At 54.8% G+C, this 47,910-nt stretch carries 47 protein-coding genes and 2 tRNA genes; 31 read left to right on the forward strand and 18 right to left on the reverse strand.

The window, feature by feature from the left end:
- From QFX31_RS06930 to QFX31_RS06940, 3 genes are all read right to left on the reverse strand, one after another.
- Positions 1–281 (reverse strand): formylmethanofuran dehydrogenase subunit E family protein (locus QFX31_RS06930; RefSeq protein WP_348531388.1); only part of this gene is annotated, 281 nt, incomplete at its 3' end.
- A gap of 270 nt (positions 282–551) precedes the next feature.
- Complete coding sequence (locus tag QFX31_RS06935; protein WP_348531389.1) at positions 552–1,625, reverse strand: ATP-grasp domain-containing protein; 1,074 nt, start codon at positions 1,623–1,625, stop codon at positions 552–554.
- An 89-nt stretch (positions 1,626–1,714) separates the two neighbouring features.
- The gene (locus QFX31_RS06940; protein WP_348531390.1) at positions 1,715–2,239 is read right to left on the reverse strand and encodes a tRNA (cytidine(56)-2'-O)-methyltransferase; all 525 of its coding nucleotides are present in this window, start codon (positions 2,237–2,239) and stop codon (positions 1,715–1,717) included.
- Positions 2,240–2,445: 206 nt separating this feature from the next.
- Between QFX31_RS06940 and QFX31_RS06945 the strand changes: the two genes are divergently transcribed.
- From QFX31_RS06945 to QFX31_RS06965, 5 genes are all read left to right on the forward strand, one after another.
- Positions 2,446–2,580 carry a hypothetical protein gene (locus tag QFX31_RS06945; RefSeq protein WP_296610568.1) on the forward strand — a complete coding sequence of 45 codons (135 nt, stop codon included), beginning with the start codon at positions 2,446–2,448 and terminating at the stop codon, positions 2,578–2,580.
- 484 nt (positions 2,581–3,064) lie between these two features.
- The gene (locus QFX31_RS06950) at positions 3,065–3,241 is read left to right on the forward strand and encodes a hypothetical protein (protein WP_348531391.1); all 177 of its coding nucleotides are present in this window, start codon (positions 3,065–3,067) and stop codon (positions 3,239–3,241) included.
- Positions 3,242–3,592: 351 nt separating this feature from the next.
- Complete coding sequence (locus tag QFX31_RS06955; protein WP_348531392.1) at positions 3,593–4,039, forward strand: hypothetical protein; 447 nt, start codon at positions 3,593–3,595, stop codon at positions 4,037–4,039.
- A 512-nt stretch (positions 4,040–4,551) separates the two neighbouring features.
- Complete coding sequence (locus QFX31_RS06960) at positions 4,552–8,202, forward strand: LAGLIDADG family homing endonuclease (protein ID WP_348531393.1); 3,651 nt, start codon at positions 4,552–4,554, stop codon at positions 8,200–8,202.
- A 114-nt stretch (positions 8,203–8,316) separates the two neighbouring features.
- Positions 8,317–9,579 carry an NDP-sugar synthase gene (locus QFX31_RS06965; protein ID WP_348531394.1) on the forward strand — a complete coding sequence of 421 codons (1,263 nt, stop codon included), beginning with the start codon at positions 8,317–8,319 and terminating at the stop codon, positions 9,577–9,579.
- A gap of 126 nt (positions 9,580–9,705) precedes the next feature.
- Here the strand turns inward: QFX31_RS06965 and QFX31_RS06970 are convergent, their stop codons facing one another.
- From QFX31_RS06970 to QFX31_RS07000, 7 genes are all read right to left on the reverse strand, one after another.
- Positions 9,706–10,140, reverse strand: coding sequence for a dCMP deaminase family protein (locus QFX31_RS06970; RefSeq protein ID WP_348531395.1), 435 nt, complete (start codon positions 10,138–10,140; stop codon positions 9,706–9,708).
- Between the two features lie 204 nt (positions 10,141–10,344).
- A complete protein-coding gene (locus tag QFX31_RS06975) occupies positions 10,345–11,187 on the reverse strand; it encodes a UbiA family prenyltransferase (protein ID WP_348531396.1) in 843 nt (280 codons plus the stop codon).
- Positions 11,188–12,048: 861 nt separating this feature from the next.
- Positions 12,049–12,744 carry a DUF5803 family protein gene (locus tag QFX31_RS06980; protein ID WP_348531397.1) on the reverse strand — a complete coding sequence of 232 codons (696 nt, stop codon included), beginning with the start codon at positions 12,742–12,744 and terminating at the stop codon, positions 12,049–12,051.
- A complete protein-coding gene (gene rtcA / locus QFX31_RS06985) occupies positions 12,701–13,699 on the reverse strand; it encodes an RNA 3'-terminal phosphate cyclase (RefSeq protein WP_348531430.1) in 999 nt (332 codons plus the stop codon). The genes QFX31_RS06980 and rtcA overlap by 44 nt, the downstream gene beginning before the upstream one ends.
- Before the next feature lie 11 nt (positions 13,700–13,710).
- Positions 13,711–13,986, reverse strand: a complete 276-nt coding sequence (locus QFX31_RS06990) for a DNA-directed RNA polymerase subunit L (protein ID WP_348531398.1) — start codon at positions 13,984–13,986, stop codon at positions 13,711–13,713.
- Positions 13,987–13,996: 10 nt separating this feature from the next.
- Entirely contained in the window at positions 13,997–14,590 is a 594-nt protein-coding gene (locus QFX31_RS06995; protein ID WP_348531399.1) for an exosome complex RNA-binding protein Csl4, read from the reverse strand.
- 1 nt (position 14,591) lies between these two features.
- Positions 14,592–15,188, reverse strand: a complete 597-nt coding sequence (locus tag QFX31_RS07000; RefSeq protein WP_348531400.1) for an METTL5 family protein — start codon at positions 15,186–15,188, stop codon at positions 14,592–14,594.
- Between the two features lie 211 nt (positions 15,189–15,399).
- Here QFX31_RS07000 and QFX31_RS07005 point away from each other — a divergent pair, with 211 nt between their 5' ends.
- The 4 genes from QFX31_RS07005 (at position 15,400) to QFX31_RS07020 (ending at position 17,564) form a co-directional block, all read left to right on the forward strand.
- Positions 15,400–15,972, forward strand: coding sequence for a DNRLRE domain-containing protein (locus QFX31_RS07005; RefSeq protein ID WP_348531401.1), 573 nt, complete (start codon positions 15,400–15,402; stop codon positions 15,970–15,972).
- A 143-nt stretch (positions 15,973–16,115) separates the two neighbouring features.
- Positions 16,116–16,781, forward strand: coding sequence for a metallophosphoesterase (locus tag QFX31_RS07010; protein WP_348531402.1), 666 nt, complete (start codon positions 16,116–16,118; stop codon positions 16,779–16,781).
- A gap of 208 nt (positions 16,782–16,989) precedes the next feature.
- Positions 16,990–17,352: a CBS domain-containing protein gene (locus QFX31_RS07015; RefSeq protein WP_348531403.1), complete on the forward strand. Its 363-nt coding sequence runs from the start codon at positions 16,990–16,992 to the stop codon at positions 17,350–17,352.
- Positions 17,353–17,479: 127 nt separating this feature from the next.
- Positions 17,480–17,564 (forward strand) — tRNA-Ser (locus QFX31_RS07020).
- Positions 17,565–17,844: 280 nt separating this feature from the next.
- Here QFX31_RS07020 and QFX31_RS07025 read toward each other — a convergent pair.
- Positions 17,845–18,759, reverse strand: coding sequence for a UDP-2,3-diacylglucosamine diphosphatase (locus QFX31_RS07025; protein WP_348531404.1), 915 nt, complete (start codon positions 18,757–18,759; stop codon positions 17,845–17,847).
- Positions 18,760–18,864: 105 nt separating this feature from the next.
- Complete coding sequence (locus tag QFX31_RS07030; protein ID WP_348531405.1) at positions 18,865–20,946, reverse strand: ATP-dependent DNA helicase; 2,082 nt, start codon at positions 20,944–20,946, stop codon at positions 18,865–18,867.
- Between the two features lie 82 nt (positions 20,947–21,028).
- Here QFX31_RS07030 and QFX31_RS07035 point away from each other — a divergent pair, with 82 nt between their 5' ends.
- Positions 21,029–22,183, forward strand: coding sequence for an LL-diaminopimelate aminotransferase (locus QFX31_RS07035; protein WP_348531406.1), 1,155 nt, complete (start codon positions 21,029–21,031; stop codon positions 22,181–22,183).
- Between the two features lie 11 nt (positions 22,184–22,194).
- Positions 22,195–25,047 (forward strand): leucine--tRNA ligase, encoded by a 2,853-nt coding sequence (leuS, locus tag QFX31_RS07040; protein WP_348531407.1) that lies wholly within the window; start codon positions 22,195–22,197, stop codon positions 25,045–25,047.
- Positions 25,048–25,223: 176 nt separating this feature from the next.
- On the opposite strand, the gene QFX31_RS07045 is transcribed toward leuS, so the two are convergent.
- A complete protein-coding gene (locus QFX31_RS07045) occupies positions 25,224–25,772 on the reverse strand; it encodes a DJ-1 family glyoxalase III (RefSeq protein ID WP_348531408.1) in 549 nt (182 codons plus the stop codon).
- 121 nt (positions 25,773–25,893) lie between these two features.
- Between QFX31_RS07045 and QFX31_RS07050 the strand changes: the two genes are divergently transcribed.
- Together QFX31_RS07050 and QFX31_RS07055 are read left to right on the forward strand one after the other, a co-directional pair.
- Positions 25,894–25,966 (forward strand) — tRNA-Pro (locus QFX31_RS07050).
- Positions 25,967–26,504: 538 nt separating this feature from the next.
- Complete coding sequence (locus QFX31_RS07055; protein WP_348531409.1) at positions 26,505–27,659, forward strand: NAD(P)/FAD-dependent oxidoreductase; 1,155 nt, start codon at positions 26,505–26,507, stop codon at positions 27,657–27,659.
- Between the two features lie 14 nt (positions 27,660–27,673).
- On the opposite strand, the gene tsaA is transcribed toward QFX31_RS07055, so the two are convergent.
- The 4 genes from tsaA to QFX31_RS07075 form a co-directional block, all read right to left on the reverse strand.
- Complete coding sequence (tsaA, locus tag QFX31_RS07060) at positions 27,674–28,141, reverse strand: tRNA (N6-threonylcarbamoyladenosine(37)-N6)-methyltransferase TrmO (protein WP_348531410.1); 468 nt, start codon at positions 28,139–28,141, stop codon at positions 27,674–27,676.
- 24 nt (positions 28,142–28,165) lie between these two features.
- On the reverse strand, positions 28,166–28,921 hold the full coding sequence (locus QFX31_RS07065; protein WP_348531411.1) for a P-loop NTPase: 756 nt from the start codon (positions 28,919–28,921) through the stop codon (positions 28,166–28,168).
- A gap of 19 nt (positions 28,922–28,940) precedes the next feature.
- Positions 28,941–30,473, reverse strand: a complete 1,533-nt coding sequence (locus tag QFX31_RS07070) for an ABC transporter substrate-binding protein (RefSeq protein WP_348531412.1) — start codon at positions 30,471–30,473, stop codon at positions 28,941–28,943.
- Between the two features lie 196 nt (positions 30,474–30,669).
- The gene (locus QFX31_RS07075) at positions 30,670–31,755 is read right to left on the reverse strand and encodes an FmdE family protein (RefSeq protein WP_348531413.1); all 1,086 of its coding nucleotides are present in this window, start codon (positions 31,753–31,755) and stop codon (positions 30,670–30,672) included.
- A 240-nt stretch (positions 31,756–31,995) separates the two neighbouring features.
- On the opposite strand from QFX31_RS07075, the gene mmp10 reads away from it, so the two are divergent.
- From mmp10 to QFX31_RS07090, 3 genes are all read left to right on the forward strand, one after another.
- Complete coding sequence (gene mmp10, locus QFX31_RS07080; protein WP_348531414.1) at positions 31,996–33,213, forward strand: methyl coenzyme M reductase-arginine methyltransferase Mmp10; 1,218 nt, start codon at positions 31,996–31,998, stop codon at positions 33,211–33,213.
- A 30-nt stretch (positions 33,214–33,243) separates the two neighbouring features.
- On the forward strand, positions 33,244–33,663 hold the full coding sequence (locus QFX31_RS07085) for a GIY-YIG nuclease family protein (protein WP_348531415.1): 420 nt from the start codon (positions 33,244–33,246) through the stop codon (positions 33,661–33,663).
- 123 nt (positions 33,664–33,786) lie between these two features.
- Positions 33,787–34,893, forward strand: coding sequence for a transposase (locus tag QFX31_RS07090; RefSeq protein WP_348531416.1), 1,107 nt, complete (start codon positions 33,787–33,789; stop codon positions 34,891–34,893).
- Positions 34,894–35,110: 217 nt separating this feature from the next.
- On the opposite strand, the gene QFX31_RS07095 is transcribed toward QFX31_RS07090, so the two are convergent.
- Positions 35,111–35,443: a hypothetical protein gene (locus QFX31_RS07095; protein WP_348531417.1), complete on the reverse strand. Its 333-nt coding sequence runs from the start codon at positions 35,441–35,443 to the stop codon at positions 35,111–35,113.
- A gap of 1,175 nt (positions 35,444–36,618) precedes the next feature.
- Here QFX31_RS07095 and QFX31_RS07100 point away from each other — a divergent pair.
- The 15 genes from QFX31_RS07100 to QFX31_RS07170 form a co-directional block, all read left to right on the forward strand.
- Positions 36,619–36,942 carry a DUF3467 domain-containing protein gene (locus QFX31_RS07100; protein ID WP_297757729.1) on the forward strand — a complete coding sequence of 108 codons (324 nt, stop codon included), beginning with the start codon at positions 36,619–36,621 and terminating at the stop codon, positions 36,940–36,942.
- 10 nt (positions 36,943–36,952) lie between these two features.
- Positions 36,953–37,465, forward strand: a complete 513-nt coding sequence (locus QFX31_RS07105; RefSeq protein WP_348531418.1) for a tetratricopeptide repeat protein — start codon at positions 36,953–36,955, stop codon at positions 37,463–37,465.
- Between the two features lie 34 nt (positions 37,466–37,499).
- Positions 37,500–37,733: an Lrp/AsnC ligand binding domain-containing protein gene (locus QFX31_RS07110; protein ID WP_297757736.1), complete on the forward strand. Its 234-nt coding sequence runs from the start codon at positions 37,500–37,502 to the stop codon at positions 37,731–37,733.
- Positions 37,734–38,888 carry an MFS transporter gene (locus QFX31_RS07115; protein WP_348531419.1) on the forward strand — a complete coding sequence of 385 codons (1,155 nt, stop codon included), beginning with the start codon at positions 37,734–37,736 and terminating at the stop codon, positions 38,886–38,888. It begins immediately after the preceding gene.
- A gap of 359 nt (positions 38,889–39,247) precedes the next feature.
- On the forward strand, positions 39,248–39,838 hold the full coding sequence (locus tag QFX31_RS07120) for a UbiX family flavin prenyltransferase (protein WP_348531420.1): 591 nt from the start codon (positions 39,248–39,250) through the stop codon (positions 39,836–39,838).
- A gap of 12 nt (positions 39,839–39,850) precedes the next feature.
- Positions 39,851–40,036 carry a hypothetical protein gene (locus QFX31_RS07125; protein WP_296609510.1) on the forward strand — a complete coding sequence of 62 codons (186 nt, stop codon included), beginning with the start codon at positions 39,851–39,853 and terminating at the stop codon, positions 40,034–40,036.
- Positions 40,037–40,164: 128 nt separating this feature from the next.
- The gene (gene atwA, locus QFX31_RS07130; protein ID WP_348531421.1) at positions 40,165–41,766 is read left to right on the forward strand and encodes a methyl coenzyme M reductase system, component A2; all 1,602 of its coding nucleotides are present in this window, start codon (positions 40,165–40,167) and stop codon (positions 41,764–41,766) included.
- Between the two features lie 41 nt (positions 41,767–41,807).
- Positions 41,808–43,337: a methanogenesis marker 3 protein gene (locus tag QFX31_RS07135; RefSeq protein ID WP_348531422.1), complete on the forward strand. Its 1,530-nt coding sequence runs from the start codon at positions 41,808–41,810 to the stop codon at positions 43,335–43,337.
- Entirely contained in the window at positions 43,334–43,759 is a 426-nt protein-coding gene (locus QFX31_RS07140; RefSeq protein WP_348531423.1) for a methanogenesis marker 6 protein, read from the forward strand. The genes QFX31_RS07135 and QFX31_RS07140 overlap by 4 nt, the downstream gene beginning before the upstream one ends.
- A 9-nt stretch (positions 43,760–43,768) precedes the next feature.
- Positions 43,769–44,206, forward strand: coding sequence for a methanogenesis marker 5 protein (locus QFX31_RS07145; RefSeq protein WP_348531424.1), 438 nt, complete (start codon positions 43,769–43,771; stop codon positions 44,204–44,206).
- A complete protein-coding gene (locus QFX31_RS07150; protein WP_348531425.1) occupies positions 44,203–45,429 on the forward strand; it encodes a methanogenesis marker 15 protein in 1,227 nt (408 codons plus the stop codon). The genes QFX31_RS07145 and QFX31_RS07150 overlap by 4 nt, the downstream gene beginning before the upstream one ends.
- A gap of 1 nt (position 45,430) precedes the next feature.
- Entirely contained in the window at positions 45,431–46,000 is a 570-nt protein-coding gene (locus QFX31_RS07155; protein WP_348531426.1) for a methanogenesis marker 17 protein, read from the forward strand.
- Positions 45,993–46,916 carry a methanogenesis marker 7 protein gene (locus tag QFX31_RS07160; protein ID WP_348531427.1) on the forward strand — a complete coding sequence of 308 codons (924 nt, stop codon included), beginning with the start codon at positions 45,993–45,995 and terminating at the stop codon, positions 46,914–46,916. The genes QFX31_RS07155 and QFX31_RS07160 overlap by 8 nt, the downstream gene beginning before the upstream one ends.
- 4 nt (positions 46,917–46,920) lie before the next feature.
- The gene (locus QFX31_RS07165) at positions 46,921–47,358 is read left to right on the forward strand and encodes a carboxymuconolactone decarboxylase family protein (RefSeq protein ID WP_348531428.1); all 438 of its coding nucleotides are present in this window, start codon (positions 46,921–46,923) and stop codon (positions 47,356–47,358) included.
- Positions 47,359–47,462: 104 nt separating this feature from the next.
- On the forward strand, positions 47,463–47,910 hold a 448-nt coding region (locus tag QFX31_RS07170; RefSeq protein WP_348531429.1), incomplete at its 3' end, for a transposase.

A 47,910-nucleotide genomic window follows, 5' to 3' on the forward strand; every position in this document is an offset into this window, starting at 1 on the left:
CTGAAGTAGATCCTCATGGCCCTTCCGTCGCCTCTGTGGTAGAACGTGAAGACCTGCTTGCCGTTGTCGATGAACATCAGGTTTCCCTTGCCGAAGGTGCATCCGAGCATCTGCTGTATCGCATCAACGCTGCATGAGTTGTTCTCGACCACAGCCACGAGCTCCTCGTCCTCGGATCTTCGATAGTGATTCTTCACGTATTTCGCTACCCTGTAGCCTATCGCCAGACCCGGGCACATATGGCCGTGAAACTCGATCGCTCTTTTTAAATCGTCTTCCATGTGTGTTAACTGATCACATCCAGGACTTCAATCTGGCGATGGTTCCTCAGATCAAGCAGCCTGAGTTCAGCAAAGAACACATGCGGGCTGCCCTGTCAGCATGGGACAAAACCCGGGGCGATCGCATCGGGAGATCACGCTGTGATCGGGACCTCGTACACGGTGGTGTACCTGCAACGGGATCTCATGCAACCCGCGGCTTCCTGACCGGTGAGTTCTGATCTCCGATCTCTTCGTCTATCGTGACTACCACATAACCACAACATATGTTCAGCCATGCCGCTGGATGCTGCTGACGAGCGCATCTCTTCTCTCTTTCAGGGCGCTCATCACTGTGTCTCTCCCTGAGCCGATCGCGAGGATCGAGAGCATGGGCTCACCCATCCCGATCACCGACCCGGGAGCAGGGACATCTGCTATGCATGAGGTAATCCTCCTTAGATCACAATCCACACGTATGCGCTCGCTGGAGTAGAGGACCGCCCTGCCTGCGAAGCGCGTATTCCTCACATCCTCAGGTAAACGCCCATCGAAGGCGTTGAGGTGCGCCTGGAATACAGAGATCCCTGTGGAGAGCTCCACAGAATCGAGGCTGCCCTGGAAGCGCGGGTTCACCTCAATGACTACCGGCCCATTTTCTGTCAGAATGAAGTCGACGCCGTTCGAGCCCACGAGCCCGAGCCCTGCGACGATCTCCTCAGCGATGCGGGCGATGCGATTTCTCGTATCCTCATCCACGTCGAGTGGCGTTATGTTTCCGCAGTACCTGAACTCATTCGCGTTCAGCCATGCTGTTCCCGAGAGCTGCTCGTTGACCACGATGGTTCTGGCATCTGAGCCGTCGCATATCACAGAGGCGCTCGCAGGAATTCCCTCCACGAGCTCCTGGACTATGTATCCAGGGGGAACTTCATCCCCCTCGAAGATCCTGCATCCGAAACCGCCGGCGCCTCTCCTCGGCTTCAGTATCATCCTGCGATCATTCGGGGGCTCTCTCTCCCAGGTGGCCGGGTGCGGATACCCCCTATCCTCGAGCCATCTGGCGAGCCAGAGCTTGTCCGAGACCTTTAGAATTCGAGAAGGGCTGTTGTTCATCACACTGTATCCGTTTATGCGTACAGTCTCAACGCCTGGTCCCAGGACAACTGCATCGGGATCGACGCTCTCAATTATCGCATTTACCCTCTCAGCATTAAACAGATCTTCGATACGGAGCCTGTGAGCCTCCACAGCCTCGACGAGATCGAGATCGCAGTAGCAGTCCGCAGCGACCACAGTGTGGCCTGCGCTGCGCGCGGAGAGCGCGATATTCCGGACGCTCTGGCCTATCACCAGGATGCGCATCAGAATCTCTCCGGTTCCACCTTACACCCGGATCCGGGGTGATGAGGCCTCAGCTCTGAAGCGGGCTGTAGTGCAAGCCACATGGATCCTCACGATCTCCTTTCCAGAACCACCTTTCCTCTGGCAGCGGGTATGACCTCCAGCCTTCCCCCGAAATCCCTGTTCAGCTCCTTGCCCATGAAGAGACGATCCAGGAATACTGCGAGAGCTGCAACCTCAGAGTGCGGCTGGTTTCCTACTGCCACATTCCAGTCCGCCATGTTGTAAACATCAGGCGGGACCTTCTCGGCGCCGACCACGACCATTAATCTTTCACAGGATCTTATCTCCCCGATCACATCATCGATCCTGCTCCCGTACATCGTGAGATGCACTATCTTTCCCCCTGAATCCCTGAATCTCCTTAGTTCGTCCCTCCAGACGATGCCGTCTGCAACACTGAATGATCCTCCCCACCGGTTCACAACATCTCTGAGGCTCTCAACAACGCCCTCATCTCTTCCATCGATGAGAATCTCATCGGCTCCGAACGCCCTCGCCACCAGCCCCACATGTGTGGTGATCCTCTTGTCCCGCTCGGGGCGGTGGCCCAGACGGAGGACGGTTATTCGCATGATTTCAAAATCCGAAGACCGGGTTTATAGAGATTGGGGTATGGGAACTTCTCTTCAGGCTGTAGAGCAGCCACTCTGTGGATTGACAGAGAATAACAGGGTGCAAGCTCCGGCCTTCTGGCCGGAGAGGAAGTCACAGCCAGGCATTCGCGATGGTTTCCAGGCGCTCGACAGCTTTAAATGGTCCTCCAGCCAAGTAAACAAAGATGTACGAAGATCTTGATGAGGATTTGCCTGAGATCTACCTGGCCATTCTCGAGGACGAGCGGAGGCGCAGGTATCTCAAGGAGATCAGCGAGTGGCTTGTGGAGGAGTACTACACACCTGATCAGGCATCGTGATATGAAGTATGGAGCTTTTTGGAATATGTGCCGGATGTGGCAGGGCTGCAAAGCTCTACACATGCCAGCTCTGCGGCGGTCTCTTCTGTATTGGCTGTTTCACCCCTGAGCGGGGTGTGTGTAAGAGGTGCGCCAGAGGAAGACGAACTGGAGAAAACTATTTTTATAGACATTTATCAGCGTGGTTGTCGCGCCTCGGGCGCGCCGCTTCATTTAACAGCTGCGCGGGTGAATTCACATATCTGTCGCGAAGCCTTCAGGGGGCGAACGTTCGCGAAAACACGTGCATTTCACAGGTGTCGATTCACCTCGTGCTGGGAGTGAATGGATGAATCTACAGTGGATCAGGTCTGTGAATACTACTAAGACTACTAATAGGAATTTTAAGGCTCTGAATACAAAAAAGGCAGATTAAAAACTGTATTTAACCTGTGAATACAGCTTAGCACTCTCGTAAAGTTTATATACCATCGTGCCATGATGTTTGAGTGTTAAGAAGGGACTAAAACACTGCCTGATGAGCGTGATCGCATTCGATTTGAATGTCATCACCGGGCATAAAAGGGGTAGCAACCTGGGGAGGTGCAGAGTTAATTATTACAGATTGGACTTTCTGGAAGAAGGGAGCCTGAAGGTCTGCTTTGTATGCGGAAGGGAGTAGCAATGAATGTCCGCTTTGAAGGGGGCGGACAGCGGAAAAGCGACCTCGTGCTGCAGTTATACTGCAGCATATCCACAATGGATGTTGAAGGGCATCCACGAGGTACTTCAGGTCAGTATCTGAGTTAAGATGTGATCTTACGCATGTGTATTTATCAGGAGAAGATATACAGGGGCTTGGATCTCGATGAGAGGCCGTATCAAGCTGTTCACAATACCAGTCGATCTTGAGAATGCAGCGAAGTATAATATACAGGTTGGTTCAGATCACATTGTGAGTTGCCGAGGTGTATGTAACAGGGACAAGCCCCGTCAGATACATGCACTCCAGATCCACATGTGAGGTCTGTCTGTGAAAATCTCAATAGAGATCGACGATAATGGTCTCAAGGCCAACATGTCGTTTGAGTTCGACAAGAAGTGCATGGATGTAGCGGCATTACGTGAGATGCTGGCGGACAAGATTGTGGATATTCTGAATATCTCCGGTGTGATCTCTGGGAGGGCACAGCCGGTTTCGGAGGATCAGCCGAAGACTCTGATGGACAGCCTTGCTGAGTTCATAAAATATGAGTTCCGTGATCAGTGGTTCACATCCCAGCAGCTCAGGGAGCGGTATGAGACGGTGCGGGATGACATCAAGCTGAGCACGGTCTCGACCTACCTCTCCAGGATGCACCAGGATGGGCTCCTAGACAGGAGAGGGAACAGAAACAACAGAGAGTACCGCCTGCTTCCTGCACCATCCATGGAAAGCGTGGCTTACGGCAGAAAGAAACAATCAGCTTCAAAGCTGTAGAATTCTCTTCAGCTGTCTCTATTCTCCGTTCAGAGGATTTCGGTAGTCCTAAGAAGCGTGGATAAGCGCGAAAGCAATAGCTCAAGGCGATTCTTAGCCATCAACCACGCTGCAGGGCGCCGGAGAAGTATTAACAGGTCCCATGATGTCGATTTCCATACCGACATTGTTCAAAATAAACACATCTAAGGGAGCCGGTTCATCAAGATCAACTCAACAAAGGTAGACTACCAGGATTTCGTTTGGCATAAAAAGAGGCTATGGACCATTTTCATTCGCATGAGTGAAGTCTGAGCCCTGAGTGTTTCGCTCTTGTGTGCTCAGCAACTCAGAGGTCTAGCAAGCAGGCTGCTGGAATCACGCATTCATTTTCCAAGAACGCATGGCAGGACCAGTGCCTCTTCTGGCAAGTCATAATATTGATAAGAGCGGAGTGTTTTTCTCCAGGAGCTCATCATATCCGATGGAGAAGGGTTTATACCATTTCGCCCATCTCTCGTCGGGGGTAGTCTGTGTCGTACGATCCGATCTCAAAATGGGAGGAGTTCATCCGCTCCAGGTACTGGGACGATCTCCTGAAGCTTGCGGAGTCGTATCCATCGACAAGAAGCCTGATCGTGAATTTTGCGGATCTCGACAGATACGACACGGAGTTCGCGGACGACCTTCTCGAGAATCCTGATGTGATGCTGGACGCCGCTCACACCGCCCTTCAGGAGATAGTGCTTCCTGTGGATGTGGATCTGAGCGGTGCGCATGTGAGGGTTGTGAACCTCCCGCAGCACCTCAAGACGAGGGATCTCAGAAGCGATCACATCGGGAAGCTCATAGCCATCGAGGGCCAGGTAAGGACAGCGACAGAGGTCAGGCCGAAGATAGTCAGGGCTGCATACGAGTGTCAGCGGTGCGGGCATGTCTTTTATGTTGAGCAGTCAGGGACGAAGTTCACAGAGCCGTATGAGTGCCCAAACGAGGCCTGCGACAGAAGAGGGCCGTTCAGGTTGCTCCCCAAGAGATCGCAGTTCGTCGACGCGCAGAAGGTTCGCGTTCAGGAATCGCCAGAGGATCTCAGGGGAGGGGAGCAGCCCCAGACCCTGGACGTGGAGCTCGGCGACGATCTCGTGGGCAGGATCTTCCCGGGAGACAGGGTGATAATCAACGGGATCCTGAGATCGTATCAGAGGACGACACAGAGCGGGAAGAGCACGTACTTCGATCTCTTTCTCGATGGGATCAGCATCGAGATGATGGAGCAGGAGTTCGAGGAGATCGAGATATCTCCGGAGGATGAGAAGCGGATTCTGGAGCTGAGCAGGGATCCGGATATCTACGGGAAGATCGTGAGATCGATCGCCCCCTCCATATACGGCTACGAGGATGTCAAGGAGGCCCTGGCCCTGCAGCTCGTCTCTGGCTTCTCAAAGCGTCTTCCCGATGGAGCAAGGATCAGGGGCGACATCCACATTCTGCTGGTGGGAGATCCGGGGGTTGCAAAATCACAGCTTCTCAGGTACATGGCTAAGCTCTCCCCAAGGGGCATATACACATCTGGAAAGAGCTCGACATCTGCCGGTCTCACAGCTACTGCGATAAAGGATGAGCTCGGTGATGGAAGGTGGACCATAGAGGCCGGGGCGCTGGTGCTTGCTGATAAGGGCATCGCAGCGGTGGATGAGATGGACAAGATGAGCCCGGACGACCGCTCAGCTCTCCACGAGGCCATGGAGCAGCAGAGTTACCATCCTCTCACAGAGATACAGCTTTCCGACGGCCGCAAGGTTCGCATCGGCGAGTTCGTAGATAGCCTGATGAAGTCTCGTCATGATGAAATCATCCGCGGAGTGGATTGCGAGATGCTGCCTCTGAATGGAGATATCAAAGTATGGAGCACCGATTTAAGTAGGATCTTCGAGCTGCCGGTGGATAGAGTTAGCAGGCATCGTGCTCCAGACCATTTCATCAAGATAAAGTACTCCAACGGCCGAGAAATCATCGTCACTCCAGAGCACCCTGTGTATATCGCCAGGGACGGCATCGCTTGCATCCCAGCGTGTGAAGTCACGAAAGGAAGCTTTGTGCCTGCGCCTAGATCGATTCAATGCAGCACAGACGAACCCGAGCTGAGGGAAGTAGAGAGGCAACATCCAGGTGAAAAGCCTCTGATATTTCCAAAGAGACTCAACCCTGTACTTTCTAAGATCCTGGGATATCTCACCACTAAGGGCCATTTCTACAAGGGTTCCAGCCATGAAATTGGCTTCTCAAACAAGGATGTCAAGCTTCTTGATGATATGTCTCACCTCATGGAGGATGCTTTTGGCATCAAAGCATCTCGTAACGAGAGGGCAGACGGTGTAGTAACCCTAAGATTCATATCCAGCCAGCTTGTCAGGTGGTTCGAGGCCAACTTCCCTGAGCTAATGAGGACAGGCCGGAACAGAAGAGCACCCGCGATCATCTTCAAGGGGACAGAGAATTGTATCCAGGATTACCTAATCGCAGCCTTCCTAGGCGATGGGTGCGTGCATTCAACATCAATAGCCTATTCGACAGTGTCCAGGGGGCTTGCAGAAGACTATCAGGATCTTCTGCTTAAACTAGGTGTGTCATCGAGAATAGTTGAGGATAGAAAAGCGAAAGCGTTCAAGGTCTGCATAATGGGGGATTCCCATTCCAAGTTTGAGGGACTTTTCTCAAGCTCAGACCATGAGAAGCTTCTGAGGATGAGAAGGATAACGTCCTCATGCAATAGATCCCTCAGGCATCATGACGTCCTTCCTACAGAGACAGCTCTAAAGATCCTAGAGGCCAAGAAGGCTTTAGGTTTGGTGAATGATGGATACTTCAATGAGCACATTAACTGTGGCTATGGACTGAATATCGATACTGTTACTAATTACCTCCAGGAATTAAGACATAGATATGACGAAGTGATGGCTGTTGTGGGCAACGAGACAAAAAAGGTATCTCTGTCTGAGATGAGATCCGCCCTTGGATGGTCCCAGAATTACCTAGCATCTATAATCGGTACGACCCGGGGCAGTATCGATTACTATGAGCGGGGCGGATATAGCGAGGCAAGACGCGAAGAGATCGCTGAATATGCCCGGCAACAAATTCAAGCCCATTTAGAGTATATAGATGCTAGAATTTCAGCTATTGGGCGCATACTTTCCTCTGACATCAGGTATCTAAAGGTCGTGGAAGTAGAAGTCATACCCAACGAGGGAGAGTACTCGGCGGATTACGTTTATGACCTAACCGTCGAGCCTACCCACACCTTCATCTCCCATGGTCTCGTGCTTCACAACACGATCAGCGTCGCGAAGGCGGGTGTCATGGCAACTTTGAAATCGAGGTGCGCGCTGCTCGCAGCGGCGAACCCGAAGATGGGTAGGTTCGATAAGTACGAACCGATAGCGCCGCAGATAAACCTCACCCCAGCCCTGATGTCCAGGTTCGACCTGATATTCGTTCTGACAGATGAGCCGAATGCTGAGAGGGATGCGCACATAGCCACGCACATCCTGAGGAGCAACTACGCTGGAGAGCTCTCGAGCCAGAGGAGCATCAATCCATCAATAAACGATGAGGACATAGAGAGCGCCACCGAGATCATAAAGCCTGAGATAGAGCCGGAGCTGCTCAGGAAGTATGTGGCCTATGCGAGGAAGAACATATTCCCGACGCTGACTGAGGTGGCGATGGAGCGGTTCAAGGAGTATTACATCAACCTCAGGAGCCAGGGGCAGGATGGAAACAAGCCTGTGCCTGTCACGGCGAGACAGCTCGAGGCTCTCATACGTCTCGGGGAGGCCAGCGCCAGGCTGAGGCTCAGCAACCGGATCACTGAAGAGGACGTCGATCGTGTTATAAGAATCGTTGAGTCCTGCCTGAAGAAGGTGGGAGTCGATCCGGAGACCGGGATGCTGGATGCGGATGTGATCAGCATAGGTATCAGCAAGAGCACCAGGGACAAGACAAAGCTGATGCTGAACATAGTCAGGGAGCTCGGCGGTAAGGAGGGCGCCCAGATCGATGATGTTCTAGACAGGGCAGAGGCTGAGGGCATAGACAGGGAGAGGGCTGAGGAGATAATCTCGCGCCTGAGGCAGGAGGGTTCCCTGATACAGACAAGCAGGGGCACCCTGCGGGCTGTGTGACGAAGGCTGAGCTGTCTCCCGTCCACTGCAAGCAGATTGCTGAATATTCTTCGGATGGATGAAGCGAGAGATCTGAGCGATAGTCTTAATATTTACGAAGTGCCACCTGCATTCATGCCACCGCCGGTCATAGCAACAGTCGGCGGAGGGGGCACACGCTTATACCCTCTCACGCTCTGCCAGCCGAAGCCCCTGGTGGAGGTATGCGACACTGCGATAATAGCAGTCCTCTTCAGAGTTCTCGCCATCCAGGGGTGCAGGAGGTTCATACTGGGCAGCAAGGGATTCGAGAACACGCTTGCCCTGTCGAACTACTTCAAGGCGGGAGAGGGTTTCTTCAAGCGTCTTGGCATAGACGACCATGAGGAGTTCAGCTACCAGCCGCAGTACGAGGACCATGGCAGCGCAGATTCCCTCAGGTACTGCATGCGGTACTTCTCCATCGATGAGGATGTCCTGGTCGTCTCCGGAGATAATCTCATAGATATCGACCTGGAGGACTTCATAGCATATCACAGGCGCAGGAATCCGATTCTCACCGTCGCGCTGAAGGAGCTTCCCAGCGAGGAGAGCGTCTCACAGTACGGGGTGGCGGAGCTGGAGAGCGATATGCGCATAAGGCGGTTCATCGAGAAGCCGAAGGCGGGCACGGAGCCGAGCAGGATGATAAACACAGCGTTCTACATATTCTCCCCTGAGATAAGAGAGGTCCTCGCAGAGATGGGCGACAAGTCCCGCGATATCGGAGGCGATCTCATACCGTATCTCACCGAGAACGGCTACGATGTCTACGGATATCCTCTCAGGGGCTACTGGATAGACATCGGCACCCCGGAGAGGCTTCTCCAGGCCACAATGAATGTCCTCTCCGGAAATGTGCGGCATTTCACCTTCCGGCACCCGTACAGGGAGAATCAGTGGATACACCCATCGACTCTGAGGCGCATAGGTCGCATGCTTGAGCGCGGCGATATCGAGCTCAGGGGCAGCGTCTTCATAGGGAGGGACTGCCGCATCGAGCCCGGGGTCGTCATAGAGAACTCGCATGTTGGCCACACATGCATGATCGAGAGGGATGTTGAGATAAGAAACAGCGCGGTCATGAGCTTCTCCAACATAATGCATGGAGTTCGGCTGAACCGCGCTGTTGTGGGCAGGTACTCCACGATCGAGGCGCACAGCGTGCTGGACGCGGATCAGTCCAATGGTCGGAAGGGCATACCTGTGATCGGCGACAATGTCCGGCTGCAGAAAGAATCTGTTGTGGGCCCAGGCACCAGGGTTGCACCTCTGAGGTACAGCCACATGATCCTCGCCACCGGCAAGTTCCTCGAGCTCGGCTCGGACGAGAGGAACATCTATTTCACCTCCAGGTGATCTGCGGTCGAGGGGATTCCTCACAAGAACTCTTCCGATAAGGCCTTCCGATACGGCCCATTTTGCATACTCGGAGAGGGGGACTTCCTCTCAGGCCTGTAGGCCGGGGTTTGCGCCCTACTGCTATCAGATCCTGACGACCTCTATCCCAGCCTGCTCCAGAAACCGCAGAGCTCCCTCATCGGGGTACTGGTTTCTGTACACAACCTTGCGTATTCTCGCGTTTATCATCATCTTGGCGCAGAGTATGCATGGCTGGTGTGTGCAGTAGAGCGTCGCGCCCTCGATGCTCACCCCGTGGAGGGCGGCCTGGATTATGGCGTTCTGCTCCGCATGAACCGCGCGGCAGAGCTCATGCCTGGTCCCGCTCTCCACCTTCTCTCTCAGGCATCCCACAACATCGCAGTGCTCAAGTCCTGTCGGAGCTCCGTTGTAGCCTGTCGAGAGGATGCGTTTGTCCCGCACAATCACCGCGCCCACCCTGTTTCTGAGACATGTGGATCGCTTTGCCACAACCGATGCAATCTCCATGAAGTACTCGTCCAGGCCTGGTCTGTCCATTGGTTTGATATCAAACGGAGAAATTGATATTGCTTCCGGTCGCTGGGATATCTGCGCTACAGCTTTCATGAAAAATGTTTGTGGAGCGGATATCAGTTGGCTCTGCGTGGAGGAGAGGACGTGGTTCTCAGAGTCTATTGTGTGAGGCTTGCTGATCTTGATCGATGATCTGAAGTCTCTGATCCTTCACCTGGAATCGCACCACTACGCAGCATTCAGCATGTACAGCGCCACACATGCCATCATCCACTCCCCCTCGACCAGCAGATCGAGAACAACAGGGTTCCGTCTCCTCCTCAGGTATGCGATGTATGCGTATCCGTAGATGGTGAGCGCCAGGGCGATCTCTCTGCCATCTCCCGGAAGGAGTAGCGAGACCGGCAGGATCGTTGTGTTCAGGATGAGCAGCAGAAGAACCGTCGGCGTCTCCCCGAGAATCACAGGCATCGTGCGCACGCCGCTGATCCTGTCGCCAGCGACATCGCGTATGTCGTAGAGAACCGTGTCGATGAACGTCTTGATGAATATGAAGTACAGCACGAGCACGCATGTGGCAGTGTGGCCGCTGTGGATCACCGGAATCAGCACCGTTACCACTGCCCATGCGGACCCCACCACGATGTTCTTCATCACCGGTATGTCCTTCAGCCTCGGAAGCCACGGAAGGAGACGCATACCGTAAAAAGCGTTTGCGATCACCGGCACGAACACAAGAGGCAGAGCTGCAGGTCTCACATAAGCAATTATGATTGCGGCTGCAAGGTAAGCAGAGAGCGCCAGGATCAGGAATATCCGCCTCCTCGAGTAGAGGAACTGCTTCCTCGCCGGCATGTTAGAGACGTCCCTGTCGAGATCCACGAGCTTGTCCAGCGTGTAAACACTGAAGGAGACGAGAAATACCGCAAAGCAGATCGCCATGCTCGGCTCGATTCCAAGAAGAACGCTCGCCATGTATGTTTTGAAGAAGCCTGTTCCCCCGATGAAGAGAGAGGTCACAGCCAGGAAGGCGAGCAGCCTCTCCGCAGCATCTACCGCATCTCTGCACACCAGATAAAAAAACTTAAATGGAATTACCTCACGAAACTGGTTGCTCCATGTCATAAACCGATGTGAATTTGGACCGAATTTGAAAATTATCTCTTTTAATCGGTAAATTTTGCTTGAAAATAGCTAAATTGCGTTATTTGAGCAAAAATCGTCGAGAATTATTGTATTATTCTGGTTGGGATCGAATTTATGTTTGTCTGCATGTTGCCTGTACTGTTTGTACTTACGAAAACTGAGAAATTCGCAGCTCATTTCTTGTTATAATTTCACAGAAGTTTGCGATCAGATGCTCTTTCTCTGCGGCTCCTTGCCCCACAGGAGGTTCGCGAGCCGGTTTGCCTGAGGGTGAAGTTATTTCTAAGTTAGATCTCTGGGTAGTCTACCTACGACGTGTGGATAAGTGCAAAAGCAATAGCTTCAGGCGATTCGCAGCCTTCAACCACGCTGTATGGCGCCGGACAATTATTTACAGATCCAATGATGTCGGTTTCCATGCCGACGTTGTTCAGAATAAACACATCTGAGGAGCCGGCCATCAAGATCAACTCAATGAAGGTAGACTACCGATCTCTGCTAACACATGGCATGTAAAACTGAATTAAGCTCGGCTCATCCAGGTGAATTAGCGGAGCAGTGAGAATGACGAAAGAGTATGCTTCATCGATCCCGAAAATCCAGCTCTCCGATAACTCGCAGAGATGAGCCTTCACATCAAACAGCCGCCCTCGATGGAGTATGTCATGAAAGCAAGAGGTACTCGCTACGCGCAGTCGATTGCTGATGAAGTTCTGATAGACTTCTAAATCACGTGGGCCCAGGAAGAAGCAGGAGCGTGGGCACATGAAGCGGCAGCTCTTCCTCCTACCTCAACCCTCTCCGCATGGCATCAAGCCTTCTGATGCTTGAGTAGTATCCCGCAGCCAGGAATAAACCAGCAGCCAGGAGAAGCACAAAGAAGTATCCTAGGATCTGCGGGGCGTCATTCCTGTAGAAGCTGACCTCTACGATTGAGTCCCTCTCGAGACTCCAGAGAACAACCGTGCGGTTCCCCCTGATGATCTCATACGGTTCCGGTCTGGGAATTCCAAGAGCCCTGGCGCCGGTTGTGTACCCCTCCGGAATCACGACAGCGACCGTTCCGCTGAGAATTACAGGAGATACGAACTGCTGTCCCTTCAGTGGCGACTCGTATCTCAAAATACCGGACACTGTCTCTTCAGCTGTGATCCTGTACCTGTAAACGCCCCTCCAGAAGCTCTCGTCCACGCTGCATCTCACAGTGTGTGAGTTGCGAATCACAGATATGTTCTCGATCCTGGCTATGGCTGTGATGTTGAAGGTCTTTCCGGACACAGGCTGCTCTATCACAGCTCTGCCTCCGGCCAGATCCACAACCGTAGCGTTGTTCAGCTCAAGGGATCTGGAGCCTGAGGTGAGGATGAGAAGAGATAGAGCAAGCGCGAAAAGCGCCGTGCGATCGAAGCGGGATGATGAACATCCTCCTGCCCGATTCTCAGCCTGAGCCGGTGCTGTGTATCCTGAAGACCTCGCCCTCATCGATATCTATCCTGCACCCCAGGATCCTCTGCGCCGTCCAGATGTTTGTTCTGGTGTGGCTCGAGATCTCACGTGTAGTGTACTCACCACCGGCGAGCGCTATGTACGGTATGAGCTGATCCGCAAGATGCACGTCCACCGATGCCCCGGCGTTCAGCTCCTCGATGAGGAAATTCGCGGCCTCTCTCCCGACGTCCTCTGCGCGCACACCCCTCTCGCCGAGGGCGCTTGATCCCCTGAACCCGCACCAGAGCGTTATCCCGCTGCCAGGAGACGACGAGCTCACGATCTGCACATCTATCCTTGCATCATATCCGTTCTCCCTCAGGAGATCGAGCGCTGCATCAGCCTGACGCGTTGCCACATGCTCCGGAAGGGAGCCGCAGTGTGATATCCCGCGGATTATCTTATCAACGACATCCACCCTGGCAGGCCTGAGCCTGGACGGCCTTGTGCTCAGCACCACAACCCCTCCGCCCCTTGGATAGTATCCGCGCCGCTCGCACCTGAAGCTCGCAGTGACACCGAAGAGCCGCATCGCTGGAAGTGCCACATGCTCCAGATAGTCGACGGTCGGGCTCCACCGGACGTCTGTGCCGCCCCTGACTGTAATTGTGACAGGCCCCTCTGCGGCTGTGAGCGCCGGAAGCACGCACTGTATCAGCAGCGTTACGCTCCCAGCGGTGCCTATATCCACATCATAGCTTCCTGCAGAGATCCTGCCGGGGATGAACTCGATCTCTTCAGATTCGAGATGCACCCCTCTGGTCTCAGCTCCCGATATCCTTGCCAGGGCCTCGATGGCTCTAACATGCTGCGCCGCAAGCCCGGGCTTCGGCCTGTTCCGGCGGATATTTTTTAATCTTACTGGGATGCCGGTGAGTGCTGACAGCGCCACAGAGGTTCTCACGATCTGGCCGCCGCCCTCACCGTACGAGCCATCGATCTCTATCATCTGCGGCTTATTCATCTCACTGCTTCATCGTACTCTCTTAGAAATTCTTCGCAGAGATCCGCTATCCTGGCGGATGCATCTCTGATCACGTCGAGAGGATCCGCGCCCCTTGTCTTGAGCCTGAAGACCGGGTTGTCCATTATCGGGAACTTCGCGTCGTAGGTGGCTATCACAACCCTATCATCCTTCAGCAGCTCGCTTCTCAGGAGGTTGAGCAGCGTGTGCCGCTCCCCCTCGAACTCTATCCTGAGCTCATCCTCTGTCTTCTTCAGAACCTTCAGGTTCAATGCATGCCCCCTAAACAAGCCCTGTGCCGTAGTAGGTGCTCAGCTTTCTCATCTCCGTGCGCTTGCATTCAGGACACTCCAGGCGGCCGTCTTTTTTTACTAGCGGTGTCGTGCAGCTGCTGCAGTAAGCCTTTATCACTCCCATGTCCTCCGGCTCGGTCGAGAGCCGCATCTGTCTAGCATCTATGACCTTTGCCCTGACGATATCTCTGAGGCTGAACATCTGCTTCAGGTCCTTGACATAGGAGCTCTTGACATTTGATATGTGTATGGTTGCGTCCAGCTCTGGAAGCGGCCTGGATTCGTAGCCCTTCTTGAACGCAAGCGAAAGTATAACAAGATTCTCCTTTATATCAACAACCTCTCCGACGACGATATCCCCGTTCTCCACCCTGGGCAGAGCGTTGCTTCTCGGTATCACACTCGCAAGGCGGCTCTCGGGATCGATATCGACCACGCCTGTGGTTGATGCGTATATGTTGCCGCCGGAGACGTATGTATCGTGCCCCGGGACGAACTCCTCTGCCGAGCCTATCCTGTCGCCCGGCAGGACCAGGGCTCCACCCATCTGCTTATCCTTGACTTCATCGGTTGTGCCTGACATCTTATCGCTGTTTGCACACAATCCTATATAACTCAACCTCTATCCATTCGACATCTTTCCTGTGGAAATCGAACATCCTTTTAATTGGAATCCTTGCTTTATAGACCTCCTCGACCCTGCAGGGAGAGACGAAGCTGCGAACGAAGTTCAGGCTTCCTGCATTGTGGATGGTGTATATAACATCCGCGATCTCCACCGCCCTCCTGAGAAACGCCCGATCGCCGCGGCTGGCGTGCTGTGCGCCAAATGGTGGATTCATTATTACAGTTTTCACCCTGCGAAACGCGATTCGCTCGATATCCCCCAGGATAAAATCCACGTGCACGCCGAGCATCTCAGCATTCTCACGCGCGATCCTCAGCGCCTGGGGATCGATATCCACTCCGTATGCCCTCGCTCCCAGAAGCGCGGCCCCGATCGCCAGGATGCCTGTGCCACAGCCGAGATCCAGGACCTGGGATAGCTCATCCCTCATGTGAGCGATGTGGAGCAGATCCGATGCGAGCGACGGCGGGGTCATGTACTGCTCCATCGCTGCAGAGGGGCTCGGGAAGCCCCTCACACGCTGGAGCAGGATCTCAAGCTGTCTCTTTCTCATCGCCACGGATGTTGTCTGAGGCCATATTTATCCGATCCCACGATTTTCATCATGCATCGATGGCAAACAACTGAAGTCCTGGCAGAGTAAATGCATCGATATTTGCCGATATCATACACCGGCCAAGTAGCAGCAGGTGATCGTATAGATCTCATATAGATCCGAGATGAACACAAATCTTTTTAATTTATAGGGGTCATCAGGGCATGAGGTGTTTGGTTTGAAACTTGTCTATGCAGCATTGATGCTTTTCCTCCTGCTGGGGTCGGCCTTTGCTGGCACATTCACGGCAGGTCTTGATGCTGATACATATGTGGACAGAGAGAATCCGGATGCGACGTTCGGGGATGCGACCACGCTGTGGGTCGCATCAGCTGCAGGTGAGCCGCTGAAGATCGCGTACATCGGATTCATCAATGCGTTCGGCAACCAGGGCATCAGCTCTCCAGATCAGATCTCCACGGCAACACTGAAGCTGACGGTCTCTGAGGTGGAGAAACCTGGCATCATAAAGGTGTACTTCGTCCATGGATATATCAGCCCTGAGATCGCATGGGAGGATGCCCCTGAGGCTGTGGAGAATGTATCTGCAGAGATCGAGATCGACTCCCCAGGGGAGTACACGCTTGATGCCACCGACATCATCAAGGAGGCTGTGAGGACATGCACTGAGGGCTGTCCGTACGGTCTGAAGATCGTCGCTGAAGGGGATGCGTCGATCGGCCTGGCCTCCTCTGAGGCGTCAAAAGACTCAACAGAGCTCAGGTACGTCGGCGGAATGTAGCTCAGCGAGCTGCACGCCCTCTTTTTTGAGATATTCGCTACGATCCACAGGCAGGGCATCTGTTGCTCTCAGGTGATGACAGAAACCTCCAAATCCCATACCAATATCATGATCTACTGTGATGTTCAGCGAGGAGGTTTCCTATGCGGCTGCTCTGCATAGCTGATGTTCATGATGCATCCTGGAGACTGGAGTTTCTGAAAGGATGCCCTGCGGATCTGATGGTGATAGCAGGAGATCTTCACGATGATGGGAGACCGGAGGATGCGGTATATGTTCTCGATGAGCTCTCCCGTTTTCCGCAGATGAAGCTCATAGTCCCAGGCAACATGGACCCCAGGACATTCGCGGAGGATCTCTGGCGGAGCCACGGTCTCATACCGATCCACAAATCCTCTTTTGTAGTGGGAAACGTGGGGTTTGTGGGCATGGGCGGGATGGTGGCGAGGAACCCCAGGAGGATCGGGGATCCGACAAGGTACTACCACAGCGATGAGGATCTCTACAGGACACTGACGGATCTTCTTCACTCGATTCGCGATCTCGAGCGTCGGGTGGTGGTGGTCCATCAGCCGCCCAGGGGCGTGAGAGATCGCCTGTACAACGGAGAGCTGTCTGGGAGTGTTGGCCTGAGGCGGGTGATTGAGGAGCATCAGCCTGATCTGGTGATATGCGGCCACATCCACGAGGATCGGGGCGCCTCTGCTCTCGGGGGCACACTTGTGGTTAACGTGGGAGAGGCGCGCATGGGGCATGCTGCGCTTATAGATCTTGATGGTCTTGATGTGGAATGGCTGAGGGCAGAATAGATTCACTATTCGTCCTTTCAGTATGATGACTTGCCAGAAAAGGCACTGGTCCCTGCTATGCGCTCTTGAAAATGAATGTGTGCTTCCTGCGACCTGTTTGCTTGCCCTCTAAGTTGCTGAACACACAAGAGCGTCAGTATTTATAGGCGTGTTGCCAAAACGAATGCTTGGCGGAAGTGGTGATATGCCTGCAAGGGTTATGGATTTGATGAGCTATCCGGTGCTCACAGTGCCGCCGAACGCGAAGGTCATAGATGCGATAAGGCTGATGGCCAGCGGCCCGAAGGGCTGCGTGATCGTCGCAGAGGGGGGCCTTCTCAAGGAGGTAAAGGGCATCGTCACAACAAGTCGCATATTCAAGAAGGTATTTGCAGCCGGCCTGGACCCTGAGAAGGTCTGCGTAGCGGATATAATGACTCCAGCTCCGCTTGTCACGATCTCCCCAGAGGCAACCACAAGAGAGGCGGCTGAGCTCATGGTGCGCCACAACATACGCCGTCTTCCGGTGGTACAGGAGGGGGCGCTTGTTGGCATAATCACAAGCAAGGACCTCCTGCGGTGCGTGAGGTAATTAACGATATCTATTTATGGTAAGGTGGAGACGCATACTCTTGCGCTTCTGTCAAGTACTGGAGGCGCATGCCCGTGCGCGAGAAGTGGCGCGAACGGTGCACGGCTGGCATGATTTGGTCACAGGTGTCGAGGTAGCCTAGCCAGGTAGGGCGCAGGTTTGCTAAACCTGTTCCCCTTCGGGGATCGAGGGTTCGAATCCCTCCCTCGGCGCTCAAATTTAAGGAGGATTCCTAAAAACCAAGTATTTTGGTATAAAACTCCTTTGATAAAAGCATGCAGCGACATGCCCAGATCATTGAACAGGAGGTTGATAGGAATCCTCTAAGGAATTCAGCTGCTGACTGGTAGAACACAGCGGGCGCAGACTCCGGCGATCGGACCGATAGGAACTCACGTGAACAGATCGGGACGCATTGAGGGTGTCGTTTTAAACGGCTGTGAGCAGTTTGACCTAATGACATGGTCTTTGCGTGCAGAACGAAATGGTGTTTCACATACACATTCTCATCAGCGGCTCCTGCATGCCGAATCCTCTCAGGCGGATCTCATCATCTATGATTATTAGGTATGTGTTACCGCCGCCATCCGCGAGCGAGCCCGCATTTGCGATCAGCAGCTCTTCGTCCCTTCTGTAGATCGCGGCCTGATGCGTATCGCCGTAGATGAAGCAATCGACCCTGCCCGGGTGTCGCTCTCTTATGAACCTGAGGATGGCGTCGTACTGGGACTCAACAGGGCTGTATCTCAGCGTCCTGAGCACTCCAGATCTCACCTTTTCAAATATTCCGGTGACCCTCCAGAGCGACTCCTCGATCTCCACAGCCTCCCCCAGGTAGCAGGACCTGTAGATGCTCTCATAGGCATATGCCATCATCCTCTCGAGATCCGCAGGAAGCACAGGCTCCCCCGAGAGCCTGCGTAAGCCCTCGAATATCTGCGCAGGGAGTGATTTGATCCCGTCCAGATGGTGTCCGTGTGTGAACAGAAGACGCCTGCCCCCAATCACAATCTCATACGTGGGATAATGGAATGTCATCTTAAGTCCCGCAAGATTCATCGACCATTTCAGGTTGGGAAGGTAAACTGCGAACGGCTCGCCCCTCGCAGCCCTCTCGAGAAGGGATAGCTCCTGGCGTATGATCGTCATGTGGTGATCGTGATTGCCCACCACATAGCTTACCCTCACGCCCAGCTCGTCCAGCCGCCTGAAGAAATAGCTGGCATCACGGATGGCGCTCTCCATCCGTACCCGCCAGAGATCGAGGATATCGCCGAGAAGCACGACCTCATCGATACCTTCCCCGTACCTCCAGAGCTCCCATATGAGGTAATCGACATTATCGCGCCTTGAAAGAGCAGAGCACTTTGAGCCGAAATGCGTATCAGAGATCACAGCAATTGACATAAGAGCTACACCCCTTCAGCTGCCCCCACTTCAGCACTAACACATAATTAGGATTCAAACTCAGTAATACTTTAACTTGTTGGTGGATGCGGTAGAACCTCCAAATCATGCCTGGACATCAGAATCCCTGAGCTGTGACATCACCATCTCCGCTATCTTCGGGCCGAGGATCTCTGAGAGTGCGGATTTATCCGCGGCTCTGAGGCTCTCCAGGCTCCTGTAGCCTGCCTGGTAGAGCTTCCTGGCCCTGACCCTGCCTATGCCCTTCAGCTCCAGCAGCTGGAGAAGCTCATCGCCTGCGCCGTAGTGTATCCTGAGCGCCAGCCTCTCTGCAAGATATGTGACCCCGAGATCCATGTGCTTCGATATCCTGTGCAGCGCGCTCATGAGCCATTCCGCGGTCTCCGCTATCCTCATGACATCTCCCGGGCCGATGTTGTATTTGTCCGCAATCCTGTCCTCATGAACCTCATTTATCCAGTCCAGGAGCATGGAGGCAGTCTTCACCTCCCTCAGGAGCCAGTCGAGGTTCTCCTCGCTCCCCAGCTCTGAGGAGTGCTCGGAGATGAAATCCTCGAGCCAGTTATCGCTCTGCTGGACGAAGAGCAGCTCCATATCAGGGGTCATCGTTATCACATGTATGAGCGTGAGCTCAGAGGGCCTGCGAACGCCTCTGATCCCATGGATCATCACCACGGCGCTCAGCGGATCGAGATACAGCCTGGATACCAGAGCACCGAGGGGTGTTGGCTCGAGATCCTCCTCGATCATATCGCTCTTCACAAGGAACTCCAGGACAGCAGCTATTGTCTCTCCCAGGTGCGATGGATCCTGCTGGCGGGCGTAGAATGTGGATGACATGAGCCTGCTAAGGGACTCGATCGAATCTGCGAATCCGGATGCGATCGCTGCAAGCACATGCGTCCGAAGCGCTCTCTCGCTCGCAAGCTTCGACCATATCTCCTCAGGCTCGCCCATTATGTAGTGTTCCATGAGCCTCTGCATCTCCTCCTCGCTTCTGGCCATGATGAGCGACTCGCCGTAGGGATCGAGCCCCGGCCTGCCCGCTCTGCCTGCCATCTGCCTGTACTCCATGACCGGAATCGGGCGGGTTCCAAGACCCGCCTCATATCTCTTGTAGCTCCTTATGAGGACCCTGCGCGCAGGCAGGTTCAATCCAGCCGCGAGGGTGGGGGTGCATGCTATGACCTTTATGATGTTCTGCCTGAATCCCAGCTCTATCAGACGCCTCTGATCAGGGAGAAGGCCTGCATGATGGAACGCAGCTCCATGCCTAAGGCACATTGCAAGCCTCTTCGAGACCTCGCCCTCGCCGCTCAGCCTCTCAGCAATCTCGATCGTCTCCTCGGATTCCCGGAGAGCTCCGGCGAGCTTCTGAGCCATCGACTCAGCATTCCTCCTGGTGCTCTCGAATATCAGCATCTGGCCGCCCTGATCAACTGTATCCATGACCAGGTTCAGCACCTGGTCCCTGCTCTGGTTCTTGAGCTTCAACTCCCCATCCGGGAAGACCAGGCGGTCCTCAAACAGAACGCCCTCTCTGAGCCTGACAGGCCGCCAGTCGCTCGAGACCAGCTCCCCCTTTATCCAGTCCGCGATCTCCCTTCCATTGGCTATCGTCGCGCTGAGCCCTATCACCTGCATCTCGGGGTTGAGATGCATCAGCTTAGTCATCGTCATCTCCAGCGTTGGTCCTCTGTTTGTGGAATCCAGGAGGTGAATCTCGTCCACGACAAGAACGCCGATCTTATGCACCCACGAGGCCCCGTTTCGTATGAGCGAGTCCGCCTTCTCGGATGTTGCTATGATTATGTCGTTCCTTCCCAGACGCTCGTCCTTCCTGTCAAAGTCTCCGGTGCTGATGCCTATCCTCAGGCCGAGCTTGGAGAACCTGCTGAAGCTCTCGAACTTCTCCGAGGCGAGTGCGCGCAGCGGGACTATGTAAAGAGCCCTTTTTCCAGAGAGCGCACCCCTGAGCATCGCAAGCTCCGCAAGAAGTGTTTTTCCCGCGGCAGTCGGCACCGATATGATCATGTTCCTGCCGTCGAGAAGCCCGCGCTCTATCGCATCCGCCTGCGGTGGGTACAGCTCGTCTATCCCCAAGGCCTCGTAAAGCTCTATGACGCTCTCCGGCAGCCATCGTGTCAGATCTCTTATCGTGAGCATGAATCCCCTTACCCTTATATACTAAACAGCGCTACTAGATGCGGCAGCATCTGGATCCTCCAGCATCTTCGGAGAGATATGAATGTACGCTGATCGGATAAAATCCCTTCCTCCCTATCTGTTCGCTGAGATCGATGGAATCAAGAGGAGAGCGAGAGAAAGGGGCGTTGACGTCATAGATCTGAGCGTGGGCGACCCGGACATCCCGACACCTGAGCATATCATTAAAGAGATGTGCGAGGCTGTGAAGAGGCCTGCAAACCATCAGTATCCGTCATACGAGGGAAAGATCGAGTTCAGAGAAGCTGTGGCTGAGTGGTATCGCAATATATTCGGTGTAGATCTGGATCCCTCCACAGAGATACTGACCCTCATAGGATCGAAGGAGGGGCTCGCGCATGCCCCGCTGGCGTTCGTTAACCCCGGTGACAGGGTTCTCGTCCCGGATCCAGCATATACGGTTTACAGCACAGCGGTGATGTTTGCTGGTGGCGTCCCTGAGAGGATGCCCCTCCTGAAGAAGAACTCGTTTCTTCCCGATCTCGAGAGCATAAGGGCGAGGCTGGAGCAGGACCCGAGCTGGAGGCCGAGGCTGATCTTTCTGAACTACCCGAACAATCCGACCGGCGCGGTCGCAGGAATTGATTTCTTCAGGGAGCTGGTGGATCTCGCCCGTGAGTACGGAATCATGGTGATGCATGATAACCCGTACTCGGAGATATACTTCGACGGGCGACCTCCCAGCATACTCCAGGTACCCGGAGCGAAGGATGTGGCTGTCGAGTTCCATTCGCTTTCCAAGACGTACAACATGACGGGCTGGCGCATAGGCATGGTCTCAGGGGGCTCCAGGATCATCGAGGGCATCGGCAAGGTCAAGTCGAACATAGACTCCGGAAACTTCGGCGCGGTCCAGGACGCAGGTATAGCTGCTCTGAGAAGCCCGCCGGAGATCGTTGATGGATTGAGGTCTGTTTACAGGGAGAGGATAGAGATCCTGTACTCAGCGCTCTGCGATATAGGCCTTGAGCTCTCGAAGCCGAAGGCGACGTTCTACCTCTGGGCATGGACCGGCGGGGACTCCAGGGAGTACGCCAAGATGCTTCTCGAGAGGACTGGGATTGTCGTGACACCAGGCGTCGGATTCGGCGAGCATGGCGAAGGTTACATAAGGCTCTCTGTGACCCAGCCCACAGAGAGGATCGAGATGGCGGCTGAAAGGCTGAGGAATCTCTGAGAGGAGGGTGCATGTTGCGTAAAGAGTATTCAGCGCATGAGATCGAGGCGAAGTGGCAGAGGATATGGGAGGAGGAGGGCGTATTTCACGCGGAGCCTGATTCGAGGAAGAAGTTCTTCCTGACGATACCATACCCGTACCTGAACGGCAACCTTCACGCCGGACATACGCGCACTTTCACGATAGGCGATGCCATAGCTCGGTACCACAGGATGCTGGGCGAAAACGTTCTCTTCCCGATGGCATTCCACGCGACAGGTACCCCGATAGTCGGGCTCAGCGAGCTGATCGCGAACCGCGATCCTCTGATATGGGATGTATACACCAGGCTGCATGGAATACCGGAGGAGGAGCTGAAGCAGCTGACCACTCCTGAGGCCATAGTCGATTACTTCAGGAGGCAGGCGAAGCTCGCCATGAGGAGCATAGGCTACTCAATAGACTGGAGGAGGGAGTTCACAACAACAGATCCAGCATACAACAGGTTCATCGAGTGGCAGTTCGGAATACTCAGGGAGAAGGGATACGTCACAAAGGGCTCGCATCCTGTGAGATGGTGTCCAAACGATCAGAATCCCGTCGAGGATCACGATATACTGAGGGGAGAGGATGCGACGATACTGGACTTCACCCTGATAAAGTTCAGGATCGATGACCGGGTGCTTCCATGCGCAACCCTCCGTCCCGAGACTGTCTTCGGCGTTACGAACCTCTGGGTGAACCCGAATGTTGTCCACTACGTGGCAAGGGTGAATGATGAGGTCTGGATAGTTAGCCCGCAGGCGTACCACAAGCTCACATTCACTGACAGATCCGTAGAGAAGATCGGCGAGATCTCCGGGGAGGAGCTGATCGGCAAGAAGGCCAGGAACCCTGTGACGGGCGATGAGATCATCATCCTGCCGGCCACGTTCGTCGATCCGGACAGCGGCTCCGGCATAGTCATGTCCGTGCCTGCGCATGCCCCTCTGGACTACCTCGCGCTCAGGGATCTCTACGATGCGGATCTGAGCAGGTACGGCATAAGAGAGGATCTCCGCAGCATAAAATTCATCTCCCTGATATCTGTGCCGGAGTACGGGGAGTTTCCTGCTGTTGATGCCGTGAACGAGCTGGGTGTTAAGGACCAGAACGATCCGAAAGCAGAGGAGGCGACGAAGCTAGTCTACCGCAGGGAGTTTCACAATGGCGTGCTGAAGGATATCACCGGAAGGTACGCCGGAACCCCGGTGCACAGGATAAAGGACATCCTGCTTCAGGACCTCATAGATCAGGGTGTGGCCGAGATATTCTACGAGTTCAGCGAGACTCCGGTGATATGCAGATGCGGGACCAGATGTGTCGTCAAGATGGTCCGGGATCAGTGGTTCCTGGAGTACTCAGATCCCGTCTGGAAGTCCAGGGTGCTTGAGTGTCTCGCTGGCATGAGGATCATACCTGAGGAGATGCGTGCTGAGTTCATCAACAAGATCGACTGGCTCAAGGACAAGGCGTGCGCAAGGCGGAAGGGCCTGGGCACAAGGCTTCCCTGGGATAAGGAGTGGCTGATAGAGTCGCTGGCTGACAGCACGATCTACATGGCGTTCTACATCCTGGCGAAGTATGTCAACGCTGGCATGAGGATAGACCGGCTGGTCCCACAGTTCTTCGACTACATCTTCCTCGGAAGGGGCACTCCTGAGGAGGTCGCATCCCTGACAGGAGTTGATGTGGAGACTGTGAAGCGAATACGCGAGGACTTCGAGTACTGGTATCCCGTGGACCTCAGGACCTCAGGAAAGGATCTGGTGGCGAACCACCTTCTGTTCTTCCTTTACCACCACGTGGCGATATTTCCGGAGAGCCTCTGGCCCAGGGCGATAGCCGTTAACGGTTTCGTCTCTCTGGAGGGACAGAAGATGTCGAAGTCCAGAGGGCCTATACTCACGCTCAAGCAGGCGGTGGCAGAGAACGGCGCTGATGTGACGAGGCTGTACATACTTGCGAACGCAGAGTACACCCAGGATGCGGACTGGAGAAATGATGGGGCGCAGGCGACACGCGGGCAGGTCGAGAGGTTCTACGCGCTCGCCAGGGAGATCATCGAGAGGAATGACATAGATGAAAGCGCGGAGCTGACGCTGATCGACAGGTGGATGTTATCGCGACTCCAGCGCAGGATCATCGAGACGACAGATGCGCTGAACAACATCCAGACCAGAAGGGCGCTTCAGAGCGCTTTCTACCACATGCTCAACGATCTGAGATGGTACGAGAGGAGAGGTGGTAAAAACCAGCTCCGCAGGATACTGAATGTCTGGGTCAGACTGATGGCTCCGTTCACCCCGCACATCTGCGAGGAGATCTGGCAGAACATAGGCGAGGGATATGTTTCAAGAGCCACCTGGCCGGTTCCGGAGATGTCGCTCATAGATGAGCACGCGGAGCGGGCAGAGGCCTACCTGGAGCAGACACAGAGGGATATCGAGGAGATCATAAGGGTGACTAAGACGAAGCCCGGGAGGATCGTGCTTTACACAACCCCATCCTGGAAGAAAGAGATGCTCCGACTTGCTCTGGAGGTATCGAATGGCGGGAGGCTTGATATGAGCGCTCTGATGAGATCGGCCATGAGCCATCCGGAGATCCAGAGCCACAGGAAGGATGCTCAAAAGTACGGTGGCAGGCTCGCGAAGTCAGCGCATGCTCTGAGCGGGGATGTGCTTGCGCTTGACGAGTTCGGGATACTCTCCAGGGAGAGGGAGTACCTCTCACAGGCGTTTGGCTGCCCGGTTGAGGTCTACTCCGCTGACAATCCCACATACGATCCGAAGGGCAGGGCACAGAATGCAGAGCCTGGAAGGCCAGCGATATACATAGAGTGACCGGGCGGGGGAGGCAGTGGCTCTGTTGCGCCCCCTCTCAGGCCTGAAGACCGGAGTTTGCGCCCTGCTGCTCTCCATCACCGTCGTGGCTGCTGTGCGATTGCTCCTGAACGCAGACCGAAGCTTCTGCTACCCTTCGCCCCCAAGAAGTATAACGATCGCTCAGGCGGATCGTCTTACTTCAAAACCAGCGTCTCTCTCCCGACTTTCAGCATTGCCTCCCTGCCGGCGAGGAGCTCGACGAGTTTCAGGGCGAAGTCCATGGCTGTGCCCGGCCCCTGGCTCGTGACCACATTCCCGTCCACAACGACGCGCTCGTCCATGTACCGCGCGCAGGCAGACACCTCCTCTTTTCCGGCTGGATGGACCGTGGCCATACGGCCGCTCAGCACGCCGGCCTTCACGAGGACAGAAGGAGCGCCGCATATCGCGGCCACGTACTTGCCAGCAGTTGACATCCTCCGGACAGCGTCGAGCACGCGTTCATCTTTGCCGAGATTGATGAAACCTGGATTCCCACCTGGTAGCACTATCGCATCCGCCCTGCCGAGATCCACATGGTCGAAGGTGGTGTCCGGAATAACCCTGACACCATGTGATCCCTGGATCGGACCGTCCCTGAGGCCGGCGACCTCTACGTCGACTCCGGCGCGCCTGAGAATATCAACCACTGTCACAAACTCAATCTCCTCAAAGCCCTCAGCAAGCGGCACCACAACCTTCATGGCAGAACCTCCAGATCGAATATGATGGAAGGGCACATATATTTAATGGGCGCATATTTGCAGTTTATTCCTCCCATGGGAAACCCTTATATTGCAGTCAAGCCCAAGCCAGCCTGAGTTTGGGGCCATAGGGTAGCCTGGTATCCTACAGGACTGGGGGTCCTGTGACTCGCGTTCAAATCGCGATGGCCCCATAGGGGGACTGCTTTTTCATATGGGCTCATCGAATTAGCGGATTGATCTTCAGAGATCCAAACTCGGCTCAATCCGGATCCACGATAATTCGCAGAGATGGGTCTGCACGGGTTTTTGCCATCAGGGTGATATAGATGCTCAAGATATCTGCCTCCACAGATGCCGTGGGAGATACGTCAACTACTCCGGCCTGAAGACCGGAGCTTGTCCCTGGCGCCATGCGGAGAATCCTACATGTCCGAGACAATAGGCCGGTTGACATCACAGGATAGAGCTCCGAAGAGCGGCGACCCTGGAGACGCTCCTGGCCTCAAATGCAGGTTTCAGCTTCCGCATTAGATGCGGATTCGGAGCGTTCCAAAATGCTTGTCATCATTCCGTGCAGGAACCGTTTCTCCGCTAAGGAGTGTCTTGTGGGGTCAGAAGGCATCTCAGGAGAAAGTAGTAGGAACAGAGATATATCTGTTTCTGGGTGGGGTACGCTCCTCCACGCCCGAATTGCAGGGTTTCCTCTACCCCTTCACCCCAGGAGGTTCTATGAAGTTCGACGTTGCTGTTGTCGGTGCCTCGCCAGCAGGGCTCTCCGCTGCAGCAAGCTCTGCCCGCACCGGCGCGAGGACCGTGCTGTTTGACAGGAATCTCGCATCGGTGCCGAACGCCAACACTGTATTCGATGGGATGGCAGCTGCTGCATCTCTGAATGTGGATCACTTCTCCATCCACCAGGTCATAGGCATGCGGCTCGTATCCCCCTCGGGACGCATTCTTGAGATAGATGCGAGAGGCCACTTTCTGGACAGGAAGAGGTTTTACGCTCATCATCTGAACTTCGCAGCAGACTGCGGAGCTGAGATCGTCGAATCAGAAGTCAGATCTGTTTCGAGATCCGCAGATGGTATGGAGCTTTCGCTCTCCTCCGGAGATGTGATCGATGCCATGATCGTCATAGATGCTGGTGGTGTGGATTCCAGGCTTGCATCATCCATGTTCAAAACCATGCGTCATCCCGAGGACGTGGCCTGGGCTGTGGAGGTCGATGTCCGATATCCGGGCATTGGGGAGGAGTATCGATTCGAGTACTGGGTGGGGAGCATAGCACCTGGATGGAAGGCCACATTCTCTCCGGCAGGCGACGACATGGCAACGCTGGGAGTCTTTGTGAGGCGGCATGGTAGAGATGTCCAGAGGTTTCTGGATTTGTTCATAAGGAGGTTCATCAACAGAAGGGCTGGTTCGTACCCCGGCATCGAGCGAATGGAGATCCTGGAGACCCGGCGTGGAGGAGACCCGATCGCAGCGCTCCCTGGTAGAATTGTGGATAAAGGCATCATGGTCACGGGCGGGGCTGCAGCCCAGAGCGGGCTTGCGTACTCGATGCGCGCAGGAGAGATATGCGGAGAGGTTGCAGGCAGAGCTGCACTCGCCGGGGATGCATCCAGGAAGCGCCTCTCAGAGTACAGCAGGAGATGGTGGCGGGAGCTCGGTCCTCAGTACGTCCTGGGAAGGGCATCGCTTGAGACATTGAGATCGATGAGCGATGCGGAGATCGACAGGCTCTTTCTAGCCCTCTCCGGCCGCAATCTGCTGGTACCCGGAGGTCTGTGGAAAAAGAGCGCAAACGCATTTCTGAATGTGACAAGATCCGTGCCGGGCATGCTGCCGCGATTTCTTCTAAATCTGCTGCGCTTTTGAGATCTCAGGAGCACTCACTTCCGGCTCTGCTTCTCATCCCACCACCCGATCTTCGCATCCGGAACGCAATCAATCCCCGGGGAGTACGGCTTTATATCGATCAGCGGCGTGCCGTTCAGAGCATCCAGACCTCTCACCCGCAGCCTCCTCCCCTCCACAGATAGCAGCTCTGCGACGCTGAATGCCACCGGATTCGGCCTATCAGGGGATCGAGTTGCGAAGACCCCATGGACACGTCCGTCATGAGGCGGCACGGCCCTGAGCCTGGTCCTGTCTGCCCTGTCCAGCCAGTACAGAACTATGAGATGCGTGCACTTGTCGAGATCCATGAGCCCCTCCTCAAACTCGGGGAAGATCTCTATCTCGCAGATCTCTCTTGAGACCCTGCCCTGATGCGGCGCCTCGGCCCTGCTGCTGAAGGGCGTGCGGATCACCCCAATGGGTCTAAGCACCATGTTGCTCTCCATCTCTCTGCTTTCCATAGTATTATCCTCACATCCTTCGATTCACATAGGTTTTAACAGCCTGTCGGCGATCTCTTCCATGATCCCTGCATCTGGCAGTGCCTCGCCGGTAAGGCTTGCTCTGAAGATATCCTTTCTTTTCGGTATCACGCCGATGACTCTGTCCCTGTCGATCATATCCAGGATATCCTCAGAATCCTCATCGATCCTGTTCACTATGAAAAGCACATCTTTTCCAATCTTCCTGCCCATTTCAGCTATCTTCCCAGAAAGCTGTACAGATTCGTAGCATGGATCTATGACTGCGACGATCTTATCGCAGCCGGCCTCCACTCCTCTCCCGAAGTGCTCTATTCCGGCATCTGTATCCACGATCACATGCTCCCCATCGGTCCTGAGCTTCTCCAGAAACTCCCGGGCGAGGGCGCCCATGGGGCACGCGCACCCCTCGCCGAAGTCGTGGATCTTGCCTATCGCCACGAGCTTTATCATCTCATCTCCAACCATGACATCAGGTGGTATATCCCCCACCCGAAACTCCTCAGGAATTATGCTGAGCGCCTCTCTCCTCTCAGATCTTATGAAACGCATCAGCCTCTCGCTTAGCGCCCTCTTTCCTCCGAGAGATTCCATGAAGTCTCTCGGCTGATCAAAGCCGAGCATCCTGTAGATGCCGAAGTTCGACTCATCGGCATCGACCACAAGAACCCTTGTGCCCCTCCTGGCAATCTCTCTTGAGAGGAGAGCTGCAACGGTGCTCTTGCCGCTCCCGCCCTTGCCGCATATCAGTATCTTCATATACACCTCCAAAAAAATTTCAGGCCAGGAAGGCCAGCTTGTTCAGCGGGATCGGCACCCCGCTTCCCACGCCGTTCTTGGTGTAGAAGAGATCGACCTTCCCGTCATGCGCCCAGTATGTTGTTGGATAGTACAGCGGAAGCGCTGGGAGTTTCCGTGCATAGACTTCCTGTATCTCGTTCACCAGCTCTCTCCTCTTCTCCGGATCCATCTCTGCGATCTCTCTCCTCAGGAGATCACTCAGCTCCGGATCATCGTATCTGGCGCTGTTGAATCCAGCTCCCGTGATCACCTTGTTCAGTATCGCCGGATCTCCGCCCATCCCGCCATGGCCGCTGAGCGCTAGATCGAATTTCCACTCGTTGACCGCGTTATCAAGGGTCTTCGAGTCGACGCTGCGCATGTTGACCTTTATGCCCGCTGCCTCCAGGTCGTTCTTTATGAGCTCGCCAGCACGCTCGTTGCTGGATGTGACAAGAAGCTCCACCTCCAGCGTCTTTCCGTCCTTCTCGAAGAATACTCCCTTCTTCTCATAGCCCATCTCCTTCAGCAGATCTCCCGCCTTCCCCGGATCGTGGGCGTACTGCTCAACATCAGGATTGTACCACTCGCTGTCAGGCGCGAAGAGGCCGGGACTTGCGGGAACACCGTATCCACGCTGGGCTATCTCGACGAGCTTCTCCCTGTCTATGGCGTATGCAAGGGCCTGTCTGAACCTCACATCGGAGAAGGGCTCCTTCTTGTGGTTTATCATCAGCTTCGCGAGCCAGTCGTGAGCGCTCTCGAGAACGACGAAGCTGCTCCTGAGCCCATCAGCGACCTCTGGAGGCACAGAGGCTGCATCGACCTCGCCGCGCCTGAGCGCCGGGCCGGACATCTCCGCGCTCAGCTTGACAAACTTCAGCTGCTTCACCTTCGGGGCGCCCTGGTAGTAATCATCATTCGCCTCGTATAGGTAGGTTCCCTGAGCCTTGCTGTAATCGACAAGCTTGAAGGGACCGGTGCCTGTAAGCGCCTTTGCATCCTGGAAATCCTCCGGATTTGTCACATCACTGTAGATGTGCTCCGGAAGGATCGGCAGCGTGCCTGCGACCTGGTCCAGGAAGGGCGCATACGGCTTCGTCAGGTAGATCTTCACCGTGTGATCATCGATCTTCTCGGCTCTATCCACACTGCTGCTGTCGACCCACTGGTACGGATGCTCTTTTATGTAGTTGATTGTGAAGACAACATCGTCCGCTGTGAACGCCTCCCCATCATGCCACTTCGCATTCGGATTCAGCTTGAAGAGGTACGCGTTCTCATCCTTCAGATACTCCCAGCTCTCTGCAAGCGCAGGCACGAAGCCATTCTGATCCTTCCAGACCAGGGTATCGAAGATGAAGCTCATCCGCACGTATCCAGGACCTCTGGAGTAATGGAGATACGGCGATGGGTACCCCCAGTCCCCGGTCGTGTCCGCTATCGTGTATACCGGAATATCCTCTGCAACTGCCGGCAGAAGGAGCGATATCAGCACGGCAGTGCAGAGGATCTTTATCCATCTGCTCATATCCTACATCTCCTTTTTGTCATATTAGTATGAGAATTTCTCTGCATATATGAAGTCTTGTGTCATTAAATAGTATCTTTGATGCAACATCTTATAATAAATCTGGTTCAGTAATTCAATCTGGCGAATAAAGTATCCGGGTTATTGAATTGCATCACAAGTTACTAAATAGATGGGAGCGGTGAAGGCCTTCGCCTCACATCACTCCTGCAACCTTGAGGGGATGCATGCCAGCGTTCTGGAGCTGAGCCAGCCTGTTCTGGTCGACCTGGAACCTCTTTATAACGCTCACCGCGACCTCCGGCTCATCCCAGTAGTCCATCATGCGAAGATCCATGACAAGCTTCGGCGCCCAGGTGGGTCCCTTCCAGTCCTTAGTCCCTGTGAGCTCATACATCCTGGTCCAGTTGAAGCTCAGAACCAGTGCATCTCCCTGCTTCGCGGTATCATTCCATCTCACGAATATCCCCGCGACGTCGCTCTGGTTGTACTTCGCCTTGAGTGCGTTCTTCTCCGTATCAGTAAGAGCCATGACGAAGATGCCGCTCTTCCCGACTGTTGCATCCCAGAGGATCTGGAGCGCGTCATCCTTGCACCATGGGGGCACTGCTATCACCTTGTAGCTCTCAGCGCTGCTGTTTATCGGCAGCTCCTTCTCCACGTACTTCGCGATCATGTAACCGCTGGTGACCCCAGGGCAGAGATGATCGTGGAATGACGCAGCCTGAATGAAGTCAAAGCTGGCGTTCCTCGCCCACACATTTGAGATGCCCACAAGCGAGAACTCGTTTCCGTCGAAGATCCTCTCGTTGAACGTCCTGTTGCCCTCATCGCTGTTGTTCAGCATGTAATCGAGATCCACGTTTGCCTTTGAGATCCTGGAGAACACAGCGTCATCAGGCGCAGACCTTAGTTCCTCCGGGCGCATCGAGAGCGCCTCTGGTTTCACCTGCAGATACAGAGCCTCTCCGTTCTCCCTGTTGAAGAAGTAGAACCAGAGCGGCTTCCAGTGGGGCCTCAGAACCTGAAAGAGGTTTCCGTCGCCCTGAGAGCATCCTGTGGTCTCTGAGAGGCCCTTCAATGCCTTCTGGGTGGTCATGCCTGAGACGATCGCATAGCCAGCATTCGTCAGAACAAGTATGTTCCCATCGCCTCTCTCGAAGGATAGCTCGCTCATAGCCTTCTCCGCAGCTTTGACACCAACCCCCTGAATCACGCCATCATCTGCAAGCGCACACGATATCAGGAGAATGGTGATGCAAATACTGCCCAAAACTCTCATCACATCATCACCGAGTTTCGTATCAATATACTACTATTTAAGATTAATCTTAACAATTGTAGCAAGAAATGATTATTTGGTTCTACTTTTCAGATGAAAGCTACCACCTCTGCTGTATACCTTCAATCGGTTTGTGTGCTCAGATCATTGAGCCCGGCAGCAGGTGACATCGCAGGATTTGTGATCCTCAAGCAGCATCGATCGCCAAAGCTTTTTATGTTCCCGGAGAGACTCGCTCTCATGGAGATACTCGCAGATGTTGGCGGCAGGCCCGGCATCGATTGCGGTGGCTTCTGCGCCTACTGCTACTTCAGGGGCGTGAAGCCGGTTCCGCCCTTTGGCTGCAAGCACTGTCTTCCTTTCAGGAAGGGCTGCGATTACTGCACAAGGGCCATAATCGAGGGTTACCCGGGCTTCAAGCCGCTTGATGCGGTTGTATTCGATGTCGCCCAGGCCTCTTATGGCGCCAGGCCGGACAAGGTGACCATAAGCGGTGGTGGAGACCTGAGCTGCTACCCGGATCTCCTGAAGCTCGTGAGAATTCTTGGTCAGAAGAACGTACCGGTGCATCTGGGCTACACCAGCGGCAAGGGCTTCAGGCGGGGAGATGAGGCAGATGAGCTTGTGGACGCAGGCGTCAGAGAGGTCTCATTCACCGTCTTCGCCACAGATCCCGAGCTGAGGCGCAAATACATGCATGATAAGCATCCTGAAGCAGCACTCTCGAATCTCAGGATATTCTGCGAGAGGTGTGATGTATACGCGGCAGCTGTCCTGCTGAAGGGTGTGAACGATGGAGAGGTGCTTGAGAGAACATGTCAGGATCTCGAGGATATGGGTGCAAAGGGACTGATCCTGATGAGGTTCGCAAACCATCCTGAGCAGGGATTGATACTTGGAAACGCGCCCATAATCCCCGGGCAGGATGTCCACACCGTCGAGGAGTTCAGGGATACCGTCACAGAGATGAACCGGAGGTACAGGATCAGGATAACCGGAACTCCGCTGTGGGATCCGGAGACGAAGGCGCCATTCTCCCTGGCTCACAAAACCGATAGACTGAAATCTCTTCCGGAGCTGAGGAGATCTGCGACAATCATCACAGGATCAATAGCTGCTCCGCTGCTGGAGAGGATATTCTCCGCCCTCGGTGGAGATGTGAATGTCGTCGCCACAAAGAAGGATGTCGCATGCCTCATGACCATAGATGATCTCAAAGACATCGATCTCTCCAGGGTCAAGAGGACTGTCGTCATTCCGGGGAGGATGCTTGCACATGAAAGGGAGGTGAAAAAGGAGCTCTCGAGGGATGGTATCGACAGGCTGATCGTGAGAGGGCCGGACAGGCTCACGGTCGATGGCGAGATGAGCATCTCCATGACAGAGGAGGAGGTCGTGGAGCTCGAGCTCGAGGCCTTCGCCGAGCTGATCGACGAGATCAACGCTCTCGGCGTGTAATAAGAATCGCGAATGCGGAGAAGATCGCGGATGCGAGGCATCTACACACTGATACTGGGCCTGGAGCACGGGATCAGAATAAAGGTGGGCTCGCTCGGCGAGATCATGTTTCCGGAGGGCTGCTACGCGTACACCGGCTCTGCCCGCGGCCCTGGCGGCTTCAGGCGGATAAAACGCCATATTGCCGTGATGAATGGAGAGAACGCCACGCGCCGCTGGCATATCGATTATCTTCTTCCATACGTCACTCTGAGGGATGTGATCACCACAGCAACTGATATGGATCTTGAATGTGAGGCTGCCAGGAGGATCGGCGTGAATTGCATCCCTGTGCCGCGTTTCGGATGCACCGATTGCAGATGCACGAGCCACCTGCATTACAGCTCGAGTTACACAGAGATCGTGTCCGCGTGCAGGGAAGCTCACAGAGATCTGCTTCAGGAGCTCTGAGCCGTTCATAGAACCTCCTGGGGTGTAGGGGTAGCGGAAACCCCGCTCTTCAGGGCGGGGAGGAGCGTACCCCACCCATATGCATCGGAATATCCAAATAGTGTATGAACGTATTCTTCAATAATGCTTCAGACTCTGATGGTCAGGCTCGATCCAGACGAGGAGCAGTACAGGATCCTTTTGGAGACGATGCACCGCTTCAATGAGGCATGTAACTACATTGCGGAAGTAGCGTACTCCATCGGGAAGGCTAACAAGTACGTGGTCCACAAGGCAGTTTACTACGACGTTAGGAAGCGATTCGGTCTCTCCGCACAGCTCACAGTCAGAGCGATCTCCAAGGTTGTTGAGGCATACAAGCGAGACCGATCTGTTAAGCCGCATTTCAGGCCTGATGGCGCGGTCGTGTATGATCAGCGCATACTCTCCTGGAAGGGACTTGAGGCGGTCTCGCTGACAACACTTGAAGGCAGGCAGCTTATCCCCGTCAGGATCGGTGACTACCAGAAAGCTCGAACGGATCGAGTCCGTGGACAGGCAGATCTTATACTCAGAAACGGTGTCTTCTATCTCGCTGCTGTCGTTGAAGCTCCAGAGGAGACTCCCTACGAGCCCAGGGGAGTTCTGGGTGTCGATCTCGGAATCAAGTATATCGCTGTCGATTCTGATGGCGAGATACACAGCGGCGAGAAGCTCTTGGAGACCAGAAAGCGGCTTGATTCGCTCAGAGCTAGACTCCAGAGCGTGGGTACCAGATCTGCTAAAAGGCATCTCAAGAAGCTCTCCGGCAGGATGAAGCGATTCACCAGGGATGTCAACCATCGCATCTCCAAGCATATAGTCGCGAAGGCCAAAGACACTCTCCGCGCAATCGCTCTTGAGAACCTCAAGGGCATCCGGAGAGCACCGGTTGGAAAGGCTCAGCGTCGCGACAAACACGCCTGGAGTTTTGATATGCTGAAGAGATACATCCCCTACAAGGCGAAACTGCTCGGTGTGCCGGTTGTGTTCGTGGATTCGAAGCATACGTCCCAGACATGTCCCTCCTGCGGACACGTTTCCAAGAGCAACCGCCCTGCCAGAGATTATTTCAGATGTGAGTCGTGCGGCTTCGCTGGGTTCGCAGATCACATCGCTGCGATCAATATTGCGTCCAGGGCTGCTGTCAACCAGCCTATTGTAGCGGTGCATATGCATCAGTTACAAGCTCCGGTCTTCAGGCCGGAGTAGTTGACATGGCCTCCTGAATCAACAGCATTTTATTCCCAGCTCATACGACAGGACAAACGCGCATGCAGCCGTTAAACGGGCAGAACCAACTGCAATCGCCTCAGCTCAGCTACACTGATTGCAGGATGATAGCATTTGGCACAGGCTTTGGTGCCGGATCACCGGCAGCTGCGCCTAGATATCATCCACGAAGACCGGAGCTGCTCCCGGATTTCCGTCAGGATAGCCTTCTCAGCTCCTCAAGCAGCAGCGCCTCCTCATCGCTGAGCGGCGGCTCATCATCATCCTGGATCGTATCTACGACCTGACGTATGGCTATCCCCACCAGGAGCCCTTTGAGGAAAGATACTCGCTCCTCATCAACGATGGATGACACGACCCTGTGGATGTATCTCTCCAAAGTTGTGCCGGGTATCGTTCTGTACGAGTTCAGCTCGTACACAACGCTGAAGATCTCGTCCTCGAGGAATCCGAGACTTCTGAGGAAATCTGCGATATCCACCTCGTCCGAGCCCTGCGTGGCCACATAGCCCGTGTAGCCATAGTTCATGCTTAATCATTAAGTTTTTAATGTATATAACCTTAGCTGAGGCTTGAGGATGTAGGAGCATTATCTCGCTCAGGGCATGCAGCATATAGAGTTTCTGCTCTCAGGACTTCTGCATGTAGGCGCATGTGCTTCAGCGCAGCTTGTTCTTGTCGCTGCAGCTCGGTGCCGGATGCGTGCATGTTGATCAGCAGCGCTCATCCTGCACAGGCCATCTAATGCAGCTCTCTCCTGTTCAAGCCCAAGGTGGTGTGCTCGAATAACTGAATGATTCTGCTGAAAGCGACAGCTATGGACGAGATGCAACGTCAACTACTCCGGCCTGAAGACCGGAGCTTGTCCCTGGCGCCATGCGGAGAATCCTACATGTCCGAGACAATAGGCCGGTTGACATCACAGGATAGAGCTCCGAAGAGCGGCGACCCTGGAGACGCTCCTGGCCTCAAATGCAGGTTTCAGCTTCCGCATTAGATGCGGATTCGGAGCGTTCCAAAATGCCTATCGTCATTCCGTGCTGCAACCGTTTCTCCGCTATGGAGTGTCTTGTGGGGTCAGAAGGCATCTCAGGAGAAAGTAGTAGGAACAGAGATATATCTGTTTCTGGGTGGGGTACGCTCCTCCCCGCCATGAATGGCGGGGTTTCCGCTACCCCTACACCCCGAGAGGTTCTAAGACCGTTCGCGATATCTTCAGCGCTAGGTACATCTCTTCGCGCGCAGCGTTGTTTGAATTCGGATATCATCCGGAAGATTTAAGTAAGTAAATTTGTCTATACTCAAAATATCTGGATAAAATCCAGATGCCATATAGCACCCGGTGAGAGGGTCTCCTCCCTGGATCTGCGTCCAACCTCTCACCCAATTCCAAATATTTTGCGTGAAGCTTGGTGTTCTGCTGAGTGCTTGAATCAACTGATGTTGCAGAAATCAATAGCAGGTGCTGAACTCAAATGCTTCCGACGCCATATGCACTACCACCCAGTGCGTATGTGTGAGTGTATCACGAAGGCAGAATGCACTGGTGACTTCCTCTCAGGCCTGAAGACCGGAGCTTGCGCCCTGTTATTCTCTGTCAGCAGAATACGGTTGCACCGGGCAGCTGGATAAACCGAATGCATCACATGGTTTTCTTGCCATCTCCAACACCTATTTTAATATAGATGTTTTAACCGGAATACCATGGAAGTCTCTATAGAGGTGACAAGGAGCCCTGCATTCCGGCAGGTCTACGCGATAGGTGCCATTGGCGGTCACAGCCCGTATGATTTCAGAATATCCTTCTACAACGATTCGCCGAGAGCTTTCATAGAGGGCGGCAAGCAGCTCAGCGCGGTCGAGAGGAGCATGGAGGTTGAGGTCATACTCTCACCGCTGGCAGCAAAGGAGCTTGCTGAGTGGCTTATGAACCACATAAGGGAGTATGAGATGCTCTTCGGGGAGATCAAGCGCCCCGGGAAGCCGAAGGAGCCAGAGAGATCATCGCAGCTACAGGGTTACCTGTAGGGGGGAAGGGATGCACACCAAGGAGAAGATCCTCATACACAAGGGCATAGACATGGTGAAGCGTGGGATGTATGATAAGGCCCTGGAGTACTACGACAGAGCGCTTGAGATCAACCCGAACAGCTCAGATGCCTGGAACAACAAGGGGGTCGCACTCTACCGCCTGGACAGGGTCGATGAGGCGCTCCAGTGCTACAGCAGAGCTCTGGAAATCGATCCCGGTAACTTGGATGCGATGAGGAACATCGCGTTCGTTCACCGCGCCCTTGGCGACCTGGAGAAAGCCCTGGAGCTCTACGAGACCGTTATGGAGAGGGGCGGGGATGCCTACGACCTGGAGGCAAAGGCCACCATACTTGTGGCGCTGGGCAGGTTCCAGGAGGCGATCGAATGCATCGGCAGGGCCTATGAGATGACCCCTGACCCCAGGTTCGAGGTCGAGATGGCAGCGATAATCGGAAAGGTCCAGGCGATGGAGGATCTCGCTCAGGAGAGCAGCGGCTCTGAGCAGAGCGGAGGGTGAGATCAGTTCGAAGCTCCGACTATGGAGGGCGCGCATGAAAGGATTCATAATGATAAATGTCGAGCCAGGCTCTGAGAAGCAGGTTTTCGACTCCCTTCAGAGGATTAGAGACATACGGGAGGTAGTGCCGGTTTACGGTGAGTACGACTTCATAGCGATAGCAGATGTCGAGGCGATATCAGATCTCAACAGAATAGTTCTATCGGTTCGCGAGATACCCAGCGTGACGAACACAAGAACGATTCTCGGCATGGAGCTAAAGTTCTAGATGGCAGATCTTCCCAGGGGCATATTCCCGCTGTACCTCTCGGTATTCGTCTCAGTTCTTGGATTCTCGCTGGTGGCGCCGATATTCCCTCTGTATGTCCTGGATCTGGGGGCAACCCACCTCATGCTGGGGATGATCATCTCCGTATACGGCGCGGTTCAGCTGCTGACGCAGATGCCCGCTGGCAGGCTCTCAGATCTGAGGGGAAGAAAGCCGGTTCTTCTCATCGGGCTCCTGACATTTGCGATAATGCCGCTGCTATACATTTATGCATCGAATGCGTATCAGCTCCTGCTGATAAGAATCTTCGGCGGCATAGGAGCATCGATGGTCTGGCCGGTCGCCATGGCCCTCATAGTGGACTGTGTGGATCCATCCCACAGGGGCCTTGCCATGGGCTGGTACAACGCATCATTCTACTCCGCTTTGGCTGTGGGCCCGGTCATCGGTAGTCTTCTATATGGAAGCTTTGGAATAAAGGCGCCATTCGTCTTCTGGAGCCTGTTCGCAGCCGCGGCCCTTCTCATAGTGATCTTTGTCGTCAGAGAGCCGCCAGTCAGGAGCGGAGTGCTGTCCACAAATCCACGCAGATCCCGCTTGATCATAGATGGATCCATGATAACTTTCATCATATGCTGCAGTGTGGTGATGCTCCCCGGCCTGATAGGGGGATTCAACATGACGCTGCTGCCGGAGCTGGCGCTTAGCGTCGGTGTGGGTGTCACTCAGCTGGGCATCCTGTATCTGGCGTATGCGGGCAGCAATGCCCTATCCAATATATACTTCGGAAGGGCAGCAGATATCGGCCATCGCAGGCTTCTCATAAGCGGTGGCTGTTTCGGATGCGCTCTTGGGTTCGCGGTGCTCGGCCACGGCCCAGGGCTTCTTCCGCAGCTCTTTGCCATGGCGCTTCTCGGCATGAGCTCCGGAATGTGCACGCCCGCAGCAGCTGTGGTGGTCTCTGATGTCACAAGCCCTGAAAGGAGGGGAGAGATCTTCGGGATCTTCAACACCTCCAGAATGCTTGGAGTTGTCATCGGACCGATAATAGCCGGCCTCACAGCGGATCTCAGCGGCCTGGGAGGATCTCTAATGGCATTCCTTGCTGTAACGCTGATGATCTCAGTCATGACGCTGAGCCTGAGGGATATATGACATTCAGAGCCGATCGGCCTGCGTCTGGTGAGATTCCCTTCAGCACCCCCTGAGGCCTCTTCGGGAGGAAAGCCCGTCCCCTTCAGGAGTTATCTTGCACAGATCGACAGAGATAAATTGCGTGAGGATTCATAGCAGTTTAAGAATCTGGTCGTGGGTTTGAATCACCGAAAAGAACTGTCAGGTCAGGAGCTGCCACTGCACGAGTGTGATGCAAAATGCTCCGGAACGGCGCTAACGTACACGGTCCGGAATTCATGGTTGGCATAAACCACATAACAGACTAATCAGAGGGAGCATGAAGATCCATTGGAGTTCAGCTCCCCAAGCCAGACAGCTGATAAAATGAGGTGGATGGCGTGGAGATCGTTCTGGGGATAAGCGGCGCATCTGGTGTTGTGTATGGAACAAGGCTGCTTGAGGTTCTGCGTGAGCGCTGCTTCGTCAACCTCATAGTCACCGAGGCTGCAAGAAAGATCCTGGAGATAGAGTGCGATAGATCGTACAAGGAGATGGTCTCTCTGGCGGATCGCGTATTCGAGCCGGACGATCTCACATCGCCAATCGCAAGTGGCTCCTATCTTTTCGACGCGATGGTTGTGGCCCCATGCAGCATGAGAACGATGGCTGCGATAGCCTGCGGCATATCGGACACGCTCATCGCCAGGGTGGCTGATGTCTGTCTGAAGCAGAGGCGACCGCTTGTCCTGGTGCCGAGGGAGTCTCCGCTGAGCCTCATACACATCAGAAACATGCTCGCAGTCTCAGAGGCCGGGGGCATCGTACTTCCGGCATCGCCATCATTCTACTCCAGGCCCCGGAGCGTCGGGGATCTGGTGGACACGGTGATCTGCAGGATTCTGGACATTCTGGGGATAGATAACAGCGTATCGCCCAGATGGCGCGGTTCCGGTGGAAATGCTTATAATGATACGGGTGAAGAGCGGTAGTAGGTGAATTGGATGAAGTGTCAACTCTGTGGGGTGGAGAAGGAGACATTTCCCGTAAAGGCGAAGCAGGTGACGATCTTTGGTCCCAAGGATACGACGTTCTACATCTGCCAGGAGTGCCTGGAGCTGAGCCATCAGGCGTACCTTGACAAGGAGTTCCTGCTGGTGAAGGGAGGGACCGGCGGTAAGGGTCACTGATGACATGCAGCCCAGCGCCCGCCTCTGGAACCGTGCCATGGAGAATGCAATTGTTAACAATAAACTTAAGTAGGATTCAGTCCTGGAGACCGAATGCAATCTTATAAATCACCATGGGGATTGATACTTTGGCACCTTTTATAGAGATCAAGGATCTGACCGTTCGGTTCGGTGATCTTGAGGTTCTGAGCAATATAAATCTCGAGATCGAGGAGGGTGAGTCTGTAGGGATCCTGGGCAGGAGCGGCGCGGGCAAGAGCGTTCTGATGCATGTCCTGAGAGGCGTGGAGGTATTTCCAGGCATAAGCGGGAGTGTTGTTTACCACATCGCAATCTGTGACCGCTGCGGCTATGTCGAGCCGCCGAGCAGGGTGGGCGGGCAGTGCAGATGCGGTGGTACTTTTAAGGCGTCTGAAGCTGATTTCGCAAAGCTTGGAATAAACGATCCTCTCAGGAGGGCGGTCGCCCGACGAATCGCCATAATGCTCCAGAGGACATTTGCCCTCTACGGCGATGAGAGGGTGATCGTGAACGTCATGAGGGCTGTGGAGGATACCGGTGAGACGATAAGCGTTCACAGGGCGGCAGATCTCCTTGACGAGGTCAACCTCTCGCACAGGATGATGCATGTTGCTAGGGAGCTAAGCGGCGGCGAGAAGCAGAGGGTTGTGCTCGCAAGACAGCTCGCAAAATCGCCGATGCTCCTCCTTGCTGATGAGCCCACAGGAACACTTGATCCGGCGACCGCAGCTCTGGTCCATGACTCCATAAAAAGGGCTGTCAGGGACTTCAAGATGACCATGGTAATCACCAGCCACTGGCAGGACGTGATGGTCGATCTGGCAGACAGGGCGATACTTCTCGATCACGGGAGGATACAGGCGATAGGCGATCCAAAGAAGATAGCGGACCAGTTCATCGCCATGGCGGGAGAGGTCGGGAAGAGGGAGCCGGTCGCTGTTGGCGAGCCGATAATCAGGGCCACAAACCTCTCCAAGAGATACATCAGCATAGATCGTGGCGTTGTAAAAGCTGTGGATAACGTATCCTTCGAGGTCTATGAGAGGGAGATCTTCGGCATAGTGGGCGTCAGCGGCGGCGGAAAGACCACGCTCTCGAAGATAATCAGCGGGCTCATAACCCCAACGAGCGGGTTCGCTTTTGTCAGGGTCGGAGACGAATGGGTGGATATGACCCTGCTGGGGGCAGATGGCCGCGGCAGGGCCACGAAGTACATCGGTGTGCTGCACCAGGAGTACACGCTCTACCCGTACAGAACCGTGATAGAGAACCTGACAGAGGCCATAGGGCTCTCGCTTCCATATGAGCTTGGCGAGAGGAAGGCGATTCACACGCTCACAACCGTCGGGTTCACAGAGGATGAGGCCGAGATGATCCTGAACAAATATCCGGACGAGCTCAGCGAGGGCGAGCGGCACAGGGTCGCCATGGCTCAGGTCCTCATAAAGGAGCCCAGGATAGTTGTTCTCGATGAGCCCACCGGCACAATGGATCCGATAACGAAGATAGAGGTGAGCAAGTCGATCCTCAGCGCAAGGGAGGAGCTGGAGGAGACATTCGTCATAGTGAGCCATGACATGGACTTCGTCAGCAATGTGTGCGATCGCGCTATGCTTATGAGGAATGGAAGAGTGGTATCTATTGGCGCTCCGGCAGATGTCCTGAAGCTGCTCACAAAGGAGGAGGAGCGCGAGATGCTGGGGAGCTGATCTCCAGCATTATGCCGGAATTCCCGGCGGCAAGGAGGCGTATGAGGGTCAGAGTAGATGGATCTGAGATATCTCTGAGGGATGGGGCCACTCTGGGGGAGGCACTCGAGGCAGCCAGCTCCACAGTCTCCCCAGGAGCTGTGATCGGCATAATAAAAGGACGCGGAGAGAAGGCGAGGGTCACAGACTCCTACTGGCTTGTCACAACCAAGGGCAGGATAAGGATAGATCTCCTGGATACAGGCCTGAAGGACGCATGGCATGAGGCGGTCGAGAGGATTGTGGGTCTGGAGGGGAGATGGTCGGATTCAGGTGCTGTCTCATTCGGGAACTTTCCATCGTCGATATCTCCGGGAAGGGGTGCCCACGAGTACAGCAGGTTTGATGTGATCCTCGGCGCCAGCGGCTTCGAAAACGAGAAGTCCCAGCTGATCTTCATCAAGCGCAGGCATTCCGCAGTCTACGGTGTGCCGTCTGAAAGCAAGGGAGTCTTCGCGAGGGTCGTCGGCGGTAAGAACATACTTGACAGGCTGGAGAAGAGCGACAGCATACTCAAGGTGGAGCCGATCGTCGAGTGGGAGGATCTGACCGAGAAGACTGTCACAACAGACATGTCGTTTCCCCTTGCTGACGGGATGGAGATCTACTCGAGGTTCGAGGTCGATCTCATCCAGGATGCCCCCAAGGGGGCGGAGTTCTTCCTTGCAGCGACGAAGGATGGAGCTCTGAAGGTGGATGCTGTCTCGAGCTCCTATATCTCCTCTCATATCCTCAAGGGCGAGCCGATAGAGTTCGAGCACAGGGAGCCGCGGCTTGAGGGTGCTGTTACGGTGAGGACCTCCGGGCGGGGACTCGGCCACATATTCATCTACAAGGCCGACAGGACATCAAACCCGAATCATTCTGTTGTTGGAAGGGTCACTGCAGGTCTGGATCTGCTGAAGCTCGCATCCCCAGGCCAGCGCATCACCGCAAGGGTCAGACCTGAGAGGTTCATGGTGCTGGGCATGCCGCTCAGGGATGCGATGGAGCTTGCCAGGTCGAGGGGCATAGAGCCATCTTTCGATGGATACTCCGGAGATGACGCGGTCGTCATCGAGCAGAACCCTCCAACGACCATGGAGGTTCTGAAGGCAGGTAAGGTCTTCCTGAAGGCGATACAGTCCTCCAGGCTGGTCAGGATAGAGCTCTACGACGATCTGGCCCCGAAGACGCTGGACTATTTCAGGCATGTTGTGGGGCTCAAGGAGCGGCCGGTGGGGCCTCTGCCGGTATTCTTTGTTTACGAGAACACGGTTCTGTTCAAGCCGGTGATCGACGCACTCAGGTACAAGGAGCTTCTGCCGGAGAACAAGCCCACAGGTCCTGTGCCTGCAGGATCGATAGGTGTCACAAACCAGGTGGCCAAGAGGACAGGGCTGATTGGAGTGAAGTTCGTCGAGGACAGGAGATACGGCCCCTCCGGCGAGAAGTTCGAGGGCACGAACATCATCGGCAGGGTTATTGATCTTGACAAGCTCAGGGATGTGAAGGAGGGGGAGATCGTGTACGTCATGGAGGAGAAGAGATGAGGGTTACGAAGTACGTGATAACATCTCCGGAGTCCGAGATCCTCCCCTCTGACATCGCCATGCACATCTACGGATCGAAGCGCGACGTCCATGTGAAGGAGACATGCTTCGGAGTGATCATAAACGGAGAGGAAAAAGAGATCGAGGATCTCGTCAGAGAGATAAGAGCCATGGATCCTAACGGGATCTTCATAAAGGACCGTGGGTTTCCCCCGGGAGATCCGAGAAGGTGCCGCGGGCACCGTGGTGGCGGGCCGAGGCCTGGCTTCTTCATGCTGGAGTGCGAGTCGAAGATGCTTCCCATGATATCAAGAGCACTTGAGGCAGAGAGCAGGAACGAGCCCATCCCAGAGGCTGTTCCTGAGAAGATGCCCCTGAGCATGGAACGACTTGTAGAGATTATTAAGGATGAGTTTGCCTGAGGTATCCTGATGGTCAAAGTCATTGTCTACCCTCCAACAAGCATGATCCTCGCGGATCTCGTCGACAGGATGGGGCACACGCCCCTGGTCATGGCGAACGAGATCAGAAATAAGATAGACACGCCGAGCCTTGAATCCCCTCCGCTGAACATCACACCCGAGGACCCGAAGAAGGGTTTGAAATACGCTGCTGTAGATGTGCCCTCAGGTGTTCGCGGGCGGATGTCTCTGATAGGTCCGATGATAGATGAGGCAGAGGCTGCGATAATAGTTGAGGACAACAACTGTCTTGTGGGATGCACTGGATGTGCCAGGACGAACGAGCTCACAAGGCTTCTGATAAAGATCAAGGGCATCCCGTTCATAGAGCTGAAGTATCCGAGGGACGATGGTGAGGCCAGGCGCTTCGTTCATGAGATCAGGACGTTCCTGGAGGGGCTCAAATGATCAGAATCGCTCAGCTTTCGTGTGGCGCTGAGTACAGCGGCATCCAGAGGGAACTCGAGAGGGCAGCTGAGATCGTAGGCGCGAAGATGATCTCGCCAGAGGTCTCGCTCGAGGATGTGATGGATGTGGAGAAACGCTTCGGCGTATCGGTTCCGAGTGGAGACCTCAACCTGATCATGGCAAGGGCGACCAGGCTGGTACAGAACCCGGAGCTCGCAGATGCTGTTTTCATCGCGACATGCTTCAGGTGCGCGGAGGGCGCCATCATCCGTGGAGAGGTCAGGCGCTACATCCATGAGCATTCGAGACTGCCGGTGCTGAGCTACTCGTTCACGGAGAGGACAACAGCAGAGACCCTGCTGACGAGAATGGAGGCTCTTGTGACGACGGCCAGGATGAGAGGACTGCTCGCCAGGGAGCGCCAGACAGGGCTCACGGCCGGCATAGACTCAGGCTCGACCACCACAAAGGCCGTGATAATGCGCGACAACCAGATCATAGGCACAGGCTGGGTTCCCACCACAGAGGTCATAAAGAGCGCGGAGGAGGCATTCCAGCAGGCCCTCCAGGAGTCGGGGGTGAAGCGCGAGGAGATCCAGGGCATAGGCGTCACAGGCTACGGCAGATTCCTCGTCGGCAAGCACTTCGATGCGAAGCTGGTCCAGGAGGAGATCACGGTTAACTCCAAGGGCGCTGTCTTCCTGGCGAACGCCCAGAAGGGGCCTGCAACTGTGATAGACATAGGCGGGATGGATAACAAGGCGATATCTGTGCAGGACGGCGTGCCCGGAAGCTTCACGATGGGTGGTATATGCGCAGGCGCCTCCGGAAGGTTCCTTGAGCTCACCGCAAGAAGGCTGGGCGTGAACATAACAGACCTGGGCAAGCTCGCGTTAAAGGGTTCGTACAAGAACGTGCCGATGAACAGCTACTGCATAGTCTTCGGCACGCAGAGCCTTGTCAACAGCCTCTCGAAGGGCGCGCGGCCGGAGGACGTCGCGATGGCTGCCTGCCACAGCGTGGCAGAGCAGGTCTTCGAGCAGCAGCTCCAGGAGGTAGAGGTGAAGCAGCCGGTGATCATGGTCGGCGGCACATCCCTCATTGAGGGACTGCCAAGAGCGATGGAGGACCTGCTGGGCATAGATGTCATTGTTCCGAACCACGCCCAGTACATCGGAGCTGTCGGCGCTGCGCTGCTCGTCTCCGGCATGCTGGAGGTCTGAGATGGATCCTCTCGAGGTCTACAAGGTGGAGGCTCCTGGAGAGGAGTTCGGCGCTGCGAAGTACCGCGAGATCATACTCGACATACTCCAGGATCTCGGCCTGGTCAGATCCATAGGCAGGCTTTACGTTTACATCGATATAGAAAAGCCGTATTTTGCTGTCTACGGCATGCTGCGCGGCTCGCTTCCGCCTCTGCGTGTTGGCGATGTTGCTGATGTTGTCAGGACCCAGGAGGGGTACCAGGTAAAGGTGAACGAGGAGGAGCATCTCGCTGACATGCTCAGGGTCCTCTGGGAGAAGTACGGGCGCGACAAGGTCGAGCAGCCGGACAGGGACCTCCTCACGGTCTCCTCTGATGTGAGCCCGGCTGATCTGATCGTGACCGATGTGGATGCTGAGTTCAGAAGAGACCTCACCGATGCCCTGATAAGAATAGCGCCTGAAGGCTTCAGAAACAGAAGGAATGAGATGACCGAGGACTCCTTCCTCTTCATCGCCTCTGAGGAGACGATAACACCGGAGCTGATCGAGGAGGTCAGGGATAAGATAAGGGGTATGGAGAATGCTTGAGCCTGTGATGTTTACCGGCGGTGTCTACAAGCACGACCTGGTCATAGAGCTCGTCGAGGACCTGGGTGGTTATCTGCTCCAGAAGAATGTGACTCAGAGCGAGGTGATCCTGCTCTTTCTCGTGCCTGCTGAGGACCTCAGGATCCTGGAGGATCTCACAAAGGAGCTCCGCGGAGAGCTCACCCGGGCGCCGCTTGCCGGAACAGAGGTCGCTGTGGTGACCCCGACACTGGCGATACACCACCTGCCGCACACAGCATGTGATGTCGCCGAGTATCTGAGGCGGAACGGGGCGAAGAGCAACATGATCGGCCTGGCCCGCGGAGTCGGGCGCGAGATCGCCCAGATAAACGAGTACGAGACGGCTCTGATAAACGAACATGATGCAGCCGTCTTCCTCTTCGGGAACTTCGCGAAATGCATAATCAAGAAGGAGGAGCTGTACAAGGGCATAAACATCCCCGTCGTCGTCACGGGCGGTCCGGAGATCCCGAAGGGGGAGATGCCGTACGCCTTTGAGTACGTATCCTCTGTGGGGAGGATAGCTCACAGATCCAAGAAGGCGAACGAGATCGGGAACCTGGACAGGATTGTCGCAGCCGTTGGCAGAGCACTCGACAAGATGCGTGCCGATATAGAGAAGGATCCTCTGACGACTTCTCCTCCAAGAGTGATGGACGCGGTTCGTGAGCAGGTTCCTGATATCGAGAGATCTTACTCGCCGCTCCCGATCGCTCTGAACCTGACGGGATGCAGGATAAAGCTTCCATATGAAGATTATCATGAGGCGATCGGATCTGTACGGTTTGACGAGGGTGTCAAGCTCAGAGAGATCGCACGAATAATGCCTTCAAGGATGAAGAGCTACACGCTTGTCAGGATACTTCCGGAGTCTGAGACAGGGATGGTGTTTTAGGGATATGCTTGAGGATGAGCTTAAGGGGATACTCGAGAGGGGTGTGGAGAGGTCTGCTGAGGAGATGCTAAAGACCATCGAGGAGCTCTACGGAGAGGTCCCTTACATATTTCACTTCATGAAGGACAGCCCGGAGCTTCTCGTGACAAAGGTCCTTCACAACAACGCGATCGTGCGCAGCTCAAAGCTCGACATGAAGACGATCGAGCTGATATCCATCGCTGTCAGCGCTGCCATAAGATGCAGCCACTGCCTGGAGATGCACATCCGTGTCGCGTCGAGGATGGGGATAAGCGATGAGGAGATCGCTGCTGCGATGTTCCTCGCGGCGAATCTCGTTAACGCGAGCGTCCTCGCGACCGCCACCCGGGAGCTCGATGAGGAGAGGGAGATCTGCAGGGCCTGCCAGATCGGAACATGCGAGGTGCATGGGAAGAAGTAAAGGTCAGAGGCTCTGAAATACGCTTTTTTGATAGAGAACAAACAGAGCGCAAACTCCAATCTTTGTAGTAAGCCCGTACGCAATATGGGGGAGCAACAATCGAGATGAGATCTGCCTACAGGTTCCGGCTGTATCCGACTGAGGATCAGATCAAAAAGCTAGAGGACACGCTGGAGACATGCAGGCAGCTCTACAACGATGCTCTGGCAGCGAAGAAGGAGGCATGGGAGGATGACCGCTACAATCTGACATACTATGAGATGGCGCATCAGATATCAACGAACCGCAAGAAAAATCAAGCTCTCGGAGCTGTATATGCCCATGTTCTCCAGGACGTCCTCAGACGTGTTGACAAGGCGTTTCAGAACTTCATCAGGCGGGTTAAGAACGGAGAGACACCAGGATATCCACGGTTCAAGGGCAGCGGATGGTACAAGTCGTTCACATATCCGGATGCCGGTATCGGCTACAAAATCGAAGGATCGAAGCTCATACTCTCCGGTATTGGCGCCATCCGGATATTCAAGCATCGAGAGATCAAAGGCAAAATCA

The sequence above is a fragment of the Methanothrix sp. genome (assembly GCF_030055635.1).
In the GTDB taxonomy this organism is placed as follows: Archaea; Halobacteriota; Methanosarcinia; order Methanotrichales; family Methanotrichaceae; genus Methanothrix_B.

Excerpts from the sequence above, each read along its gene's own strand:
- QFX31_RS06970 (WP_348531395.1), bottom strand. The coding sequence starts at position 10,140 with ATGGACAGACCAGGCCTGGACGAGTACTTCATGGAGATTGCATCGGTT.
- QFX31_RS07160 (WP_348531427.1), top strand. The coding sequence starts at position 45,993 with ATGCTTGAGCCTGTGATGTTTACCGGCGGTGTCTACAAGCACGACCTG.
- QFX31_RS06995 (WP_348531399.1), bottom strand. The coding sequence starts at position 14,590 with ATGTCAGGCACAACCGATGAAGTCAAGGATAAGCAGATGGGTGGAGCC.
- QFX31_RS07085 (WP_348531415.1), top strand. The coding sequence starts at position 33,244 with ATGCGAGGCATCTACACACTGATACTGGGCCTGGAGCACGGGATCAGA.
- QFX31_RS07145 (WP_348531424.1), top strand. The coding sequence starts at position 43,769 with ATGGTCAAAGTCATTGTCTACCCTCCAACAAGCATGATCCTCGCGGAT.
- QFX31_RS07025 (WP_348531404.1), bottom strand. The coding sequence starts at position 18,759 with ATGTCAATTGCTGTGATCTCTGATACGCATTTCGGCTCAAAGTGCTCT.
- QFX31_RS07070 (WP_348531412.1), bottom strand. The coding sequence starts at position 30,473 with ATGAGCAGATGGATAAAGATCCTCTGCACTGCCGTGCTGATATCGCTC.
- QFX31_RS07015 (WP_348531403.1), top strand. The coding sequence starts at position 16,990 with ATGAGCTATCCGGTGCTCACAGTGCCGCCGAACGCGAAGGTCATAGAT.
- QFX31_RS07065 (WP_348531411.1), bottom strand. The coding sequence starts at position 28,921 with ATGAAGATACTGATATGCGGCAAGGGCGGGAGCGGCAAGAGCACCGTT.
- QFX31_RS07000 (WP_348531400.1), bottom strand. The coding sequence starts at position 15,188 with ATGAGAAAGAGACAGCTTGAGATCCTGCTCCAGCGTGTGAGGGGCTTC.
- QFX31_RS07095 (WP_348531417.1), bottom strand. The coding sequence starts at position 35,443 with ATGAACTATGGCTACACGGGCTATGTGGCCACGCAGGGCTCGGACGAG.
- QFX31_RS07010 (WP_348531402.1), top strand. The coding sequence starts at position 16,116 with ATGCGGCTGCTCTGCATAGCTGATGTTCATGATGCATCCTGGAGACTG.
- rtcA (WP_348531430.1), bottom strand. The coding sequence starts at position 13,699 with ATGATAGAGATCGATGGCTCGTACGGTGAGGGCGGCGGCCAGATCGTG.
- QFX31_RS06940 (WP_348531390.1), bottom strand. The coding sequence starts at position 2,239 with ATGCGAATAACCGTCCTCCGTCTGGGCCACCGCCCCGAGCGGGACAAG.
- QFX31_RS07075 (WP_348531413.1), bottom strand. The coding sequence starts at position 31,755 with ATGAGAGTTTTGGGCAGTATTTGCATCACCATTCTCCTGATATCGTGT.
- QFX31_RS07150 (WP_348531425.1), top strand. The coding sequence starts at position 44,203 with ATGATCAGAATCGCTCAGCTTTCGTGTGGCGCTGAGTACAGCGGCATC.
- QFX31_RS07100 (WP_297757729.1), top strand. The coding sequence starts at position 36,619 with ATGGAAGTCTCTATAGAGGTGACAAGGAGCCCTGCATTCCGGCAGGTC.
- QFX31_RS06945 (WP_296610568.1), top strand. The coding sequence starts at position 2,446 with ATGTACGAAGATCTTGATGAGGATTTGCCTGAGATCTACCTGGCCATT.
- QFX31_RS06980 (WP_348531397.1), bottom strand. The coding sequence starts at position 12,744 with ATGAGGGCGAGGTCTTCAGGATACACAGCACCGGCTCAGGCTGAGAAT.
- QFX31_RS07045 (WP_348531408.1), bottom strand. The coding sequence starts at position 25,772 with ATGAAGGTTGTGGTGCCGCTTGCTGAGGGCTTTGAGGAGATTGAGTTT.
- mmp10 (WP_348531414.1), top strand. The coding sequence starts at position 31,996 with ATGGAGATACTCGCAGATGTTGGCGGCAGGCCCGGCATCGATTGCGGT.
- QFX31_RS07035 (WP_348531406.1), top strand. The coding sequence starts at position 21,029 with ATGTACGCTGATCGGATAAAATCCCTTCCTCCCTATCTGTTCGCTGAG.
- leuS (WP_348531407.1), top strand. The coding sequence starts at position 22,195 with ATGTTGCGTAAAGAGTATTCAGCGCATGAGATCGAGGCGAAGTGGCAG.
- QFX31_RS07055 (WP_348531409.1), top strand. The coding sequence starts at position 26,505 with ATGAAGTTCGACGTTGCTGTTGTCGGTGCCTCGCCAGCAGGGCTCTCC.
- QFX31_RS07140 (WP_348531423.1), top strand. The coding sequence starts at position 43,334 with ATGAGGGTTACGAAGTACGTGATAACATCTCCGGAGTCCGAGATCCTC.
- QFX31_RS06965 (WP_348531394.1), top strand. The coding sequence starts at position 8,317 with ATGCCACCGCCGGTCATAGCAACAGTCGGCGGAGGGGGCACACGCTTA.
- QFX31_RS07115 (WP_348531419.1), top strand. The coding sequence starts at position 37,734 with ATGGCAGATCTTCCCAGGGGCATATTCCCGCTGTACCTCTCGGTATTC.
- QFX31_RS07090 (WP_348531416.1), top strand. The coding sequence starts at position 33,787 with ATGCTTCAGACTCTGATGGTCAGGCTCGATCCAGACGAGGAGCAGTAC.
- QFX31_RS07165 (WP_348531428.1), top strand. The coding sequence starts at position 46,921 with ATGCTTGAGGATGAGCTTAAGGGGATACTCGAGAGGGGTGTGGAGAGG.
- tsaA (WP_348531410.1), bottom strand. The coding sequence starts at position 28,141 with ATGGAAAGCAGAGAGATGGAGAGCAACATGGTGCTTAGACCCATTGGG.
- QFX31_RS07155 (WP_348531426.1), top strand. The coding sequence starts at position 45,431 with ATGGATCCTCTCGAGGTCTACAAGGTGGAGGCTCCTGGAGAGGAGTTC.
- QFX31_RS07135 (WP_348531422.1), top strand. The coding sequence starts at position 41,808 with ATGAGGGTCAGAGTAGATGGATCTGAGATATCTCTGAGGGATGGGGCC.
- QFX31_RS07030 (WP_348531405.1), bottom strand. The coding sequence starts at position 20,946 with ATGCTCACGATAAGAGATCTGACACGATGGCTGCCGGAGAGCGTCATA.
- QFX31_RS07125 (WP_296609510.1), top strand. The coding sequence starts at position 39,851 with ATGAAGTGTCAACTCTGTGGGGTGGAGAAGGAGACATTTCCCGTAAAG.
- QFX31_RS06935 (WP_348531389.1), bottom strand. The coding sequence starts at position 1,625 with ATGCGCATCCTGGTGATAGGCCAGAGCGTCCGGAATATCGCGCTCTCC.
- QFX31_RS07110 (WP_297757736.1), top strand. The coding sequence starts at position 37,500 with ATGAAAGGATTCATAATGATAAATGTCGAGCCAGGCTCTGAGAAGCAG.
- QFX31_RS07105 (WP_348531418.1), top strand. The coding sequence starts at position 36,953 with ATGCACACCAAGGAGAAGATCCTCATACACAAGGGCATAGACATGGTG.